This is a genomic window from Enterococcus sp. AZ129 (assembly GCF_051714505.1).
Classification (GTDB): Bacteria; Bacillota; Bacilli; order Lactobacillales; family Enterococcaceae; genus Enterococcus; species Enterococcus faecalis.
In genome coordinates this window covers 2,782,501-2,831,513 of record NZ_JBIORY010000001.1, presented here as the reverse complement: position 1 = coordinate 2,831,513, position 49,013 = coordinate 2,782,501, and the positions used below count along the sequence as shown (strand labels likewise).

Here is a 49,013-nt window from a genome sequence, read left to right as displayed (position 1 = left end):
ACAGTGACCTCCTATATGTTTAAATTTTGGTTATCTAAAAAATGTGGATAACTTAAAAGAATGAGCATAGTCGATTTTAGCATTTTTTCAAAACTTTTTCCACAAGCAATTGTTCAATGTGGAAAAAAAGTACACAAGGGTGAAAAAAGTTTTCCACAGGGTGTCGACACTTGCGGAAGAAAGTGGTTGTTGAATGAGTTATCCACAAAAAGTTGAGAATAATTAAGCTTGACACAATCATGTTTCAAGAACTTATCAACAGCTGAAAAAACACCTGTGTAAAACTTTTTAACAGGCTGTTTTTTTGTGTAAAACTAGTGGGAAAATGGCTGTGAACAGAAAAAAATGTGGAAAACTATCCACAAGCTACTCACAGGAAAATTTAATTTGTGGATAATTGAAACGAATCTTTCTCAGGAAATATTTCTTAAATTTTATTGACAAAAGACCCTATTACTCGTTATACTATCAAAGTATGTCTATATATTGATGGATAGTTACAATTTCAGGAGGTGTAATTGCATGAAAAGAACGTATCAACCAAACAAACGTAAACGCCAAAAAGTTCACGGATTCCGTAAACGTATGAGCACTAAAAATGGCCGTCGCGTATTAGCAAGCCGTCGTCGTAAAGGTAGAAAAGTTATTTCTGCTTAATGATGGTCTGGTCTTTTAAACAGTCAATTTCTAAGAACCCTTAGTTATCTCCATAATTTTTTGGAAGATGTGAAGATAACTAAGGGTTCTTTTTCTGTTTTCAATAAAAGAAAGCAGGATTCTATAGAAAAGGCTACTAAAAAAGAGCGGAAATATGCTATTATTATTAAGAAGTAAAAAAATATAGAAACAAAGGGATGCCGATGAAAAAGTCCTACCGTGTCAAGAAAGAAAAAGAATTTCAACAGGTGTTTAATAAAAAACAATCTTGTGCAAATCGTCGTTTCGTGGTGTACGTTTTAGAAAAACCACAACAAGCCCATTTTCGAGTGGGGATTTCTGTTGGGAAGAAAATTGGAAACGCGGTCACAAGAAATGCTGTGAAGCGGAAAATCCGCGCGAGTTTATTTCAATTAAAAGACCGTATCTCTCCAGAAATTGATTTTATCGTGATTGCACGTCCAGGATTGGAAAAATTATCGTCTGAAGAAGTGAAAGCTAATTTAACACATGTGTTAAATTTAGCTAAAATATTAGATGTAAGAGAGGGAATTGAGTAGTGAAGAAGTATAAGCGCTTATTATTAATGGCTGGGTTAGTGACCTTAGTCTTTGTTTTATCCGCCTGCGGAACCGCGCCCGTAAGTGAAAGTAGTACAGGAATTTGGGATCGATACATTGTTTATTATTTTGCCCAAGCGATTAAGTTCCTATCATTAGGCGGCAGTGTCGGAATTGGGATTATCCTATTTACGTTAGTCATCCGGATTATTTTATTGCCGTTGATGCATTTCCAAACGAAGAGTATGCGTAAAACACAAGAGTTGCAACCGCAATTAAAGGCCTTGCAACAAAAATATTCTTCAAAAGATCCTGAAACACAACGCTTATTCCGAGAAGAACAGCAACGTTTGTATGCAGAGAATAATGTGAATCCTTACATTGGCTGTTTACCACTGTTGGTTCAACTACCAATCATGATGGCTTTGTATCAAGCCATTTCACGCGTGCCTGAGTTAAAAGAAGGAACGTTCTTGTGGTTAAGCCTCGATAAGCCGGATCCGTATTTAATTTTACCGATTTTAGCGGCCGTCTTTACGTTTGCTAGTACGTATCTTTCAAGTATGAGCCAACTAGAAACAAATGCCTCACTGAAAATTATGAATTACGTTATGCCAGCGATGATCTTCTTTATGGGGATTTCATTAGCCAGCAGTTTATCTCTTTACTGGGTGGTCTCAAATGCCTTCCAAACAGGGCAAACATTGTTATTAAACAATCCATTCAAAATCCGTAAAGAGCGGGAGGAAGCAGCACGTCAAGCCAAAGCACGGGAGCGAGCGCTTGAACGAGCAAAAAGTCCTAAGAAAAAAGGGAAGAAAAAATAAAGGAGGTCGTTCAGATGCCGATTTATGAAGGAAATACAATCGAAGAAGCAACGCAGAAAGGCTTACAAGCACTTGGTTTAACCAAAGAGGATGTTACAATTGATGTGTTAGACGAAGGAAAAAAAGGATTTTTAGGTCTAGGAAAAAAACTTGCCCAAATTTCAATGGAACCAACGATTAGTGAGCAAGTCACAGAAGCGGTCGAAGAAACAGTGGAAGATATTGTTGTTGCCGATGAAGCAACAGCAGTGGAAGAAGCAGTTGAGGAATTAACCGAAGCAATTCCTAGTCTCTCAGAGGAATCAACACATTCTTTAGAAAATCTGGAAGATGAAGCTGCTATTACTGAATTAGCGATGTATTTAACGAATATTTCAAATGAACTGAACGCCCCTGCCATGGTTCGCATAGCGCGCGAGAATGGCAATATTATCTTCCATTTAGAAACAGAAAAACAAGGTATCTTAATTGGAAAACACGGAAAAGTGTTAAATGCGTTACAGTATTTAGCGCAAGTCTTTATTCACCGCATTGCAAGCAATAAGCTATCGATTGTTGTGAATGTCGGAAATTATCGTGAAAAACGTCATGAAATTTTGGAACGTTTAGCGAAACGCACTGCGGAAAAAGCCAAACGCACTGGGCGGCCAGTCTTCTTGGAACCAATGCCGGCTTTTGAAAGAAAACAAATTCATCACACGCTAAGTAAAGATGAGCAAATCAAAACCCATTCTGAAGGGGATGAACCTTATCGGTATTTAGTGGTTGAACCAGTTAAGAAGTATTTTTAAACAAACAAAGAAACGTTGGCAACTCTCAGCAGGGACTGAATAGTTGCCAACGTTTCTTTGTTAAATGATTTTTTAGCCGTCTCCGTTTCTTTTTTTATGTTATGATAATCAGTAATTACTCCAGTAGTAAATTCAAATGAAAAAGTTTTGTAAAGAGACGTAGGGGGAGCAACAGGTATGCGTACGGAGAAAATACTGGTTGTAGATGATGATGCAGCAGTTCGTCGCTTGATTTGGAAAGCATTACAATCAACAGGTATTCTTATTTACCAAAGTGAATCAATTGAAAAAACAAAAGATATCGTGTCCAGAGTTACCTTTGATTTGTTCATTTTAGATGATAACTTGGAACATGACAGCGATGGTTACTACTTAGTCCAAATGATTAGAGAGAAATATCCACTAGTGCCAATTATCTTTTTTAGTAGCAAAAAAGAAGAAGAGGATATCATTGCAGCCTTGGAAATGGGCGTGGATAGTTATATAACGAAACCTTTTTCCTTGAATGTTTTTAAGGCTCAGGTGATTGCTTCGCTGAATCGAGCTCGAATGATTCGAAAACAATTGAATATTTATAAAAAAGAAGAACTACAGGTAGGCGATTTCCGTTTTGATTATGGTCGTTATCAACTATTTAAAAAGGATTTACCTATTTCATTGTCTTCGAAAGAAGTTCAATTAATTCAATTTTTTCTGGAGAATCCCGAGCAAGTATTCTCTAAAGAACAAATTTACAGCAGTGTTTGGGGTACTGGGGATGTCGATGCGAATACGATTATGGTTTTTATTAATCGTTTACGAAGTAAATTAGAAGAAAACCCGAAAGAACCTTGTTACCTTCGGACCGTTTGGGGCATTGGTTATACCTTTACGCCAGATGGTTGCGTACAAAAAAAATGAAAAAAGGCCCGCAGTTGCACGAGCGACTGCGGGTCTTTTTTGATTATTCAATTTGCCGACGTTCCATTTCTTTCAAAATAAATTGAAGCGAACGATTTAGATGTTCATGGGTTAAAAGTGTGATCTGGTCAATATTCTTTGTTTTCATTCCGCGGAAAATTAACCAATGTTCTTCTAGGGCAATACTACGACGTTCTGAGGCACGAATCGCAATATCTCTGAAATAGATTAAGTAAGCATGGAGATCAGTCACAATTTTTTTTAAACGTAGCATCTGACTCTTAGTATAAATAAAGGAATTAAAATCTGAAAAGTTCTGTAGTAAGTCATCTACTTGGTTATTTTTATTGTATTGTTCTCCTTCGAGAAGTAAGGCTTCCAATTCATCAAAATCTTCTGGTGTCATGAGTTCCATGGCTTTAATGGTTGCTAAAGTATCCAAAGATTTACGAATATCATAAATTTCATAAGCATCTTTCATACTAATCCCTTTAACCACGATACCCACCATAGGTATATGTTCCACCAATTGTTCTTTGACCAATTCTTGTAAAGCAAAGCGAATGGGCGTCCGACTAATGTTTAATTGCTCGGAAAATTCTTTTTCGTTAATCCGTTCACCTGCAGGAATATCCCCTAAAATAATGGTTTTTTTAAAGGCTTCGTAGGTACAAATTTTTAGAGGTTTACTGCTGGTTAAATCTAAGTTCCGTTTTACTGCTTCAACCGTTGGATTCATATGAGGCACCTCCCTATAGGTTATTTTTATAGATAATAAATATAATATTAAAAATGAAAATATAACGCAAGAAAAGACAAAATGAAAAGAAAACCGAGGAGAAAAGGCACTCCTACGGTTTCAGCGACGACGTTTAATTTTGTGGAATAAATAAAGGCATGTGACCTAAAGCAACAATTGTAACAACGAAAATAACGAAAATTCCTAAGGCATATTTTGCCGATTCTTTTTGCCATTGGCCCATATCTAAACCAGTTAAACGTAATAGCAAGTAAATAAATGCCACTAATGGACTTAATAAGTGGAACGCTTGCCCCATTAAGGAAGCTAAAGCCATAGACATATTGTCAAATCCATAAGAACGTCCAGCTTCTGCTAGGACTGGTAAGACACCGAAATAGAAACCGTCGTTTGAAATAAAGAATGTTCCTGGTGCTGAAATGAACGCAATCACTAAGCCCCAAGCGCCGGCTAATTGTTTTGGAATAATATTAACAAAGCTATTTGCTAAGGCATTGGCCATACCAGAACCTTGGAATAAGCCCATGAAGACGCCAGCAGCAAAAACTAAGATAACTACTTGCACAGCATCACCAGCATTTGCACTGATGCGGCTGCTTTGATCTTTTAATTTTGGATAGTTGATCATTAAAGCGATACAAGTACCAACTAGGAATAATAATAACGGTGGCATTTCAATCCACGAAGGCAAACCTAATTGACCAACGAATGAACTTAGGACTAACCAACCGATTAAGACAATCGTTAAAATACCATTGAACGCAAAATTCTTTGGACGACGAATTTCTAATAACTCAGGATCGTTAACAATAGTCATTTCTTCCAATTCTTTATCAGTAAGCGTTGTCACGCCTAAGCGAGCACGTTCTTTTTTCCCCATGCGATAAGCAACAAAGAAGATAACATACAATACAGATAAAATCATACCAGGTGCTAAATAAGAAAGAATGTCGGCATCAACTTCTAGTACGGCCATGGCACGAGCTGTTGGACCGCCCCAAGGTAATAAGTTCATAATGGTGTTTTGTAAGATAACAAGCACACCTAAATTCATCAATTTCATATTAAGTTTTTTGTAGATGGGAATAAACGCAGAACAGCAAATCAAGGTCGTGGTTGTTCCATCTCCGTTTAAGGAAACAGCAGCAGCAACTACCGCAGTAGCCATCAAGACTTTCATTGGATCGCCTTTAGCAAAGTAAATCATTTTTTTAGTGATTGGGTCAAACAAACCAGCATCCAACATAATAGAGAAGTAAAGAATGGCAAATAATAACATAATACCAGTTTTTGAAGTAGTTGAAATCCCATCTAAGACGAAATTCCCAATGTTGACTTCAGGGACAACACCGTCAGCACCAGGTGGCGGACTCGCTACTCCAGTTGCAATTGCAATCAAAGTAAAAATAAGAGGAATAATTACTAAAGATGTAAACGGTGACAATTTCTTTTTCATGATTACATACATAAAGATGATAATCATACCATAAGCTAAAATAGTGAGTAACATGTTTTTCTTCCTTTCTTTTTTTAGAACTTTTTTGTAAGCGTTAACAACCGGTGTTAATAAAAAAGAATAGCCATGAGAAATGTTTCACAGTATTCTGGTTTACAACAAAAAATATTTTTTGTGTTTGTCTATAGTGTGAGAATATACAAACTTTCGCAGAGAATAAATAGCCTAAAACAAAAAGAACATCAAAAAAACAATTCAACAATCAAATTCTTATTAATAACTTAATATAATATTAATAGAATCTTAACGGCTGATAAATGCTTATATACCAATGTTTACAGAGTTTTTTTCACAAAATAAACAATAAAAGAACAATCTGAGCTAGTGTTTTCACTAGGTTTTTTAACGGTTTTTTCTATAATGAACGTATACCAAGAATTAGTGAAAGGAGAGACAATATGGGCCTATTTAAGTCCTTATTCAAGAAAGAGCAACACACGCAGGATACCGAGATTAATGAAAGCGTTATCCAACGTGAAGCGGATAACTTTGAAAAGCGATGGATAGATATACCAGCATATATTCCTGCTGAGCCAAAAGAATATCAATTGGTAAGTATTGTGGCCACTGCCATCGCAGCAGGAGAGTTTCCAGAAAGTCGTTTTGTTATCAAAAAAATCGCAAAACGAAATCCAGAAGCAAAAGAAGTTGCTATTATTGCAGCCAGTATAGCTGCAGAGCTTTCAGAAGAGTCTCAGCTAGTTGTCAAAAGAATTTCAAAACAAAACCTTGAGGAGGATCATTATGTTACGCAAATTTAAAATTTCAATTGATGGGAAAGAATATTTAGTCGAGATGGAAGAAATCGGTGGCGTCCCACAACCAGCACCTGTTGCGCCACAACCAACAGCGCCAGTTGCTACGACAGAAACACCAGCCCCTGCTGTTGAAGAAGCCCCAGCGCCAGCAGCGCAGCCAGCCGCCCCAGCAGGAGCAGATGCAATGCCTGCGCCAATGCCAGGAACTGTGTTAAAAGTATTAGTCAATGTTGGTGATACGGTGTCTGAGAACCAACCATTGTTAATTTTAGAAGCAATGAAGATGGAAAATGAAATCGTTGCAGGAAAAGCAGGTACGGTAACAGGAATTCATGTTACCCAAGGCCAAATTGTGAACCCAGGGGAACCATTAATAACAATTAACTAGAATTAATTTAAGAAGAGGAAGTGATTTGTGTGGAGACACTGATTCAAGGTGTTATAGGAATGGGCCAAGAACCAGGACGCATTGTGATGATGCTGATTGGTGGACTATTAATGTATTTAGGAATAAAAAAAGAGTATGAACCAACACTTTTAGTGCCGATGGGTTTAGGAACGATTTTAGTGAACTTTCCTAATTCCGGCGTATTGAGCGCTGGCGGCGAGCCAGGTCCGTTTAATGTTCTTTTTGATTTTGGAATAAAAACAGAATTATTCCCGTTATTATTATTTATTGGGATTGGGGCAATGATTGATTTCGGGCCATTGTTACAAAATCCGTTTATGTTGATGTTTGGTGCCGCTGCACAGTTTGGGATTTTCTTTACAGTTATTATGGCTGTTTTATTAGGTTTTGATTTAAACGATGCTGCTTCGATTGGGATTATTGGTGCCGCTGATGGTCCAACGTCTATTTTCGTAGCAAATACCTTACATTCAAAATACATGGGGGCCATAATGGTTGCCGCTTACTCCTACATGGCGTTAGTTCCGATTATTCAACCAGTAGCGATTAAAGCAGTGACGACGAAAGCCGAACGTCGGATCCGTATGACTTATCGGGCCGGTGAAGTTTCTCAAACAGCGAAAATTCTTTTCCCGGTTGTTATTACGATTGTCGCAGGGTTAATTGCGCCGGTGTCATTACCATTAGTTGGTTTCTTAATGTTTGGGAACTTATTAAGAGAATGTGGCGTTTTGGATCGTTTATCCATTACAGCTCAAAATGAATTGGTGAATATTATTAGTATCTTGCTAGGACTATCTATTTCCGTTAGCATGAACTATGCAGAGTTCTTAAAAGTCGATACGTTGATGGTTATTGGCTTAGGGTTAGTCGCCTTTATTATGGACTCAGTCGGCGGCGTGCTTTTTGCTAAATTCTTGAATTTATTTAGAAAAGAAAAAATTAATCCCATGATTGGTGCTGCGGGTATTTCCGCTTTCCCAATGTCTAGTCGGGTTATTCAAAAAATGGCTACGGATGAAGACCCACAAAACTTTATTTTAATGCATGCTGCTGGTGCCAACGTTTCAGGACAAATCGCTTCTGTAATTGCTGGTGGCTTACTATTAGCCTTTTTAACATAGGACGGAAAGGAGAACGAATACATGTCTGTTAACATGGAAGATTTAAAAATTGCTTTTGAACTGTTAGGTTTTGGTTGGGGCGGCGTTTTCGTTGTTTTATTTATCATTTATCTAGCGTCTAAATTACTAACAAAATTATTTCCAATTAAAAAATAAAGGAGGTTATTGCTGTGAGCAGCGTATATACAATGAAAAGAATCTGGTTGCAAAAAGATAAAAAAGCTTATCAAGCTTGGCGCGAATTAATGGAAAACGCCGAATTGCAAACGACAGAAGCACTTGATTACACCGTTGGCATATATGATGACACAGCATTAATCGCCTCTGGCTCGCTTTCAGGCAAAACGATTAAGTGCGTGGCCGTTTGTAAAAAATATCAATCTGAAAATTTGTTAACCCAATTGGTGGTTCATCTACTTGAAAAACTGAGAGAAGAAAACCAATTACACAGTTTTTTGTATACAAAACCAAAAAATGAACAAATTTTTCAGTCGCTAGGCTTTCAAAAAGTGGTTGCGAATCAAGAGGTGCTATTTATGGAGCAAGGCAAACCAGATTTTGCCGATTATCTTGGTTACCTGACACAGCATAAAAAAGCAGGGCCAGCCAGTAGCATTGTCATGAATGCAAATCCTTTTACGAAAGGCCATCAGTACTTAGTCGAAAAAGCAGCCCAAGAAAGTCCACACGTTTATGTGTTTGTTTTATCTGAAGATAAATCGCTATTTTCAAAAGAAGCACGTTTCGCAATGGTGCAAAAAGGGGTAGCCCATTTACCCAATGTGACAGTCCTATCTACAGAAGATTACTTAGTTTCGTCTGCGACTTTTCCTACCTATTTTTTGAAAGAAAAAGCGCCATTAGAGGTAGCTGCAATTCAAGCAACGCTTGATGCAACGTTATTTAAAGAAAGAATTGCGCCAATACTTGAAATTCAGCAACGTTATGTGGGAGAAGAGCCTTATTCAGAAGTGACCGCTGTCTACAATCAAGCAATGCAACTAGTTTTCGGACAAACGATAACGTTAACCATTGTCCCGCGATTAGCGATTGATGGAGAGCTGATTAGTGCGACGAAAGTTCGCAAAGCGATGGCTGAAGGCGACAAAGAGACACTCAAGAAGTTTTTACCAGCAACAAGTTATCAATACTTAGTAGAACACAAGAAACTAATGAGGTGAAGAAAGTGAAGATTATCAAAAATGCTACTGCAGGGACAGTAGAATCAAGTGATATTATGATTACCGTCCAACCCATTGAATCAACAGAAAATACCATTGAATTAGAAAGTAGTGTCGAAAAACAATTTGGCAATCAAATTCGTCAGATGATTACGACAACTTTGGAACATTTAGATGTCCAAGGCGTTGCGGTCAAGGCGATTGATAAAGGGGCATTAGATTGTACGATCAAAGCTCGGATGATTACAGTTTTACATCGAGGCGCTGAAAAAGAAACGTATGATTGGAAGGAGTTGGACTCATGGAACGTTTAAGAAGAACAATGATGTTTGTCCCTGGAGCGAACGCAGCAATGCTAAGAGATGCACCTTTGTATGGGGCAGATTCAATCATGTTTGATTTAGAAGATGCAGTTTCATTAAAAGAAAAAGACTCTGCCCGTGTTTTAGTCCATTCTGCTTTGAAAACTTTCGATTATGGCAATATTGAAATTGTTGTTCGAATCAATGCTTTAGATGCCGGTGGTGCAGAAGATATTGAAGCAATGGTCTTAGCTGGTGTCGATGTGATTCGTTTACCAAAAACAGAAACAGCCCAAGATATCATTGATGTCGAGGCAGTCATTACAGAAGTAGAACAGCAAAATGACATTCCCGTAGGAACAACGAAAATGATGGCTGCCATCGAATCGGCCGAAGGTGTTCTAAATGCGCCCGCGATTGCCAAAAGTTCAACTCGCTTGATTGGCATCGCGTTAGGCGCCGAAGACTATGTTACCAATATGAAAACACGGCGCCATCCAGATGGCCAAGAACTATTCTTTGCTCGTAGCATGATTTTACATGCCGCTCGAGCAGCTGGGATTGCAGCTATTGATACGGTCTATTCAGATGTAGACAATACGGAAGGCTTTGAAGCCGAAGTTCGTTTGATTAAACAGCTAGGTTTCGATGGGAAATCGGTGATTAACCCTCGTCAAATCCCATTAGTTAATACTATTTATGCGCCAACAGAAAAAGAAATCCAGAATGCTAAGGAAGTAATCTGGGGCATTCGGGAAGCCGAAGCAAAAGGTTCCGGTGTTATCTCCGTAAATGGAAAAATGGTTGATAAACCAATTGTTGAACGAGCTGAACGGGTCATTGCGTTAGCATTGGCGGCTAAATTAATTACCGAGGAGGAAATATAGACATGGTAGTAAATAAAGTAGGCAAAGACATTCCTCAATCTTATGCAGAGCAATACGGCATTTATGAAGGAGAATTAGCACACATTGGTGCTTATCAAGAAGCGAGCCGAGCAATTAAACCAGTGAAACCTCGGGAGACAAAACTTTTAGGAAGTATTCGTGAAGCAATTGAAAAAACAGGGTTGAAAGATGGCATGACCATCTCTTTCCATCACCATTTCCGTGAAGGAGACTATGTGATGAATTTAGTTTTAGCCGAGATTGCCGCCATGGGGCTGAAAAACATTTCGATTGCACCTAGTTCAATTGCAAATGTTCATGAACCTCTGATTGAACACATTAAAAATGGAGTAGTCACCAACATTACTTCTTCTGGTTTGAGAGATAAAGTAGGAGCCGCTATTTCAGCAGGTATCATGGAAAATCCTGTGGTGATTCGTTCACATGGTGGCCGGGCACGGGCAGTAGCAGCAGGCGATATCCATATTGATGTAGCTTTCTTAGGTGCACCAAGTTCAGACGCTTATGGAAATGCGAATGGAACCAAAGGAAAAGCCACCTGTGGTTCTCTTGGATATGCGATGGTCGATGCAAAATATGCGGATCAAGTGGTCATCATTACTGACACATTAGTACCATATCCTAATACCCCTATTAGTATTCCACAAACAGATGTTGATTATGTGGTAGAAATTGATGCAATTGGTGATCCAGATGGAATTGCCAAAGGCGCGACACGTTTTACAAAGAATCCTAAAGAATTATTGATTGCTGAATATGCCGCAAAAATAATTACACATTCTCCTTACTACAAAGAAGGCTTCTCATTCCAAACAGGAACAGGTGGCTCTTCACTAGCAGTTACGCGGTTCATGAGAGAACAAATGCTTAAAGATGGCATTAAAGCAAGTTTCGCTTTAGGCGGAATTACGAATGCAATGGTGGAACTTTTGGAAGAAGGCTTAGTAGAAAAAATTATTGACGTCCAAGACTTTGATCATCCATCAGCTATTTCTTTAGGGGAAAATGCCAATCATTATGAAATTGATGCCAATATGTATGCTTCACCGCTTAGCAAAGGGGCGGTTATTAATCAATTAGACACAGCTATTTTATCTGCTTTAGAAGTGGACACAGATTTTAATGTAAATGTCATTACTGGTTCAGATGGTGTCATCCGTGGTGCTTCTGGCGGACATTCCGATACAAGTATGGCTTGTAAAATGAGTCTAGTGATTGCACCACTTGTTCGTGGACGGATTCCAACAATCGTTGAGCAAGTAAATACAGTCGTTACACCAGGTACGAGTGTCGATGTCGTAGTAACAGAAGTCGGCATTGCAATCAATCCAAAAAGAACAGACTTAATTGATTGTTTTAAAACCTTAGATGTTCCTCAGTTTACGTTAGAAGAGTTGAAAGACAAAGCCTACAACATTGTTGGCACCCCGGAACCAATTAAATATGGAGACAAAGTTGTTGCGTTAATTGAATACCGAGATGGTAGTCTAATTGATGTGGTACGCAATGTTTAATGGGGAAAAAGTAACACTTTTAGAGATGTTGGATGCTCGCGAACAAAGAGCTGCCACACAGAAGGAGTTGTTAGAAACAGCACCAGAAGCTAGTCTCTTATCTGCCACAATGAATATTCCTGGAGAAGTAAAAAATTCGCCCACCTTAACGGCTGTTTTTTTAGAAGTAATTGACGAAGTCGAGCAACAATTGCTGGATCAAGTACCGATTGTTAATTTTTACCGGAATGAAAAGACAGGGCCTGAATATTATTTGGCGGTTTCGTTAGCCCCGCAAGAGTTAAAACAAAGAATGGTCAAAATTGAAGAAACACATCCTTATGGTCGTTTAGTGGACCTAGATGTTTTATGGGGAAATGAGGAACTAAAAAGCCTTCATCGAGGAGATTTAGGCTTGCCACCACGGCGCTGTTTTATTTGCCAAGAAGAGGCGAAAGTCTGTGGACGAAATCGACGTCACAGTCTTGAAGCAATGCAAGAAAAAATAACAGAAATAATTTTGACACGAAAGGAGCAGCCAAGTGAGTAAAAAAATTCGTTTTACAGAAACGGTGCTACGGGATGGACAACAAAGTTTAATTGCAACACGGATGCCAACCTCAGATATGCTGCCGATTATTAAAACAATGGACGAGGCAGGATTTCATGCATTAGAAATGTGGGGCGGGGCAACGTTTGATTCCTGTGTCCGCTATTTAAACGAGGATCCTTGGGAACGTCTTCGCCAAATTCGCAAAGAAGTTAAAAATACCAAACTTCAAATGTTATTACGAGGACAAAATTTACTAGGATATCGTCATTACGCTGATGATGTGGTGCGGGCCTTTGTCGAAAAATCAGTTGAAAATGGGATTGATATTATTCGTATTTTCGATGCCTTGAATGATGTCCGTAATTTACAAACAGCAATTCAAACAACAAAAGAAGCTGGCGGACACTGTCAAGCAGCGATTTCTTATACTACGAGTGAAATTCATACCATCGATTACTTTGTAAAATTAGCCAAAGAATTAAGTCAAACAGGAGCGGATTCCATTTGTATTAAGGATATGGCAGGCGTTTTGACGCCACAAACTGGTTTTGAATTAGTGAGCAAAATGAAAGATGCCATTGATTTACCTTTAGAGGTGCATACGCATGCGACTAGTGGTATTTCTGAGATGACCTATTTAAAAGTTGCTGAAGCAGGTGCGGATATCATCGATACAGCTATCTCTTCTTTCGCTGGCGGTACGAGTCAACCAGCCACAGAATCTGTAGCCATCGCGTTAGAAGATTTAGGCTTTGAAACAGGTTTAAATATGGAAAAAGTAACAGAGATTGCTGACTATTTCAATCCGATTCGTGATCGCTTTAGAAGTGAAGGCATTTTAAACCCTAAAGTTAAAGATACGGAACCGAAAACCTTGATTTATCAAGTACCTGGTGGTATGTTATCAAACTTATTAAGTCAATTAACGGAGCAAGGCTTACAAGACAAATATGAAGAAGTTTTAGCTGAAGTACCTAAAGTAAGAGCAGATCTAGGGTATCCACCACTAGTTACGCCGCTTTCACAAATGGTTGGAACACAAGCCTTAATGAATGTGATTTCTGGGGAAAGATATTCCTTAATACCGAATGAAATCAAAGATTATGTGCGCGGAGAATACGGCAAATCACCAGCACCTATCGCAGAAGAGATTAAGCAAAAAATCATTGGGGATGAAGAGGTAATCACTTGTCGACCAGCGGATTTATTGAAACCAGAGTTGCATAGTTTAGAAAAGGAAATCCAACAATACGCAAAATCTGAAGAGGATGTCCTATTATATGCGATGTTCCCGCAACAAGGAAAAGACTTTTTAGGACGTCGCGAAGATCCTTTTTACGATGTACCGTTACAGAAAGTGACAGTCAAACTTGACTTGCCAGAATAGAACGGGCAAGTGCTCCGCAAATGTATAAAGAAGCAAGGGTTTGAGCGACGATAACGGTTGTTCAAACCCTTGCTTCATCAAATAGAAAAAAGGCAGCCCGTGAAAGGAAGTGACAATGTGTTAGAAGAAGTTCTAGCAATTCATCAAAAAAATATTGGTGTACTAAGTCTTGAAGCAACAGAAGCGGTGTTAAACCATCATGATTTAGCCAAAATGTATACACCTGGTGTCGCAGAATTGAGTTTAATGATTGCCCAAAATCATGAATTAGCGCGCGAGTGGACCATTAGTGGTAAGTTAATTGCGGTTATTACAGATGGATCAGCTGTTCTGGGTCTTGGCAATATGGGCACGCAAGCGGGCTTGCCAATTGTTGAAGGCAAAGCTTTACTTTATAAAAATTTGGCGGGGGTCGATGCTATTCCTTTAGCACTGGAACAAAAATCAGTGGACGAGATGGTTCAAACAATTGAAAATTTACAAAATAGTTTTGCAGGAATCCATTTAGAAGATATTTCTGCACCAAAATGTTTTGAAATTGAAGAAAAACTTCAACAACGTTTGAACATTCCTGTGTATCATGATGACCAAGAAGGCACAGCCATTGTCGTTTTAGCTGGGCTAATCAACGCAGCCAAAATTAAAGGAAAACCTTTAAATGAATTGCGTGTGGTGATTAACGGAGTTGGTGCTTCTGGTGTAGCGACCGCTAAGTTATGTATTCAAGCGGGAATTACGCATCTCACCTTAGTAGATCGCCAAGGTGTTTTAAGAGAAGAAGACCCGACATTGAATCCTTACCAACGTGCTTTGCTTCGACAGGTAATAAAACCATCAGTCGAAAACAAAGATTTAGCCACCGCTGTCGTCAATCAGGATGTTTTTTTAGGCTTATCAGAAGCGGATGTGCTAACGCCAGCCCTGATTGAATCAATGAACCAAGACCCAATTATCTTTGCTTTAGCAAATCCTAAACCAGAAATTGAACCAGCCCTCGCCCAAGCCAATGGTGTCCGTTTATTAGCAACTGGTTCTTCCAAATATCCGAATCAAGTGAACAACATTTTAGCTTTTCCAGGTCTTTTTAAAGGGTTATTGGCAGCGAAAGGCAGAAAAGTCGATGTCGGTTTGCAAATGACAGTAGCACGAAGCTTGGCCGCTATGATTTCAGAACCCACAGCAGAAAAATTCATACCTAATGTATTTGATGGCGGTGTAGTTGACACGGTTTTTAATGCTGTACTAGACTATATAAAACAAGAAAAGGCCACGGCAGAAGAAGGGACGTAAAAGGCAATGACAAAGCAAGCAAGGAGTAAATTAGCGCAGCAAGCACAATTGGCACTACTCTATGAAGTGACCTGTTTAAATAAACCAGGCTTGGTGGATCCAATCGATGCAGGCGCCCATCAAGATATGGATGTTTTCACTTTTTTAGAAAGTAGTGTGGTTTTGACTCCTTATTTTGAAACCTTCGTTCAAGCTGGGACAGAGCTACGTCATTTGCCGATTGAGGCAACATTTCGCGCGATTCGACAAGTTGGTTTAGAAGCAGAACGAGCGATGTTTGAGGCAACAGAAGGTATCAACACACATAAAGGAGCGATTTTTTCTCTAGGTATTTTTTTAGCTATCTGTGGTCGTCTAATGATTTGGGAGACCCCTTGCACCTTACAATTGTTTCAACAAACGCTTCAAACAATGACGCAAGACTTATTGGCTGACTTTGAAAACCTCGCTACGAATGAGCTAGAAAAACTAACTTGGGGTGAACGACTATTTGTTCAGCATGGCTTGACTGGAATCCGTGGTGAGGCGCAACAAGGTTATCCCGCTGTCTTTGAACAGGGAGTGCCTTATTATCAAAAACATCAAGGCACACAACAACAAAAACTCATTGATACGCTCCTTTATTTATCGCTCTATGTTGAGGATACGAATTTGATTAAACGAAGTCAGAATGTCCAAATTTTTGAAGTATATCAACCGTTAATCCAGGAATATTTTGCTTTAGGGGGGACACAAACGTTACGGGGAACCCTTTGCTTAGAAAGATTGAATCACTTATTCAAAGAAAAAAATTGGAGTATTGGTGGCAGTGCAGATGCTTTAATTTTGGTGGTGTTTTTAGATAAACTAATGAAATTAAATTGGCTGACGCCTTAATTAAAAAGATAGTTACAACGCTGATTTTGCCAGTTATTTTGACCTTATATGCTTATGGAAAGGTCTCAAGAGAATTCAAGAAAGCGATTGACAAATACCACGAAACACAGTATATTTTATTACGAAATCATTCTTATCAGAGTATACAAATACGATGATAAACAGTTGAAGCGAATCTTGATTTGCTTTTCCTAAACCTGATTCTTTTAGAATCAGGTTTTTGTTTGTCTAAAAGGCGGCATTCGTTCAAAAACGGCTGTCGCCTTTTTTTATGAAATTTTTTTAATATAAAAAATTTCATAAAAAAAATCTTAAAAACAGAAAAAATTGTTATAGATTAGAGTCATTTTTTTGATGTAAAGTTTTTATGACTTACAGCCATAAAATTGATAAAAACAGTCAAAGAAGCAGAAAAAATAATAGTGGAATTTCTCAAAAAAATAAAAAAATTTTTCGTTATTTAATTATCGATTTATCAAACGATAAGTTATAATAAAATAATTTATTTATCTTTAATGATTGGGGAGAAACGTATAAACTTCCTCATTTTCCTCTCATTGTATAATAACTCACTAATGAATTAGTGAGTTTTTTAACATATTCAGGATGTTTGTTATCAAATGAATTTTTATATAAAAATTCACAGCATTATATTTTGAAAAGCTGAGGAAATGTACTAAACTGCAGGTGTTAAATCCATTTAAATCGCTAAAGGGGGAGATGAACAACTAGGGGAAGCTAATGATCTTGGTATTTATCGTTTATTTTAAAGAAAAGAGGGACGATCAGATGAAAAAGAAAATTGTTGAGGATTTTAATCGGAAAAGTCAGCATAAAAAATGGACAAAACGCAAGATGCTTAATTTAGCAATATCAAGTGGTTTATTATTTACGTCATTAGCAATCCCTGTAAGTATAGCTGTTACCTCTGGCGCAATCAGTGCATCAGCAGCGGTCTTGGATATCGAACTATTATCAAATGTTACGTCAAATAATGACAGTGGCACTTCAACGAGTAATCGTTGGACAGCCGCAAACCAAAATCAACCAGTTAATTTCACTGTTTCTGGTGGTGCTTTAGCAGATGCTTCCGCTGTGTTTAGTGGACAAAAACAAGCGGTGTTAGTGGTTCCTCCTGAGTTAAGAGGAAATGTAGCTGCAGCAGGCAGCGCAGCAATCAATACCAACGTTACGATTGATCTTTCAAAAGTTACTTTTTTGACTGCCGTTTTGAATGCAGCCAATGATTTAACCAATGTCATTACTCAAATTACCAGTGGAGCGTTAGGGAATTTAACTGGTGTTGATATTGATTTGACGGAAGTGAATCGTCAATTGGAATTAGTGAATAACATTGAAAACTTAGGTGCTGCTTCATTTACAGCTCCGGAAACGTTAGCAGCTGACGGCTCATACATTAGCGCACCAATTAGTGATGGTTTAGGGTTAGTTTTAGCCCAAAATGTTTCAAACATCTTACAAGATTTGAATGCGGCAGTTCAAGCTTTGGAGGCAAAAGGAACCAGTATCCCAAGTAATCTTGTCGCCACAGCCATAAATGCAGCCTTGCTTCCTGTCAAAGGCACGGTAAACGTGGCTGTTTCAGGTGCTTTGCCTTTATTAGCGGTTGGTGGTTCAGGTGTGAATGAGTTAGTGGATGCTTCTTTACTAGGCGCAACTACGGTTACTTTACCAACTACCGTTTCAACACCTCAAAATTTATCCAATAATTTAGATGCTCGTTTTGTAGGAACAGTCGTTCAAACAGATCTTTTAGACGTTAATTTATTAGCAACAGCAGACGGTGTATCCAACATTTATTTTGCTGCAGGTACTACTAGTGAAGTAACCGCACCTACCGTAACAGGAGTAACAGGCAATTCAACGGCAGGTTACGAAGTTAAAGGAACTGCCGATGCCAATGCCACGGTTGAGATCCGAAATGCAGGAGGCACCGTAATAGGCACAGGTACCGCCGATGGGACAGGGGCATTTACAGTTACCGTTCCCGCAGGTGAAGCAGGCGCCAATGAAACGTTAACCGCCGTAGCGAAAAACGCCAGCGGTACAGAAAGTACGCCAACAACGTTCCAAACACCAGCGGATGAAGCAACCGTAACCGCACCAACAATCACAGGAGTGACAGGTAATTCAACGGCAGGTTACGAAGTTAAAGGAACTGCCGATGCCAATGCCACGGTTGAAATCCGAAATGCAGGAGGTGCCGTGATAGGTACAGGTACTGCTGATGGGACAGGGGCATTTACAGTTACCATTCCCGCAGGTGAAGCAGGTGCGAATGAAACGTTAACCGCCGTAGCGAAAAACGCCAGCGGCACAGAAAGCACGCCAACAACGTTCCAAACGCCAGCGGATGAAGCAACCGTAACCGCACCAACAATCACAGGAGTGACAGGTAATTCAACGGCAGGTTACGAAGTTAAAGGAACTGCCGACGCCAATGCAACGGTTGAAATCCTAAATGCAGGAGGCACCGTAATAGGTACAGGTACCGCCGATGGGACAGGGGCATTTACAGTTACCATTCCCGCAGGTGAAGCAGGTGCTAATGAAACGTTAACCGCCGTAGCGAAAAACGCCAGCGGCACAGAAAGTACGCCAACAACGTTCCAAACGCCAGCGGATCCTAATACACCCGTAGCGACGCCAATTGTTGAGACTGTAACAGGTAGTACAACAAAAGGCTATGAGGTCAAAGGGACTGCTGAAGTTGGCACCACCATTGAGGTTCGCGATGCAGCTGGCACGGTCCTTGGTACTGCAACAACTGGAACTGACGGAAAATATACAGTGACTTTAGATCCAGGAACAGCAACAGCAAATCAAACGCTGAGCGTTGTAGCGAAAAACGCTAGTGGCACGGAAAGTCAACCAGCAACGGCGACAACACCAGCTGATGTCACTGCACCAACAGTTGATAACATCACAGGCAACTCTGGTTCGGGTTATGAAATTACAGGAACAGCAGACCCTAACACAACAATCGAAGTTCGTGATCCATCTGGGGCAGTCATTGGTACAGGTACCTCTGATGCGAATGGTGATTTTACTGTAACGCTACCAACGGGAACGACCAATCCTGGGGATACGTTAACAGTGATTGGAAAGGATAACGCGGGAAATGAAAGTCAACCGACTGAAGTCCTTGTTCCTGCTGATGCCACGGTTACAGCACCAACTGTAACAGGAGTAACAGGTAATTCAGTTGCTGGTTATCAGGTGACAGGCACCGCTGATCCGAATGCTACCATCGAAATTCGTGATGCAGATGGGAACGTGATTGCAACAGGGACTGCCGATGGGACTGGTTCCTTTGCTGTGAACCTTCCAGCTGGGACGGCAAATGCGAATGAAACATTGACAGCGTTAGCCAAAGATCCTGCTGGCAATACAAGTACACCGACAACCTTCCAAACACCAGCAGATGAAGTAGTGGCACCGCCAAGTGTCGACAAAGTTACTGGGAATACAACACAAGGATATCAAGTGACAGGTACCGCTGAACTTGGCACCACCATTGAAGTTCGTGCAACAGACGGAACAGTTTTAGGCACCGCAACAACTGGACCGACTGGCCAATATACTGTGACGTTAGCTTCAGGAAAAGCAACAGCGAAACAAACAGTGAATGTAGTTGCTAAAAATGATACTGGACTTGAGAGTCAACCAACTACAGCTATGACACCCGCTGATGTTACCACACCAACAATTGGTGACATTACTGGAGATTCAACAACTGGTTATGAAATCACTGGGACGGCGGACCCTAATACCACCATTGAAGTACGGAACCCAGATGGAACAATTATTGGTACAACGACAACGGATGATCAAGGAAACTTTACTGTGGACCTTCCAGCGGGAGCCGCTAATCCTGGTGATACATTAACAGTTGTTGGAAAAGACGGTGACGGCAATGAAAGTCAACCAACGGAAGTGACGGTCCCTGAAGATGCAACCGTAGCAGCACCAACTGTGACGACTGTTACAGGAACAACTGCCACTGGGTATCAAGTAACCGGCACGGCAGAGCCAAATGTCACCATTGAGATTCACAATGAAGCAGGTTTAGTTATTGCTACGGGAACGACTGATGGTGCTGGCGCCTTTACAATCACTCTTCCGACGGGTACCGCAACAGCCAACGAAGCCTTAACTGCCATTGCGAAAGATGCTGCTGGGAAAGAAAGTAATCCGACTGCTTTCAAAACACCTGCTGATCCAGATGCACCAGTCGCGACACCTATTGTTGACAAAGTCACTGGTAGCACGACAAACGGCTATCAAGTAGTAGGAACAGCAGAAGTTGGTACAACAGTTGAGGTGCGTGACGCCGATGGCACAGTCCTTGGCATGGCAACTACTGGAACTGATGGCAAATACACAGTGACTTTAGAGCCAGGGAAGGCCTCAGCTAACGAAACAATAACTGTCGTAGCGAAAAATGCAACAGGGAAAGAAAGTCAGCCGGCTACAGCAACTACACCAGCCGACTTAGCCACACCAACCATCGATTCTATTACCGGAAATTCTAGTAAAGGTTACGAAATCACTGGAACGGCGGAGCCCAAAACCACTATTGATGTCCGTGACGCAGACGGAACCATCATTGCTGCTACAACTGCTAGCGAAACCGGCCAATATACGGTGACTCTACCAGCTGGCGTAGTGACACCAGGAGAAACGATTACGATTATTAGCAAAGATGGCGCTGGTAATGAAAGTCAACCAGCTACAGCCGTTATTCCAGCGGATGTCGTTTTAGCGGCGCCAACTATTACGAAGGTTGAAGGAAACAAAGCCAATGGCTATACAGTCACTGGAACTGCTGATCCAAATGTCACGGTTCAATTTTACAATAGCAGTGAACAATTATTGGCAAGTGGCAATACAACTACTGGAGGTACCTTCTCCGTTCATATTGCAGCAGGGTTAGCAACAGAAAAAGAAACATTAACCGCACTAACCACAGATACACAAGGAAATGTGAGTCCTAAAACCACATTTATGACGCCAGCCGATATTACGGGAGAACCAGAAATTAAAATTGCGGCACCAACTGTTTCTTCAGTTTTAGGAACGTCTAAAGCCGGCTACCTCATCAAAGGAACAGCTGAACCAAACCGAATCATTCAAATTAGTAACCGACTATTAAGAAGTGTGATTGCTGTAGGTGCCACCGATGCTGAAGGCAACTTCGCTATCCAATTAACAGCGGGACAAGCGACTGCTCAACAAAGTTTACTTGCGACAGCTACCGATGGCGCAGGACATTACAGTACGGCTACAACCTTCATGACACCAGCCGACCCAACGAATCCTGGAGGAGGCAATGGTAACACTGGCGGAAATAACGGCAATACAGGCGGCAATACAGGAAACAATGGCGCAACTGGCGGGAATAATGGGAATGGTTCAAACACAGGTTCAAATCCAAATGGAGGTTCTGGTTTAGGCACAACAGGTTCTGGCTTAGGTTCACTAGGCAATGGCCTCGGTACAAATGGTAGTGGCTACCACCCTAAACTAAGCACCATCAGTTATGGCACTGGAAATCACGGGAAAACAGGCTTCTTACCTAGCACAGGTGAAAAAGAGTCTTCAGCCGTGACAACAAGTTTGTTTGGCGCCTTTGTCGCACTCCTTGCGAGCATGGGAATCATCAAACGCAAACGTAAAAACTAGCTCTCTCCTTTAATTCCTATAGATGAGAAAACGTATTGTTGAGAATTCCCCACTCAATGATACGTTTTCTCGTTCCATTTAATGAAGAAAAATTGCCAAATAGAATAAAATGTGCTATTCTATTTTCAGAAAATCGAAGGAACAAGCAGTGAAAGTGCTAAATCCAACCTGAATTTTTTAATGCAGGAGGAGTGGGCGCTTTTTTTGTTGTTATGAAGAAAGGAAGCTAATTATGCAATCAGCTACAATGGAATTTGATACAATTGCGGCGATTTCTACGCCGCCAGGTGAAGGTGCGATTAGTATTGTTCGTTTAAGTGGCGAGCAAGCAGTTGCTATTGCAAACAAAGTTTATCGGTCAGGCACTAAAGATTTAGCTAAAGTCCCCACGCACACGATTCATTATGGTCATATTGTTGATCCGCAAAACGATCAATTGATTGATGAAGTCATGCTTTCTGTGATGCGGGCACCGAAAACATTTACACGAGAAGACGTGGTAGAAATTAACTGTCATGGCGGCATTGTCGTGGTGAACCAATTATTGCAATTACTGTTACGTGAAGGCGCACGAATGGCCGAACCTGGGGAATTTACAAAACGTGCTTTTCTAAATGGCCGAATGGATCTTTCACAAGCAGAAGCAGTGATGGACTTAATCCGTGCTAAAACGGATAAAGCGATGAATGTTGCATTGAACCAATTGGATGGTAACTTGTCGGCGTTAATTCGTTCATTAAGACAAGAAATTTTAAATACTTTAGCGCAAGTAGAAGTTAATATTGATTATCCAGAGTATGATGATGTCGAAGAATTAACCACGAAATTACTTTTAGAAAAAGCCGAATTTGTGAAAGCGCAGATTCAACAATTATTAACGACCGCTAAACAAGGAAAAATTTTGCGAGAAGGTCTAAGTACAGCAATTATTGGCCGACCAAATGTCGGGAAATCCAGTTTGTTAAACCATCTGTTACGAGAAGAAAAAGCTATCGTTACAGATATTGCTGGAACGACACGTGATGTCATTGAAGAATACGTTAACGTTCGCGGCGTTCCTTTAAAATTAATTGATACAGCGGGGATTCGCGAAACAGAAGACATTGTGGAACGAATTGGTGTCGAACGCAGCCGCAAAGCGTTAGCAGATTCGGATTTAATTTTGTTAGTCTTAAATCAAAGCGAAGAATTGACAGAGGAAGATCGTCAACTGTTGGAAGCAACGAAAGGCTTAAAACGCGTTATTCTTTTAAATAAAATGGACTTACCGACAAAACTAGATCCTAACGAATTACAAGAATTAGTCCCTGCAGAAGAAATTTTATCCGTTTCGGTGTTGTCAAACACAGGCTTAGACCAGTTAGAAGCGAAAATTGCTGATCTTTTCTTTGGCGGCCAAACAGGCGAAAAAGATGCTACCTATATTTCTAATACACGTCATATTGCTTTGCTGGATCAAGCAGCGCTTTCGTTACAAGAAGTGATTAACGGCATCGAAGCAGGTATGCCAGTCGATTTAGTTCAAATTGATATGACCCGTTGTTGGGATTATTTAGGGGAAATCGTCGGCGATAGTGTCCAAGATGAATTAATTACACAGTTATTTAGTCAATTTTGTTTAGGAAAATAAGACAAGAGAGGAATTTTTTATGAATCAATATCAAGCAGAATCATATGATGTTATTGTCGTCGGTGCTGGACATGCTGGCTCTGAAGCAGCCTTAGCAGCCGCACGAATGGGCGTTAAAACGTTACTTTTAACGATTAATTTAGATATGGTTGCTTTTATGCCATGTAACCCTTCTGTTGGTGGACCTGCCAAAGGAGTCGTTGTCCGAGAAATCGATGCATTAGGCGGCGAAATGGGTAAAAACATTGATAAAACCTACATCCAAATGCGGATGCTAAATACTGGTAAAGGTCCAGCAGTGCGTGCGTTGCGCGCGCAAGCTGACAAACATGCCTATGCGACAGAAATGAAACATACCATTGAAAAAGAAGAAAATTTAACCCTTCGTCAAGGGATTGTTGAAGAATTAATCGTGGAAGATGGCGTTTGTCGTGGTGTTGTAACTTCAACAGGTGCCGCATACCGTAGTCAAGCAGTGGTGATTACTGCCGGTACTGCCTTGCGTGGCGAAATTATTATTGGTGAATTAAAATATTCATCAGGACCAAACAATTCGCAACCTTCCGTTGGTTTAGCCAATCATTTAAAAGAATTAGGTTTAGAAATCGATCGCTTTAAAACAGGAACGCCGCCACGAGTAAAATCAAGTACGATTGATTATTCTGTGACAGAGGAACAACCAGGCGATAAAGAACCCAACCACTTTAGTTACAGCACGCCAGATAGTGCCTACAATCAAAACCAAGAACCTTGTTGGTTAACTTATACGAATGAAACAACGCATGAAATTATTCAAAAAAATCTACACCGCGCCCCAATGTTTACTGGGATTGTTGAAGGTGTGGGCGCTCGGTATTGCCCATCCATCGAGGACAAAATTGTTCGTTTTGCAGACAAACCAAGACACCAATTGTTCTTGGAACCAGAAGGGTTGAATACCGAAGAAGTTTACGTCCAAGGCTTATCTACTTCTTTACCAGAAGATGTCCAAACAGAAATGCTTCATTCTATTGAAGGATTAGAAAAAGTAGAAATGATGCGTACAGGTTACGCCATTGAATACGATGTGGTAGTCCCTCACCAATTACGCCCAACATTAGAAACAAAGGTCATTGAAAATCTTTATACAGCAGGTCAAACGAACGGAACTAGTGGCTACGAAGAAGCTGCTGGTCAAGGCTTGATGGCAGGAATTAATGCTGCATTGAAAATTCAAGGCAAAGAGCCTCTTGTTTTAAAACGTAGTGATGGCTATATTGGCGTCATGATTGACGATTTAGTTACAAAAGGCACTAACGAACCTTATCGTTTATTAACGTCACGTGCGGAGTATCGTTTGATTTTACGACATGACAATGCGGACTTACGTTTAACAGAAATGGGTCATGAAATTGGCTTAGTCAAAGAAGAACAATATGCCGCCTATCTAGTCAAAAAAGCGGCTGTTGAAGCGGAAATTGCCCGCTTAGGCAAACATCGGATTAAACCAACCAAAGAAGTGCAAGCATTTTTGGAAACCAAAGGCGCTGCTGGCTTAAAAGATGGTATTTTAGCTAGAGATTTTCTGAAACGCCCAGAAATCAGTTATCAAGAAGTCGCTCAATTTATTCCCGCACCTGAAGAGGCGCTCGATCCAAAAGTGATTGAACAAGTAGAAATTCAAATCAAGTACGAAGGCTACATTAAAAAAGCCATGGAAAAAGTTGAGAAACTAAAACGCATGGAAGCAAAACGCATTCCAGAAAACATCGATTACCAAGCGATTAACGGCTTGGCGACAGAAGCAAAACAAAAACTACAAAAAATCCAACCAGAAACGATTGCCCAAGCAAGCCGTATCAGCGGTGTGAACCCCGCTGACATTAGCATTTTGATGGTCTACATCGAACAAGGAAAAATCGCGAAAGTGCAAGGATAATAAAAATTTGAAGCAGTTGCTTCTTCACGGATGATTGATTGTGAAGAAGCAACTGCTTTTTTGTTTTGAATTAGTCTACTTTTTTTTCTAAACTGCAAAAAAAGACTGTCTTAAATAATTTCACAAACTGACCTATACTGAAAGCGCAAACAAATGATAGGAGTGGAACAAATGACAGATTGGTTAGGAATTAAAGGAAAAGTAGTGATTGTTACAGGAGGCTCATCTGGTATTGGTCGCAGCATTGTTGAAAGCTTGTTAGCGCAAGAGGTCTATGTCGCTAATTTTGATATTTCAGCACCAGAAATGCAACATGAGCATTTACTCTTTGTGAAAGTCGATGTAACTTCTCGAGCAGAAGTAGAAGCGGGTGTCGCTCAAGTGGTGGAAAAATTTGGAACCGTAGATGGCCTAGTAAATAATGCCGGAATCAATATTCCTCGTCTATTGGTGGATAAAAATCATCCTCATGGGCCTTATGAATTATCGGATGAGGTATTCGACAAAATTGTAGCCATCAATCAAAAAGGGCTCTACCTAATGAGCCAAGCAGTGGGCCGGATTCTTGTACAAAAACAAGCAGGTGTCATTATTAATATGTCTTCAGAAGCTGGATTAGAAGGCTCCGAAGGGCAAAGCGCCTACGCTGCAACGAAAGCAGCGGTCAGCAGTTATACACGTTCATGGGCTAAAGAGTTAGGAAAATCAAACGTCCGTGTCGTGGGGATTGCGCCAGGCATTATGGAAGAAACTGGTTTGCGCACTTTAGCATACGAAGAAGCATTGGCTTATACACGAAACATTTCTGTGGAGCAATTGCGAGCAGGTTATTCAAAAACAAGTACGATTCCATTAGGTCGTAGCGGAAAACTCCATGAAGTCGCTGACTTAGTATGCTATTATTTATCAGACCGTTCAAGCTATATTACAGGCATCACCACAAACGTAGCTGGAGGTAAAACAAGAGGATAGAGGTGGGAAAACTAAATGACGCTAGTAAATAGATGGTACCAAGTAATAAAATTACTAGTTGATCACAAAGGAATGAGCTTACAGGAATTGCAAGAGAAATTAGCCGCAAGTCCTCAAACAGTTCGTAAAAACATTGATACATTGAATGATGAATTAATCGGTATCGCCCAAATTATTCAGAAGGAAAATCTCTTTCAGTTAGAAATCAATAACTTTGAAGGTTTTGAAGAGGTTTTGTCTGGACGGCTAAAAAGGGAATCTGATTTTAATTCTTCAAGCAAGCGTGTTTCCTACATTATCAAACGATTAATAGAAGAAGATCAATTTATTTCAACTTATGATTTATCCGAAGAACTCGCCGTTAGTCGCGGCACAGTTAATAAAGACATTAAGCGCATGAAAGAGCTGATTGCTCCTTGGCAGGTTGCGGTTGTAGGTACGCCAAACCGTGGCATTCATTTAGAAGGAAAAGAGTTTGATTTACGCTTGCTTCATGTGAATTACGTCCAAGAATATTTTGAAGAACAGTTTCTTCATGAAACTACCAAACAAATGATACAAAAAATAATCAAAGAAACAAGACTAGCGAAACAAGATAGTTTTCTTTTACGAAGAGTGGTTTCAATTGTTTTGCAGCGTGTTTTAGCTGGAAAACTCATTACGGAACTACCACCAGAATATGTTGATTATGTTCGTCATAACGAGCAGATTGAAGAACTGATGTATCACTTGGAAATAACCTATAATGTAACGTTAAGCCAATGGGAACGTTCCTTTATCAGCTTTCCTTTTAACATCAACACAAACCATATTCGTAACTCTTTATTGACTGATGAAGGACTCTTAGCTGACTATTTTCAAAAAATGATGAAAAAAATTCATCATTCAGTTGTTGTTGAATTTGATGAGGACTTCTTGTTTTCAGAAATGAAAGATCATTTAAGAAACGTGATGAATCGACTCGTTTTTCATGTGGAATGTCACGATTTATTTTATGGAGAAATTGAACGACAATATCCTTTGGCCTATGAATTAGCCAAGATTGGCTTGCAAGAATTGGGCCGTTTGTTGAATCGTTGTGTGCCGACGGTTGAATTTGGGTATCTCGCTTTGTATTTTGAACTAGCATTGAGAGGGAACTATGAAGCGGGAGCCAAAAAAGAAATCGCTGTAATCTGCAGTACAGGTCATGGAACGGCCTTGATCATTCAGCGGCAATTGGAAAAAGTTTTGGGTCCAGACGTCCAGATTGCCCATTTCTCTGAAGAAGAGGCAGAGAGAAGAGAATTGAATCAATATTTTGCTATTTTTACAACCATTCCCTTAAAAAATATTCGACCACAAACACCGATGATCCATTTAACTAATTTATTTAACGATACTTGGCTCAGAAATGAGTGGCAGAGAGCAAAAGAAATTCGTTCCGTGGAATCTCAAAATATTCATATGACCTATCAATTATTAGAGAATACTCAAGGTTACCGAGCGAATATCCAGAAAATGATTGCTGATTTAGAAGCAGAAAAATTAGTAGATCCCCAATTTATCGAACGAATTTTTACTAGAGAAGATCAACAAACAACTATTTTTGAATCGGGGATTGCCTTTCCCCATACAATTAACCAAGCCTTATCAACGATTATTTTATCGATTGGGGTTTTTGAAGAATCACTGGTTACACCAGAAGGTAAAGTTGATGTTATTTTGCTGTTGGGTATTCCAGAAGAGCTGACTGCCACTGTTGAAGCAGAGTTACTACAACTATATGACCGCTTGTTTACAATCGCAGGAGACGAACGTTTACGTAATGAGTTACGGAAGCAACGAGATGTTTTAGCGGTTAAAGAGTGGATGCAAAGGAAGGGGATTATCATATGAGTTTTATCTACGTATTCGGGGCGCTTTTTTTAACAGCTTACTTCGTTCAGATAGCTATGGGAATGAAACAGATTAAACACTTTAATCAAAACTACCAAGAATTGCGACAATTAGGAAAAGTCGCGATTGGTCGACGTGCAGGGAAGTTAAAAGCAGGCACGATTATCTTGTTTGCTGTGGATTCGCAAGGGAAAATCTTAGCCGCTAGAAAGATGCAAGGTGTCACTGTTCTAGCTAAATTTCATCCCTTACCTCAGTACGTGAACGAGGATATTCATTATATGGATCATTACCATCCACTCGTACAAAAGGAAAATAAATTAACCCAACAAGCGATGGAAAATGCACGAGAAATTTACTTACGTGTTGAGCTTGGCAATTATCAAGAAACACAACCATTAACGCCGCTTAATGGAGCCAAAATTCAATGGCAATTATGGAAAAATAAAGTACAAACAAAATTGAAAGGAAGTGTCGAGTAATGTCTTATATTACAAAATTTGCGGAAGGATTTATGCACCTTTTCCAAACAGGAGCAGAAACATTTATTTCTTGGATGACAGGCATCGTACCTGTTGTTTTGATGTTAATGGTAGCTATGAATACTTTAATTGCTTTTCTAGGAGAAGAAAGAGTAACCAAAGTAGCCAAACTTTCTGCCAAAAATCCTGTTACGCGGTATTTAGTGTTGCCTTTTTTATCCGCTTTTATGTTAGGCAATCCAATGTCCTTTACGATGGCACGATTTTTACCAGAATACTATAAACCTAGCTATTATGCTGCACAAGCGCAATTTTGTCATACCAGTAATGGAGTTTTCCCTCATATTAATCCTGGTGAATTGTTCGTTTGGTTAGGGATTGCGCAAGGGATTGATACGTTAGGACTAAATTCGATGGACCTAGCGATTCGCTATATGTTTGTAGGGATATTAATGAATTTTATTGGCGGTTGGGTTACCGATTTCACTACCGCCTATGTTTGCAAACAACAAGGAATTACCCTTAGTAAAACAGTAGAGATTGCTGTGGATTAGAAAGGAGCAAGGTGAGATGACGTACAATAGTATTAAGGTAGTTAAAGGAAATGGCGGTTATGGTGGGCCCTTAGTGATTACACCGACAGAAGAAAAACATAAATTTATTTACATTACAGGTGGCGGCGAGAAACCCGCAATCGTTGATAAAATCGTAGAATTGACAGGAATGGAAGCGGTCAATGGTTTTAAGACATCGATTCCAGATGATGAAATCGCATTAGCCATTATTGATTGTGGAGGCACTCTTCGTTGCGGAATTTATCCTAAAAAAGGAATTCCTACTATTAACGTTGTTCCAACTGGCAAAAGTGGTCCCTTAGCACAATACATTAATGAGACAATTTATGTTTCCGCTGTAGGCCCGAAACAGATTACATTGACATCAGAAGAAGCTGCTGCTGATACAGAAAAGCCCACCTCGAAAAAAACAGAATTTAAATATGATACAAGTAAAAAAATTACTGAACAAAAAGCGGAACAACAAAGTTTTGTTGCGAAAATTGGTATGGGTGCAGGAAAAGTTGTAGCGACATTCAACCAATCAGCCCGTGAAGGCGTACAAACGATGATCAACACAGTGATTCCGTTTATGGCATTTGTTTCTTTATTAATTGGTGTGATTCAAGGTTCAGGAATTGGTGAATTTTTTGCCAATATCATGGCGCCATTGGCAGGAAACATTGTGGGGTTAACAATTATTGGTTTTATTTGTTCTCTGCCGTTTCTTTCTCCTTTATTAGGTCCTGGAGCAGTAATCAGCCAAGTAATTGGTACGTTAATTGGTGTGGAAATTGGGAAAGGCAACATTCCGCCACAACTAGCTTTACCAGCATTGTTTGCTATTAATACACAAAACGCGTGCGACTTTATTCCCGTGGGCTTAGGCTTGGAAGAAGCTGAAGCTGAAACCGTTGAAGTCGGGGTCCCTTCTGTTTTATATTCTCGTTTCTTAAATGGTGCCCCTCGAGTACTAGTTGCTTGGTTAGCAAGTTTTGGATTGTATAGTTAAAAATTTTTTTTGGAGGATGGGAAATGTCAGTATTTACAACAAAGGTTCAGTCTATTGGACCAGAAGCCGAATTATTTAAAGAAGAAAAAATGGTCATCTTATTTGGAAAAGATGCACCAGATGCTTTAGCAGATTATTGTTATAACATTGAGGTTCAGCCAGTCACAGAAGCGATTACGGACAAGCAAACGTTAGTGATTGATGAACAAACTTACCAGATTACCGCTGTAGGCGAGGTAGTATTAACTAATTTAGACACATTGGGTCACATTACTATTAAATTTGATGGCGCAACAACACCTGAATTACCAGGTACATTATATGTTGAAGAAAAAGCTATTCCTGAAATAACTGTTGGTACAACAATCACTATTCTATAATTATCGTTTAAGGGAGGAACGTAAAAGATGGAATTTATGCTAGATACAATTAATCTTGAGGCTATTCGAAAGTATCAGAAAATTTTACCACTGGCAGGCGTAACGTCTAATCCCAGTATTGTTAAGCAAGCAGGAAAAATTGACTTCTTTGCGCAGATGAAAGAAATCAAAAAAACGATTGGACAAGCGAGTTTGCACGTCCAAGTGGTCGGTCAAACGACAGAAGAGATGCTAGAAGATGCCCAAACCATTGTACAACAATTAGGCCAAGAAACATTCATTAAAATCCCAGTCAATGAAGCAGGCTTGGCAGCCATCAAACAACTTAAGCAGGCAAATTATCGGATAACAGCAACCGCTATTTATACAGAATTTCAAGGTTATCTAGCGATTGCGGCAGGTGCAGATTATTTAGCGCCGTATTATAATAGGATGGAGAATTTAACAATTGATTCTCAAAAGGTTATTGAGCATTTAGCTGCAGAAATTAAACGGACGAACGCAAAGAGTAAGATCTTAGCTGCTAGTTTTAAAAACGTGGCACAAGTTAATCAAGCCTGTCAAATGGGGGCGCAAGCGGTCACTATCGCACCAGAACTCGTGACACAAGGCTTGGCAATGCCCGCCATTCAAAAAGCAGTAACTGATTTTCAGGAAGATTGGGTTGCTGTTTTTGGAGTAGAAACGGTAAAAGAATTAACATAAAAAGAACGAGAAGAAAAAGCGGCCATTTTTCTTCTCGTTCTTTTTTTGTTTCACATGAAACATCTACGATTATTCACTTGCTCAAAAATTAGACAATTTCCTTTATTTGTCAAAGAATTTCTTAAAAAAAAGGGTTATCTTTTGGGTATTTTTTTTGGTAGCAGTATGATGAGGGTATCAAATGATAGGAGGAAACGAGAATGAGATACACAAATGGAAATTATGAAGCATTTGCTCGACCAAGAAAACCAAAAGGTGTAGATGACAAGAGTGCCTACATCGTTGGTGGTGGCCTAGCAGGTTTAGCAACGGCTGTTTTCTTAATTCGTGACGGTCAAATGAAGGGCGAAAATATTCACATTTTTGAAGAACTTACGCTGTCTGGCGGTTCTTTAGATGGTAAATTTATTCCCCATGATGGCTTTGTCACTCGCGGCGGACGCGAAATGGAAAACCATTTCGAGTGTTTGTGGGATCTATTTCGTTCGGTACCATCATTAGAAGTAGAAGATGCCTCTGTCCTAGATGAGTTTTACCGGTTAGATTTAGATGATCCGAATTCTTCCAATTGCCGCATTATTCATAACCGTGGCGAACGTGTCCCAGATGATGGACAATTTACTTTATCCAAAAAAGCACAAAAAGAAATCGTTGATTTATTTATGACTTCTGAAGATCAATTAATTGGCAAAAAAATTGAAGATGTTTTCGGCGAAGAATTTTTTGAATCCAACTTTTGGATCTATTGGTGTTCAATGTTTGCTTTTGAAAAATGGCACTCTGCCATTGAAATGCGCCGTTACATCATGCGCTTTATCCACCACATCAAAGGTTTGCCTGACTTTACAGCCTTGAAGTTTACCAAATACAATCAATACGAATCGTTAGTGAAACCATTACTAAGCTTTTTAACCAATCAAGGGGTAGACTTTCAATATGAAACAACAATCAATGATATCCAAGTCGACATCAAAGGAGCTACTAAAGTTGCTCGGCGATTATTGTTGACACAAGCGGGCAAAACCAAAGAAATTCCTTTAACTGAAAATGATTTAGTCTTCGTAACGAATGGCTCAATTACTGAAAGTTCGACGCAAGGAGATCATCATACACCAGCACCAATTACTCATGAACTAGGGGGAAGTTGGAATCTCTGGAAAAACTTAGCAAAACAATCCCCAGAATTTGGACACCCAGAAGTTTTCTGTGAAAATTTACCAGATGAAAGTTGGTTTGTCTCAGCAACGATTACGTGGGAAAATTTCGATATTGAACCGTATCTTTCTCGGTTAACACATCGTAAATTACGCACAGGAAAAATTGTCACAGGTGGTATTATTACTATCAAAGACTCTAATTGGATGATGAGTTTCGCTATGCATAGACAACCGCATTTTAAAGAACAAAATGATCAACAATCTATAACTTGGGTATATGGATTGCTTTCTAATAAACCAGGAAATTATATCAAAAAACCAATCGAACAATGTACAGGCCGAGAAATTACGCAAGAGTTACTTTATCATTTAGGGGTCCCAGAAGGGGAAATTGAACGTATTTCAGAAGAATCGGCTACCACTATTCCGGTGTATATGCCGTTTATCACTTCTTACTTTATGTTAAGAGAACCAGGCGATCGACCATTAGTTGTACCAAACGGCTCTAAAAATCTTGCTTTCATTGGGAACTTCGCAGATACTGAACGAGATACGGTGTTTACAACAGAGTATTCTGTACGGACAGCGATGGAAGCTGTTTATCAATTGCTAGAGGTTGAACGCGGAGTACCAGAAGTGTTTGCTTCTGCATACGACTTGCGTGTCTTAGCAAACTCTGTTTATTATTTATCTGACAAGAAAAAATTAACAGAAATGGATATGCCGTTCGTGGAACGCAAAATGGTTGAACACTTTGTGAAGAAATTTGAGGATACGTATATTGGTGATATTTTAAGAGAAAATCATTTAATTTAGTTGAAAAAGCGAGTGTAAATCACTCGCTTTTTTGGTTGTTTTATTAACCGTTGAATAAATATTCATTATTGTGTATATTTCTTTTGTGATTTTATGGATATTAAATATATAATATGCTGAATGGGAGTAGCCAGTGGGCAACTTCGCAAAAAAATCTTAATTTCTGAAGAGACTTTTTCAAAATTTTGTTGAAAAGAAGGCGCATTTTTACCATAGTTTCTTCACATTTAACGGCTATTATTTAAATATACCCGATAAACAAAACCCTAACAAAACACTTTTTCATTTTTTAACTCCTCCGCCCGCCCTTCCCCAAAGGGCGGGTTGTTTTTTTGCGTTAAAGCAGTTGGCATTTTGTGGGGAAAGGATTATCATTATAGAAGAAGTATATAGAAAAAGGCGGCGAGAAGATGGGACGTTGGCAAGAATTACAACAAGCAATGAGCGCTGGTGTAGAGGCGGCGATTGACGCTGGCTGGGACCGCCAAGCTGTTTATGGATTAGTGGAAAGCGCCATAAAAGACACGCGTTTCTTGCCACTTGAGCAAGCGAAAACAGCAGTCGCGGAACTGTTTTCTGAAGTGGAAGAAGTGGGCTCTTCAGCGTATGAGCGATTATTTCGCTTTTCGGCTTATCGTCCGCAAGAAAAGCTCTCGTTACTGTTATGGCAATTAGGTGCAGTGTTGGATCAGCATGGCATGTTGCAATTAGTAGGACCTTATCGTTTCTCGAAGACGATTGCACCGCATGCGACGTTTTGGCATTTGTTGGCAAAAACAGTTCAAAAAGCCTATCCGTTAGGTCTTCTTGGGAGCTTTAACCAAGAGAAAGCGAAAAAGATACATCAATTAAGAATGTATATTGATCGTCAAAATATCACGTATATCCGCGATTTTTTTAAACAAGAAGGGGACACCGATGAACAGGCATTAAAACGCTATGTTTTTGCGGCTAAGCCGCAAGGGATGGGCGGGCGGAAGCTGAAAAAAAGCTCTGCTCGTTTGCACAACAAATACCCTGAGGGGGCATGCTATTCTTTAATTAATAAGAAACGATTGACGCCTAATTTTCACAGTGAGTTTATTTTGAATGAAGAAGGGACCTTTGTAACCCAGTGGGATGTGTTAGTTGAAGACTGGCGAGGCAGATTAATTAGTAATCCAGCTTATTATCAAGCGGCCAAAAACAATGAATACCAGGAAAAAGTCTTGAATGGTGAATCGTTTAATTATGCAAATCGGAATAATCGTACCCATGAATTACTAGATAGTTCACCACCAGGGAGATTTGATCATCAATTACGAAAAACAGCCAAAAAAGGTTGGTTAAGTCCCCGTATCCAAGAATACGACTACCGCAGAGAACGACAAATAAAGTGCGATGATTATAGTAAGTAAAACAAGCCAATGTTTCACATGAAACATTGGCTTGTTTTACTCTTAGAGAAAGGCGGTTTTCGTTGCCGCCAATTGAACATTTTGGCCCGTGGCTAGAGACTTTTTACCACATAAAAAGGCGGATTTTTCTTTTATCATTCAGGCAAAAATCTTCCGAAAAGCATTGCAAGAAATTGCTATTTGCGTTAAAGTAGGAAAAGATGATTGTGAAACATTTTTCTGTTTCACAAAAAAGGAAGGAGTCTTTATGCTACCCGAAGAATTTAGACAACTATTAGCCGCAAAAGGCATTGAATTGACAGACCAACAGATGACACAATTTGACCAATATTTCCATTTACTAGTAGAATGGAATGAAAAAATGAATTTAACAGCCATTACAGAAGAAAAAGAAGTTTATTTGAAACATTTCTATGATTCTGTTTCGTTGGCATTCTTTGAAGACTTTGCCAGTGACAAAGCCATTTGTGATGTTGGCGCAGGCGCAGGATTTCCAAGTATTCCTTTGAAAATTGTTTTTCCTTCATTAAATGTCACAATTGTTGACTCTTTAAATAAACGAATTACTTTCCTAACAGAGTTGGTGAATCAACTAGGTTTGGCTAATGTTTCTTTGTATCATGATCGTGCAGAAACATTTGGTCAAAAAGCAGAATTTCGTGGCGCGTTTGATTACGTTACAGCGCGAGCAGTTGCACGATTAAATGTTTTAAGTGAACTGTGTTTACCCTTAGTTAAAAAAGAAGGCTATTTTTTAGCCTTAAAAGCATCGAAAAGTGAAGAAGAAATTAATGAAGCAAAACCTGCAATCGCTACATTAGGCGGTCAATTTCAAAAAGAAGTTGGTTTTACTTTGCCGATTACGGCAGACGAACGCCACATTGTCGTGATTCAAAAGAAAAAAGAAACCCCTAAAAAATATCCCAGAAAACCTGGATTACCAAATAAACAACCGATTAAATAAGATGGAGGCACACACATGACACGAATTATTTCTGTAGCGAACCAAAAAGGCGGCGTTGGTAAAACAACGACCACTGTAAATTTAGGCGCATGTTTAGCAAACTTAGGCAAAAAAGTCTTACTGATCGACATTGATGCACAAGGAAATGCTACCAGTGGCATGGGTGTCCCTAAACCAGATGTCGCACACGATGTGTATGATGTCCTTGTAAATGAAGAACCAATCACTAGCGTGGTTCAACATACCAGCCGTGAAAATTTAGATATTGTCCCTGCAACTATTCAATTAGCAGGCGCTGAAATTGAGTTAACTTCAATGATGGCTCGAGAATCGCGCTTGAAATTAGCAATTGATGAAGTAAGAGACATGTATGATTTCGTTTTAATTGATTGCCCGCCTTCTCTAGGGCATTTAACAATCAATGCTTTTACAGCAAGTGATTCGATTCTAATTCCTGTTCAATGTGAATATTACGCATTAGAAGGCTTGAGTCAATTGCTAAATACGATTCGCTTGGTTCAAAAACATTTTAACCCTGAATTGAAAATTGAAGGGGTCTTGTTAACCATGTACGATGCTCGGACCAATTTAGGTGCCGAAGTCGTTGAAGAAGTCCGTAAATATTTCCGTGAAAAAGTCTATGACACGATTATTCCAAGAAATGTCCGTTTATCCGAAGCACCAAGTCATGGTTTACCAATCATTGACTATGATATTCGCTCAAAAGGTGCCGAAGTGTATCAAGCACTAGCAAAGGAAGTGTTGGAGAATGAATAAAGGCAAAGGTTTAGGCAGAGGCATCGATGCCTTGTTTCAAGATATCGCAAAGCTAGAAGATGTCGACGTTAAGAACGAACAAGTGACAGAAATTCTATTAAACGAACTTCGTCCCAATCCTTACCAACCGCGGAAAACATTTGATGAAACCTCTTTACAAGAACTTGCAAACTCGATTCTACATTCCGGTGTGTTTCAACCGATTATTGTCCGTAAATCGGCAGTTAAAGGCTATGAAATTATTGCAGGTGAGCGTCGGTTCCGGGCTTCTAAATTAGCCGGCAAAGAAAAAATTCCCGCAATTATTCGCGAATTTGATGAAGAATCCATGATGCAAGTTGCTGTTTTGGAAAACTTACAAAGGGAAGATTTAAATCCGCTAGAAGAAGCAGAAGCCTATGAAATGTTAATGAAAAATTTGAAATTAACACAAGCGGAAGTCGCAGAACGTTTGGGCAAAAGTCGCCCGTATATTGCCAATTATTTACGGTTGCTAACCTTACCAGATGCGGTCAAAGCAATGGTTCAAAAACAAAGCATGTCAATGGGTCAAGCACGGACGTTATTAGGCTTGAAGAACAAAGAACAGCTATTGCCATTAGCTAATCGTTGTATTAAAGACAATTTAACGGTTCGACAATTAGAACAACTTGTCGCTGAATTAAACGAAACACAAGGCAAAAAGGGCAAAAAAGCGAAAAAAGCCATCAAAGAAAAACCCATTTATATTCGTGAAAGTGAAGACCGTCTAATGGATAAATTTGGGACAACTGTAGCAATTCAAGAAAAAGAAGGCAAAGGAAAAATTGAAATTGAGTACTTGTCCTCTTCGGATTTGGCTAGAATTTTAGATATTTTAGATATTCATTTTGACGAGGAATAAAAAGCAAAGTGAGAAAGTAAGACAGAAAGTCACAAATCCTTTTGCTAGTTTCGGTAAAAAATGGTATTGTAATCATGGTATTTTTATATAAGTAAGAGAAGAAAGAAGGCTTGGAACATGTATGATTTAGGCGATATTGTCGAAATGAAAAAGCCGCATGCTTGCCAAGCAAATCGTTGGCAAATCATTCGCATGGGCGCTGATATCAAAATCAAGTGCACGAATTGCGGGCATATTGTCATGATGCCGCGTCGTGATTTTACTAAAAAATTAAAAAAAGTAATCGAGAAAAAAGCAGACTAATGCTTTGATGCCTCTAATAGAAAAGAGAATAGACTGAGAGAAAGAGTGGAAAACAAATGGCACTAACAGCTGGAATTGTCGGCTTACCAAACGTTGGTAAATCGACCCTATTTAACGCAATTACAAAAGCAGGAGCAGAAGCTGCAAATTATCCCTTTGCAACGATTGATCCGAACGTCGGCATGGTTGAAGTACCAGATGCCCGTTTACAACGCTTGACAGAACTAGTAAAACCGAAAAAAACAGTTCCCACAACGTTTGAATTTACAGACATCGCCGGAATTGTTAAAGGTGCCAGCAAAGGAGAAGGGCTGGGAAATCAGTTTTTAAGTCACATTCGTCAAGTAGATGCAATCTGTCACGTGGTTCGTTGTTTTGATGACGAAAATATCATGCGTGAACAAAATCGAGATGCGGATTTCGTTGATCCTTTAGCAGACATTGATACAATTAATTTAGAGCTAATTTTAGCAGATTTAGATTCAATCAATAAGCGCTATACTCGCGTGGCTAAAATGGCGAAAGCAAAAGATAAAGAAGCGGTGGAAGAATTAGCTGTTTTAGACAAAATTAAACCAGTTTTAGAAGAAGGTTTATCTGCTCGTACGATTGAATTTACGCCAGAAGAAGAGAAAATTGTTAAATCTCTTTTCTTATTAACCACAAAGCCGGTCCTTTATGTAGCAAATGTTTCAGAAGATGAAGTGGCGGATCCAGACAACAATGAGTATGTACAACAAGTTCGTAATTTTGCAACCAGTGAAAATGCGGAAGTAATCGTAGTTAGTGCGCGAGCAGAAGAAGAAATTGCTGAATTGGATTCTGAAGAAGACAAGGCTGAATTTTTAGAAGCAATGGGCATTGAACAATCTGGCTTAGATCAATTGATTCGTGCGGCGTACGATTTGTTAGGCTTAGCTACCTACTTTACAGCTGGTGAACAAGAAGTTCGTGCGTGGACGTTCCGTAAGGGAATCAAGGCACCTCAAGCAGCTGGGATTATCCACAGTGACTTTGAACGAGGCTTCATTCGTGCGGAAACAGTTTCTTATGAAGACCTAGATAAATATGGCAATATGCAAGCTGCCAAAGAAGCGGGCCGTGTTCGTTTAGAAGGAAAAGACTACGTCGTTCAAGATGGCGATGTTATGTTGTTCCGTTTTAACGTTTAAAAAAAATGTGCCCAACAAGCAATTTGTTTTGGGGTAAGCCCACATATTTAAGGCCATTCAGCCGTTTAGAAAGAGGTTCCCTCTACATGAGGGTGAGGAGGATACAACTATGGAAGCAGAAGCATTACGAGCAATCGTGGCTGAGAATCGTCAATTAGAACAGAATTTGACTAAAAGAAATGAACAATACATTTTTGACTTAAAAAAATCATTAAAAGCGGCTAATTTATCTGAAGAAGAACTAGCATTGGCTCTACACGGTATTTTACCAGAATTAGTAGCCGGTCAAAAAACAGGCAAAACAGCCCGTCAGTTATTCGGCACTGTTTCAGAACGGACGGAATCAATTTTAAATAAACCAGCAGAAGTCAAAGAACCAGCGGGCTGGATGATTTGGCTCGACAATACCTTACTATTACTTGGTTTATTAACAATCATGTTAGCGGCGATGTCTCTATTTTCAAAAGGAACCGCACAACCTCTCGGATTAACCACATATATCTTAGGTGCGATGGCTGGGGGTTATGTTTTCTATCTAATGCACAAATATGTTTACCGTTTTGATCGTCAAGGTGGCGACAAAAGCAAACGTCCTGGTTGGTTAAAAACGACCGCCATTCTATTTGGTGGGATGTTCTTGTGGATTGCAGTTTTCGCTGGTTCAGCGATGCTGCCACCAGTGATCAATCCCATTTTAGATCCGATGATTGCTTTAGTAATCGGTGCGTTAGCCTTTGTAGCACGCTATTTCTTCAAGAAAAAATACAATATTCAAGGTAGTTTCATGACACGTCAATAAACGGCGCGCGCTCAATTGTGAATGCGCTCGGCTGACGCAGAAACTGCAACAAGCAAAGTCGCTCTCTCAATAGAGCGTTTTAACAGTTAAAGCCTGGGGGATTAGTCGAAAAAACTAGTGTCCCAGGCTTCTGTTTTCAGAAGTTTGCTAAAGAAAGGAGCCTCTTATGGGACAACAAGTGAAGTCTTGGTGCCGTCAACACGAGCGGCTACTCATTTTTATTAGTTTTCTCTTATTAAGTGGACTTTCTCTCTATTTTGTCTATTTTCAAGAGAATTTTTTACGAGCAAGTGATTTCCGCTTTCATCAAAATCGGGTGGAAGGTCTCGCATTAGCAATTAAAAACAACGACTGGTTTCCTAAAATCAATTATTTTTTCTTGGGAGGCTATGGCTATGCTTCTAGTTTGTTTTATCCAGATGCGTATCTTTATTTACCTGCGCTTTTGCGTGTTCTGGGGCTTTCCTTTGTCGCTAGTATGGCGATTTTTGTGTTTGCGGTAAACTTGGTAACATTTAGTCTTACTTATTATGCAGGCCGATTAATGGCGCTCTCTAAAAAAAGAAGCTATCTCTTTGCCATTTTGTATGGCTTATCTATTTACCGCATGCAAGACTTGTTTAATCGCCAAGCGTTAGGAGAATTTTTGGCGCTAAGTTTTTTTCCGTTGGTTTTAGCGAGCCTGTTTTTATTACGAAAGGGAACCACGAAATGTTGGCCGTTATTAACGCTGGCGATGACTGGGATTGGGTTGGCTCACTTTATTTCTATTGAAATGGTTTCTATTTGGATTGGGTTATACATTCTGTTTTATTGGCAGCAGTTTTTTAAAAAGGAGGTCCTGTGGGCATTAGCGAAGGCTGCAGGTCTGACACTGCTTTGGCTGGCCTTTTATCTTTTACCAGTTGCTGAACAAATGAAAAATCAAGTGTTTAAAGTTACGTCCAATCCACTCACTTATATTTCCGAAAGAAGTTATCCTATTGTTTCTCTTTTCATTAATAGTTTAAAGAGCAGTGTTTTTCACGCGAAAACAGCGAATCTAGGAACCCTTTTGTTTGTGGGGCTTGTTGTAGCAGTGGTTTCGCTTGCCAGCAAAAAAATTCAGAACAAACGGTTTATTGGTTTGATGCTGGTACTCTTATTGATGGTTACCACGCTTTTTCCTTGGCACTTGCTGAACCACACGCCTTTAAATACGATTCAGTTTCCTTGGCGGTTTTTAGGGATTCTTTCTGTAATGCTCGCTTTTTTCATTGCACAAGACGAATGGGGCGTTTTCCGTAAATCTTGGACCGTGGCTTTGTTGGTTTTCCTTGCCGTCAGCAATTTAGGCATTTATCAATATCAAAGTATTCAGTCACAACAAGGCCGCCTGTTAACAAAAGCTGAGTATGAGCAGCCAGCGCCTTTTTATATCGGTGCGGGCCATGAATATTTGCCAGATGAAATCAATTATCAGGAATTATTGAAACAGAAAAAACGACAACTTGATTATTCGGCAGAACAAGTAACCATTACAAATGTTAGAATGCCTTATGGGAAAATTTCATTTGACTACCAAGTGGTGAAGCAATCAGCGAAGGTGACCGTTCCTTTTATTTATTACTTAGGCTATCAAGCCACGATTCAAATGAAAAACCAAACGGGCGCTAAAAAAATGAGCCTAACCAATCAAGGAGGCTTAGCCGCTCTTTCTTTATCTGGTACAGGACATGTCGACATCCGTTACCAAAGAACAAAAGTGCAAAAAATAGGGACAATGATTACCTTGCTTTCTGTCGGTGGTTTTGGATTTAGCCGATTTTTACAACAAAAAAAGAAACACAAGATAAAAGAACAACGATGAAAGTAGGACCTTAATTAGGAAGAGTTGAATAGAGGACAAACCGATTTCGGCATTTTGTCCTTTATTCCTCATTGATTATTTAAACAAATCTAGTTGACTTCCTTAGTATTATCTGTTATTTTCATATATAAAATTAAGTTGAGGAGTGGACAAAAAAATGTCAAATTGGGAAACAAAATTTGCGAAAAAAGGTCTTACATTTGATGATGTGCTATTAATCCCTGCAGAAAGCCATGTCTTACCAAATGATGTAGACATGAGTGTACAATTAGCTAAAAATATCAAGTTAAATATTCCATTGATGAGTGCCAGTATGGATACTGTTACAGATAGTAATATGGCAATTGCGATGGCTCGTCAAGGTGGACTAGGTGTCGTACATAAAAATATGACTGTCGCCCAACAAGCAGACGAAGTACGTAAAGTCAAACGTTCTGAAAGCGGCGTTATCATTGATCCATTCTTTCTAACACCAACAAACTTAGTAGCGGATGCAGAAGAATTAATGAGTCGTTACCGTATTAGCGGTGTGCCAATTGTAGAAACAATGGAAAACCGTAAATTAGTCGGAATTATTACAAACCGTGATATGCGTTTTGTAACGGACTACCAAATCAAAATTGAAGAAGTCATGACAAAAGATCATTTAGTCACTGCGCCAGTTGGCACATCTTTAAAAGATGCAGAAAAAATCTTACAAAAACATAAAATCGAAAAATTACCAATCGTTGATGAAGCAGGTCGCTTAAGTGGCTTAATTACAATTAAAGATATTGAAAAAGTGATTGAATTCCCAAATGCTGCCAAAGACGAACACGGTCGTTTACTTGTGGCGGCAGCAGTCGGTGTCACTAGTGATACGTTCGAACGTGCGGAAGCATTATTAGAAGCAGGTGCCGATGCGATTGTTATCGATACTGCACATGGCCATAGTGCCGGCGTTATTCGCAAAATTAAAGAAATTCGTGAAACGTTCCCTGAAGCAACATTAATTGCTGGTAATGTTGCCACTGCTGAAGCAACCAAAGCATTGTATGATGTCGGCGTTGACGTTGTCAAAGTTGGTATTGGACCTGGTTCAATTTGTACAACACGTGTCGTTGCTGGTGTTGGTGTTCCTCAATTAACAGCGATTTATGATGCTGCTTCTGTAGCTAGAGAATATGGTAAAGCAATTATCGCTGATGGCGGTATTAAATATTCTGGTGATATCGTGAAAGCCTTAGCTGCTGGTGGACATGCTGTAATGCTAGGAAGTATGTTAGCAGGTACAGATGAATCTCCAGGCGAATTTGAAATTTATCAAGGTCGTCGTTTCAAAACTTACCGTGGCATGGGCTCATTGGGTGCAATGGAAAAAGGATCAAGTGATCGTTACTTCCAAGGAAGTGTCAATGAAGCAAACAAATTAGTGCCAGAAGGAATCGAAGGACGTGTCGCTTACAAAGGAAGCGTTTCTGATATTGTCTTCCAATTAATCGGTGGCTTGAAATCAGGGATGGGTTACGTCGGTGCAGCAGACCTGAAAGCGTTGCGTGAAGAAGCACAATTTGTTCAAATGAGCGGTAACGGATTGAAAGAATCACATCCACATGACGTTCAAATCACAAAAGAAGCACCAAACTATTCTGTTCAATAAAATAAAAACTGATTTTTTTGAAATTTAAAAGAGGCAGACGTCATTTCGACGTCTGCCTCTTTTTCTGTAGAATGAAGGAGTTGCTTCTGTTTCCGCCGTTTATCAGGCTCCTTTTCCTATAGAATAAAAGCCGTTATCTGATATCAGACAACGACCTTCATCTTCCCTTTATTTAATAACTGTTAGGTTACCCATGTAAGGAACTAGGACTTCTGGTACAGTCACAGAGCCATCTTCGTTTTGGTAGTTTTCTAAAATAGCAGCAACTGTCCGTCCCACGGCTAAACCAGAACCATTGAGTGTATGCGTATATTGGACTTTATCATTTTCATCACGGTAACGAATCATCGCACGGCGCGCTTGGAAATCTTCACAGTTTGAGCATGAACTGATTTCACGGTATGTCTCTTGAGCAGGAATCCAAACTTCCAAGTCATAAGTTTTCGCAGCTGAGAAGCCCATGTCACCTGTTGAAAGAGCCATGACACGGTAAGGTAATCCTAGTTTTTGTAGAATTTCTTCGGCATTATTCGTCATTTTTTCTAATTCCTCATAAGAATGCTCTGCATCACTAAATTTAACCATTTCGACTTTATTAAATTGGTGTAAACGAATTAACCCACGTGTGTCACGACCAGCGCTACCAGCTTCAGAACGGAAAGAAGGGCTCAAGGCCGTAAAGTAAATCGGTAAATCCTTGCCATCTAAAATTTCATTGTTGTAGTAATTAGTTAAAGGAACTTCCGCCGTTGGGATTAACGTTAAATCCGTATCTTGTAATTGGAAGACATCTTCTTTAAATTTAGGAAATTGGCCAGTCCCGAACATGGCGGTGTCATTAACGATATAAGGCGTAATCATTTCTGTATAGCCATGTTCATAAACATGTAAATCTAACATGAAGTTGTATAACGCACGTTCTAAGCGAGCACCTAAGCCTTTGTAATAAACAAAACGGCTACCAGCTACTTTGGCACCACGTTCAAAATCTAGAATGCCTAAGTTTTCAGCGACTTCCCAGTGTGGTTTTGGTTCAAAAGCAAAAGTTCTTGGTTCACTCCAACGACGTACTTCTACATTTTCTTCTTCACCAGCACCAACAGGCACAGAATCATCTGGCAAGTTCGGTAAAGTAGTTGTGATCCCACGTAGCTCTTCGTCAATAGCGTTAATTTCTGCATCTAACGCTTTAATATTGCCGCCGACTTCTTTCATTTCCGCGATTTTGGCCGTTGCATCTTCTTTGTTTCGTTTTAATTGAGCAATTTCAGCAGACACATCATTCCGGTATTTTTTCATTTCTTCGACTTTGACTAATAAATCACGGCGACTTTCATCTAAACGCAGAAATTCCACTAAGATTTCTTCTTTCACGCCACGTGTTTGTAGCTTTGCTTTTACTTCGTCAAAATTTTGACGCATCATTTTTACATCTAACATATTTTTTCCTCCTTAAAATTAGTACATAATCAATAATAACTGTTGTAGAAAACAACAAAAAAGCCATCTCACCCCAAAAATAAATATTCTTGGGACGAAATGACTGGAAATCTCGCGGTACCACCCAAGTTCAGTAATGTTACTGCCCTTGATTTGCAGATAACGGCTGCAGACCGTTCCAACTTATTTCGCTGGACACCTGGAAGAGACGGACTTCTTTATAGATGAATGTTTGCTCGCACCCCCGCAAACTCTCTGGAATTCAGTGCCATAAATACTTTTTCTCTTAGTTTTCTCTTTTCTATAGAATACCGAAAAAGTTCAGGGATGTCAATTAACTCTCTGATTTCTTGTTGGTACGCTGTAAGGGTAGATGAATAATAAAGGAAGTCCACTTTTGATCAGACTTCGCATAAATATATCCACCATGTAAAGCAACAATACTTTGTGCAATAGCCAGACCTAAACCAGTACCCCCCGTTTCTTGTGATCGGGATTCTTCGACACGATAGAAGCGGTCAAACAACTGATCTAAAGAATGTTTAGGAATAGCTGGTCCATCATTGCGAACAGCGATAATTGCTTCGGTGCCGACTTTGTCTACTTCCATCACAATATGATGGCCACCTTTGCCATATTTCAAAGCGTTTGAAAGAAGGTTGTTAAAGACTCGGACTAATTTTTCCGTATCGCCTTCCATCATTAAAGAAGCTGGATTGGCTTTTACTTGGATTTGCATATTAATCTTTTTCGCTTCCAATTCAAAATCGGCAGCAAGCTGTTCAATTAATTGTGCCATATCAAAAGTCGTCGTATGAATCGGTACACTTGGTTGACGGACTTTTGTATATTCAAAAAGATCATCAACTAATAATTTCATTTGTTTCGCTTTGACGTAAGCGGTATGCGTATATTTCAGTAAATCTTCTTGGCTATGAAATTGACGATCTTCAATCAATCCCAGATAACCAATAATAGAAGTTAACGGTGTCCGAATATCATGACTGACATTCGTAATTAATTCATCTTTTGATTTTTCAATTCGCCGTTCATCTTCAATGGCTGCGACAGTACTATCCACCAGACCGTTAATACTCGTCACGACTTTTGCTAAATCACCACTTAATTCAAACGGAATGCGGTGATTGTAATTACCATCAGCGATGTAATGTAACTCACTGATAATATGACGCAATTGCATTTGATGGTAGCGACGAATTAAGCGCCAATAGAGAACAGCTGCATCTACTAAAAAGAAAATGGGTAAGACAAATTTATTCCAGCTCCAAAACAAATCAGTATTTAATTCTTTAGCGACCGCATCCTTAGTGGCCCAGATGACACCAGCTAAGGGCGAGTTTTCACTAAGTAGTTGTCCTAAAAGGAACATAATTGAGACATTTAATAGTAGTAATAAAACAATTGTCACAATTGCTTCTGCTAATAACTCGCTGATTTCTTTAGAAGTTAAGGTAATTCGTTTTTGTTTTTCAATCTTTTTAGGTTTAACGAGCATCGATCTTATATCCAACTCCCCACACTGTTTGAATGACTTTTTCTCCACCAGTTGCTTCTTCAATTTTATCTCTTAAATGACTGACGTGAACCATCACGGTTTTAGCAGAAACAATACTTTCTTGTTGCCACACACGCTCAAAAATTTCATCCGCACTAAACACACGATTTGGATGACTAGCTAATAGATAGAGGATACCAAACTCAAGAGCGGTTAATTGAATTTCTTTTCCTTCTATTGTTTTGACTTCGTGAGAGTCCTTATTAATCATTAATGGGCCGACTTCTAATTCATCGGGTTCTTCTTTGGTTAATTGCATTTGGCTTCTACGTAAAATAGACTTTACCCGAGCCATTACTTCTAAAGGATTAAAAGGCTTGGTGACATAATCGTCTGCACCAGCAACTAAGCCTTTGATTTTATCCATATCGGTTGTTTTTGCTGTTAACATAATAATTGGAATTTGCGATTCTTTTCGAAGTTCTTTTACTACTTCCATTCCATCCATGATTGGCATCATAATGTCCAAGATTAATAAATCGATATCTGGTGTTGTGTGCAATTTGGATAATGCTTCTTTTCCATCATAAGCTTTCACGACTTCGTATCCTTCATTATGAATATAAATACTCAATAGTTCTACAATTTCTTTATCATCATCTGCAACTAAAATTTTCATAAGCGTTCATTTCCTCCATATATAAAAAATCTCTTTTCCATATTTTAACAAATAATTGCTAAAAAGGACAAAATCCTTGATATATTACGATAAATTTAGAAGATTTTGCTAAAAGTTAATAAACTATAGCCAAAAAAGGATGAAAGGGGGTAAAAAACGAACGAAAATACCTATACCAATCATAATAATCGGTATTGAAAAAAAGTTTAAAAAAAGTGAAAATAATGATTGACCAATGCTTGAAATCTTGGTATATTATTACATGTCGCAAGGCGAGTCACACATCTGAGCGATTCAGAAATCAATAATTAAATAACAATTCTTGATTTCAAATCTCTCGAAAAAAGTTTGAAAAAACAACAAAAAAGTTGTTGACAAATAACAAACGAGATGATAAGATATAGAAGTTGTCACAACAGACAACAACAACCGAGCAAAACAACTTAAAAAACTTTTTTAAAAAAGTTCTTGACATTCAAACGAAAGTTTGTTATGATATAAAAGTTGCTGCGAGGTAACGTAGACCTTTGAAAACTGAACAAAGAATAGACGAACCAAATGTGTAGGGCGTCTTGATTCAATTCAAGACAACAAACATTTTTAACAAGCAAGCAATATGCTAGCAAACAAATTGAGCTTAACAATCGCAAGATTGTTCTAACTTTTATTATGAGAGTTTGATCCTGGCTCAGGACGAACGCTGGCGGCGTGCCTAATACATGCAAGTCGAACGCTTCTTTCCTCCCGAGTGCTTGCACTCAATTGGAAAGAGGAGTGGCGGACGGGTGAGTAACACGTGGGTAACCTACCCATCAGAGGGGGATAACACTTGGAAACAGGTGCTAATACCGCATAACAGTTTATGCCGCATGGCATAAGAGTGAAAGGCGCTTTCGGGTGTCGCTGATGGATGGACCCGCGGTGCATTAGCTAGTTGGTGAGGTAACGGCTCACCAAGGCCACGATGCATAGCCGACCTGAGAGGGTGATCGGCCACACTGGGACTGAGACACGGCCCAGACTCCTACGGGAGGCAGCAGTAGGGAATCTTCGGCAATGGACGAAAGTCTGACCGAGCAACGCCGCGTGAGTGAAGAAGGTTTTCGGATCGTAAAACTCTGTTGTTAGAGAAGAACAAGGACGTTAGTAACTGAACGTCCCCTGACGGTATCTAACCAGAAAGCCACGGCTAACTACGTGCCAGCAGCCGCGGTAATACGTAGGTGGCAAGCGTTGTCCGGATTTATTGGGCGTAAAGCGAGCGCAGGCGGTTTCTTAAGTCTGATGTGAAAGCCCCCGGCTCAACCGGGGAGGGTCATTGGAAACTGGGAGACTTGAGTGCAGAAGAGGAGAGTGGAATTCCATGTGTAGCGGTGAAATGCGTAGATATATGGAGGAACACCAGTGGCGAAGGCGGCTCTCTGGTCTGTAACTGACGCTGAGGCTCGAAAGCGTGGGGAGCAAACAGGATTAGATACCCTGGTAGTCCACGCCGTAAACGATGAGTGCTAAGTGTTGGAGGGTTTCCGCCCTTCAGTGCTGCAGCAAACGCATTAAGCACTCCGCCTGGGGAGTACGACCGCAAGGTTGAAACTCAAAGGAATTGACGGGGGCCCGCACAAGCGGTGGAGCATGTGGTTTAATTCGAAGCAACGCGAAGAACCTTACCAGGTCTTGACATCCTTTGACCACTCTAGAGATAGAGCTTTCCCTTCGGGGACAAAGTGACAGGTGGTGCATGGTTGTCGTCAGCTCGTGTCGTGAGATGTTGGGTTAAGTCCCGCAACGAGCGCAACCCTTATTGTTAGTTGCCATCATTTAGTTGGGCACTCTAGCGAGACTGCCGGTGACAAACCGGAGGAAGGTGGGGATGACGTCAAATCATCATGCCCCTTATGACCTGGGCTACACACGTGCTACAATGGGAAGTACAACGAGTCGCTAGACCGCGAGGTCATGCAAATCTCTTAAAGCTTCTCTCAGTTCGGATTGCAGGCTGCAACTCGCCTGCATGAAGCCGGAATCGCTAGTAATCGCGGATCAGCACGCCGCGGTGAATACGTTCCCGGGCCTTGTACACACCGCCCGTCACA

42 protein-coding genes, 1 rRNA gene and 1 other annotated feature (1 of these 44 running past the window's edge) are annotated in these 49,013 nt (G+C 39.8%); of the genes, 38 read left to right on the top strand and 5 right to left on the bottom strand.

Translation table 11 applies throughout. The features are described from left to right. The first annotated feature begins 522 nt into the window (after nucleotides 1-522). The 5 genes from rpmH (at nucleotide 523) to IGJ90_RS13870 (ending at nucleotide 3,735) form a co-directional block, all read left to right on the top strand. A complete protein-coding gene (rpmH, locus tag IGJ90_RS13890; protein WP_002356012.1) occupies nucleotides 523-657 on the top strand; it encodes a 50S ribosomal protein L34 in 135 nt (44 codons plus the stop codon). Between the two features lie 203 nt (nucleotides 658-860). Further along, on the top strand, nucleotides 861-1,217 hold the full coding sequence (gene rnpA / locus IGJ90_RS13885) for a ribonuclease P protein component (protein WP_002356011.1): 357 nt from the start codon (nucleotides 861-863) through the stop codon (nucleotides 1,215-1,217). Then, the gene (locus IGJ90_RS13880) at nucleotides 1,217-2,044 is read left to right on the top strand and encodes a YidC/Oxa1 family membrane protein insertase (protein WP_002356010.1); all 828 of its coding nucleotides are present in this window, start codon (nucleotides 1,217-1,219) and stop codon (nucleotides 2,042-2,044) included. Before rnpA ends, IGJ90_RS13880 begins: the two co-directional genes overlap by 1 nt. A 14-nt stretch (nucleotides 2,045-2,058) precedes the next feature. Further along, complete coding sequence (gene jag, locus IGJ90_RS13875) at nucleotides 2,059-2,835, top strand: RNA-binding cell elongation regulator Jag/EloR (RefSeq protein WP_002361456.1); 777 nt, start codon at nucleotides 2,059-2,061, stop codon at nucleotides 2,833-2,835. Nucleotides 2,836-3,012: 177 nt separating this feature from the next. Beyond that, on the top strand, nucleotides 3,013-3,735 hold the full coding sequence (locus IGJ90_RS13870; RefSeq protein WP_002368650.1) for a response regulator transcription factor: 723 nt from the start codon (nucleotides 3,013-3,015) through the stop codon (nucleotides 3,733-3,735). Nucleotides 3,736-3,778: 43 nt separating this feature from the next. Here IGJ90_RS13870 and IGJ90_RS13865 read toward each other — a convergent pair whose 3' ends face one another. Both IGJ90_RS13865 and IGJ90_RS13860 read right to left on the bottom strand, forming a co-directional pair. Beyond that, a complete protein-coding gene (locus IGJ90_RS13865) occupies nucleotides 3,779-4,474 on the bottom strand; it encodes a GntR family transcriptional regulator (RefSeq protein ID WP_002356006.1) in 696 nt (231 codons plus the stop codon). A gap of 133 nt (nucleotides 4,475-4,607) precedes the next feature. Further along, entirely contained in the window at nucleotides 4,608-6,005 is a 1,398-nt protein-coding gene (locus IGJ90_RS13860; protein ID WP_002356005.1) for a CitMHS family transporter, read from the bottom strand. A 404-nt stretch (nucleotides 6,006-6,409) separates the two neighbouring features. Between IGJ90_RS13860 and IGJ90_RS13855 the strand changes: the two genes are divergently transcribed. From IGJ90_RS13855 to guaB, 32 genes are all read left to right on the top strand, one after another. Continuing rightward, the gene (locus IGJ90_RS13855; protein WP_002367549.1) at nucleotides 6,410-6,772 is read left to right on the top strand and encodes a hypothetical protein; all 363 of its coding nucleotides are present in this window, start codon (nucleotides 6,410-6,412) and stop codon (nucleotides 6,770-6,772) included. Further along, nucleotides 6,756-7,157: an acetyl-CoA carboxylase biotin carboxyl carrier protein subunit gene (locus IGJ90_RS13850; RefSeq protein WP_002363547.1), complete on the top strand. Its 402-nt coding sequence runs from the start codon at nucleotides 6,756-6,758 to the stop codon at nucleotides 7,155-7,157. Before IGJ90_RS13855 ends, IGJ90_RS13850 begins: the two co-directional genes overlap by 17 nt. 29 nt (nucleotides 7,158-7,186) lie before the next feature. Further along, nucleotides 7,187-8,302 carry a sodium ion-translocating decarboxylase subunit beta gene (locus tag IGJ90_RS13845; RefSeq protein ID WP_002383526.1) on the top strand — a complete coding sequence of 372 codons (1,116 nt, stop codon included), beginning with the start codon at nucleotides 7,187-7,189 and terminating at the stop codon, nucleotides 8,300-8,302. A gap of 21 nt (nucleotides 8,303-8,323) precedes the next feature. Beyond that, entirely contained in the window at nucleotides 8,324-8,458 is a 135-nt protein-coding gene (locus IGJ90_RS13840; RefSeq protein WP_002356001.1) for an OadG-related small transporter subunit, read from the top strand. Nucleotides 8,459-8,490: 32 nt separating this feature from the next. Beyond that, on the top strand, nucleotides 8,491-9,483 hold the full coding sequence (gene citC / locus IGJ90_RS13835; protein ID WP_002367547.1) for a [citrate (pro-3S)-lyase] ligase: 993 nt from the start codon (nucleotides 8,491-8,493) through the stop codon (nucleotides 9,481-9,483). 5 nt (nucleotides 9,484-9,488) lie between these two features. Next, on the top strand, nucleotides 9,489-9,797 hold the full coding sequence (gene citD, locus IGJ90_RS13830) for a citrate lyase acyl carrier protein (RefSeq protein ID WP_002367545.1): 309 nt from the start codon (nucleotides 9,489-9,491) through the stop codon (nucleotides 9,795-9,797). Beyond that, a complete protein-coding gene (citE, locus tag IGJ90_RS13825) occupies nucleotides 9,785-10,672 on the top strand; it encodes a citrate (pro-3S)-lyase subunit beta (RefSeq protein WP_002355998.1) in 888 nt (295 codons plus the stop codon). Before citD ends, citE begins: the two co-directional genes overlap by 13 nt. Nucleotides 10,673-10,674: 2 nt before the next feature. Continuing rightward, nucleotides 10,675-12,207, top strand: a complete 1,533-nt coding sequence (gene citF / locus IGJ90_RS13820; protein ID WP_002367543.1) for a citrate lyase subunit alpha — start codon at nucleotides 10,675-10,677, stop codon at nucleotides 12,205-12,207. After that, nucleotides 12,200-12,736, top strand: coding sequence for a citrate lyase holo-[acyl-carrier protein] synthase (gene citX / locus IGJ90_RS13815; protein WP_002390266.1), 537 nt, complete (start codon nucleotides 12,200-12,202; stop codon nucleotides 12,734-12,736). Before citF ends, citX begins: the two co-directional genes overlap by 8 nt. Further along, the gene (locus IGJ90_RS13810) at nucleotides 12,729-14,126 is read left to right on the top strand and encodes an oxaloacetate decarboxylase subunit alpha (protein ID WP_002355994.1); all 1,398 of its coding nucleotides are present in this window, start codon (nucleotides 12,729-12,731) and stop codon (nucleotides 14,124-14,126) included. The genes citX and IGJ90_RS13810 overlap by 8 nt, the downstream gene beginning before the upstream one ends. A 117-nt stretch (nucleotides 14,127-14,243) precedes the next feature. Beyond that, on the top strand, nucleotides 14,244-15,416 hold the full coding sequence (locus IGJ90_RS13805; RefSeq protein ID WP_002367540.1) for an NAD(P)-dependent malic enzyme: 1,173 nt from the start codon (nucleotides 14,244-14,246) through the stop codon (nucleotides 15,414-15,416). 6 nt (nucleotides 15,417-15,422) lie between these two features. After that, complete coding sequence (citG, locus tag IGJ90_RS13800) at nucleotides 15,423-16,292, top strand: triphosphoribosyl-dephospho-CoA synthase CitG (protein WP_438768295.1); 870 nt, start codon at nucleotides 15,423-15,425, stop codon at nucleotides 16,290-16,292. Nucleotides 16,293-17,033: 741 nt separating this feature from the next. Continuing rightward, complete coding sequence (locus tag IGJ90_RS13795) at nucleotides 17,034-21,998, top strand: Ig-like domain-containing protein (RefSeq protein ID WP_438768293.1); 4,965 nt, start codon at nucleotides 17,034-17,036, stop codon at nucleotides 21,996-21,998. 232 nt (nucleotides 21,999-22,230) lie between these two features. Beyond that, a complete protein-coding gene (gene mnmE / locus IGJ90_RS13790) occupies nucleotides 22,231-23,628 on the top strand; it encodes a tRNA uridine-5-carboxymethylaminomethyl(34) synthesis GTPase MnmE (RefSeq protein WP_002355989.1) in 1,398 nt (465 codons plus the stop codon). Between the two features lie 19 nt (nucleotides 23,629-23,647). Then, nucleotides 23,648-25,546 (top strand): tRNA uridine-5-carboxymethylaminomethyl(34) synthesis enzyme MnmG, encoded by a 1,899-nt coding sequence (gene mnmG, locus IGJ90_RS13785; protein ID WP_002355988.1) that lies wholly within the window; start codon nucleotides 23,648-23,650, stop codon nucleotides 25,544-25,546. 171 nt (nucleotides 25,547-25,717) lie between these two features. Further along, nucleotides 25,718-26,518, top strand: coding sequence for an SDR family oxidoreductase (locus tag IGJ90_RS13780; protein ID WP_002364609.1), 801 nt, complete (start codon nucleotides 25,718-25,720; stop codon nucleotides 26,516-26,518). Nucleotides 26,519-26,533: 15 nt separating this feature from the next. After that, nucleotides 26,534-28,396: a BglG family transcription antiterminator gene (locus IGJ90_RS13775; protein WP_002383537.1), complete on the top strand. Its 1,863-nt coding sequence runs from the start codon at nucleotides 26,534-26,536 to the stop codon at nucleotides 28,394-28,396. After that, nucleotides 28,393-28,878: a transcriptional regulator GutM gene (locus IGJ90_RS13770; RefSeq protein ID WP_002355985.1), complete on the top strand. Its 486-nt coding sequence runs from the start codon at nucleotides 28,393-28,395 to the stop codon at nucleotides 28,876-28,878. Before IGJ90_RS13775 ends, IGJ90_RS13770 begins: the two co-directional genes overlap by 4 nt. Then, nucleotides 28,878-29,432: a PTS glucitol/sorbitol transporter subunit IIC gene (gene srlA, locus IGJ90_RS13765; RefSeq protein WP_002355983.1), complete on the top strand. Its 555-nt coding sequence runs from the start codon at nucleotides 28,878-28,880 to the stop codon at nucleotides 29,430-29,432. The genes IGJ90_RS13770 and srlA overlap by 1 nt, the downstream gene beginning before the upstream one ends. Nucleotides 29,433-29,448: 16 nt before the next feature. After that, nucleotides 29,449-30,444: a PTS glucitol/sorbitol transporter subunit IIB gene (gene srlE / locus IGJ90_RS13760; protein ID WP_002355982.1), complete on the top strand. Its 996-nt coding sequence runs from the start codon at nucleotides 29,449-29,451 to the stop codon at nucleotides 30,442-30,444. Nucleotides 30,445-30,467: 23 nt separating this feature from the next. Then, nucleotides 30,468-30,824, top strand: a complete 357-nt coding sequence (locus IGJ90_RS13755) for a PTS glucitol/sorbitol transporter subunit IIA (RefSeq protein ID WP_002355981.1) — start codon at nucleotides 30,468-30,470, stop codon at nucleotides 30,822-30,824. Nucleotides 30,825-30,851: 27 nt separating this feature from the next. Further along, on the top strand, nucleotides 30,852-31,529 hold the full coding sequence (locus IGJ90_RS13750; protein ID WP_002367532.1) for a fructose-6-phosphate aldolase: 678 nt from the start codon (nucleotides 30,852-30,854) through the stop codon (nucleotides 31,527-31,529). 200 nt (nucleotides 31,530-31,729) lie between these two features. Further along, nucleotides 31,730-33,502 (top strand): oleate hydratase, encoded by a 1,773-nt coding sequence (locus IGJ90_RS13745; RefSeq protein ID WP_002367530.1) that lies wholly within the window; start codon nucleotides 31,730-31,732, stop codon nucleotides 33,500-33,502. A 410-nt stretch (nucleotides 33,503-33,912) separates the two neighbouring features. Then, entirely contained in the window at nucleotides 33,913-34,899 is a 987-nt protein-coding gene (locus IGJ90_RS13740) for a DUF3114 domain-containing protein (RefSeq protein WP_438768290.1), read from the top strand. Between the two features lie 247 nt (nucleotides 34,900-35,146). Next, nucleotides 35,147-35,863: a 16S rRNA (guanine(527)-N(7))-methyltransferase RsmG gene (gene rsmG / locus IGJ90_RS13735; RefSeq protein WP_002355977.1), complete on the top strand. Its 717-nt coding sequence runs from the start codon at nucleotides 35,147-35,149 to the stop codon at nucleotides 35,861-35,863. Between the two features lie 15 nt (nucleotides 35,864-35,878). Further along, nucleotides 35,879-36,640 carry a ParA family protein gene (locus IGJ90_RS13730; protein WP_002355976.1) on the top strand — a complete coding sequence of 254 codons (762 nt, stop codon included), beginning with the start codon at nucleotides 35,879-35,881 and terminating at the stop codon, nucleotides 36,638-36,640. After that, nucleotides 36,633-37,523 (top strand): ParB/RepB/Spo0J family partition protein, encoded by an 891-nt coding sequence (locus IGJ90_RS13725; RefSeq protein ID WP_002355975.1) that lies wholly within the window; start codon nucleotides 36,633-36,635, stop codon nucleotides 37,521-37,523. Before IGJ90_RS13730 ends, IGJ90_RS13725 begins: the two co-directional genes overlap by 8 nt. A gap of 117 nt (nucleotides 37,524-37,640) precedes the next feature. Continuing rightward, nucleotides 37,641-37,826, top strand: a complete 186-nt coding sequence (locus IGJ90_RS13720) for a DUF951 domain-containing protein (protein ID WP_002355974.1) — start codon at nucleotides 37,641-37,643, stop codon at nucleotides 37,824-37,826. A gap of 56 nt (nucleotides 37,827-37,882) precedes the next feature. Further along, nucleotides 37,883-38,998: a redox-regulated ATPase YchF gene (gene ychF, locus IGJ90_RS13715; protein ID WP_002355971.1), complete on the top strand. Its 1,116-nt coding sequence runs from the start codon at nucleotides 37,883-37,885 to the stop codon at nucleotides 38,996-38,998. A 109-nt stretch (nucleotides 38,999-39,107) separates the two neighbouring features. Then, nucleotides 39,108-39,797 carry a DUF1129 domain-containing protein gene (locus IGJ90_RS13710; RefSeq protein WP_002367527.1) on the top strand — a complete coding sequence of 230 codons (690 nt, stop codon included), beginning with the start codon at nucleotides 39,108-39,110 and terminating at the stop codon, nucleotides 39,795-39,797. A 166-nt stretch (nucleotides 39,798-39,963) separates the two neighbouring features. Continuing rightward, nucleotides 39,964-41,646 (top strand): 6-pyruvoyl-tetrahydropterin synthase-related protein, encoded by a 1,683-nt coding sequence (locus IGJ90_RS13705; protein ID WP_002367526.1) that lies wholly within the window; start codon nucleotides 39,964-39,966, stop codon nucleotides 41,644-41,646. 157 nt (nucleotides 41,647-41,803) lie between these two features. Next, nucleotides 41,804-43,285, top strand: a complete 1,482-nt coding sequence (gene guaB / locus IGJ90_RS13700; RefSeq protein ID WP_002355966.1) for an IMP dehydrogenase — start codon at nucleotides 41,804-41,806, stop codon at nucleotides 43,283-43,285. Between the two features lie 168 nt (nucleotides 43,286-43,453). Here guaB and serS read toward each other — a convergent pair whose 3' ends face one another. The 3 genes from serS to IGJ90_RS13685 form a co-directional block, all read right to left on the bottom strand. Next, nucleotides 43,454-44,725 carry a serine--tRNA ligase gene (gene serS / locus IGJ90_RS13695; RefSeq protein WP_002367525.1) on the bottom strand — a complete coding sequence of 424 codons (1,272 nt, stop codon included), beginning with the start codon at nucleotides 44,723-44,725 and terminating at the stop codon, nucleotides 43,454-43,456. Between the two features lie 87 nt (nucleotides 44,726-44,812). After that, nucleotides 44,813-45,019 (bottom strand) — a binding site (T-box leader). 40 nt (nucleotides 45,020-45,059) lie between these two features. Beyond that, complete coding sequence (locus IGJ90_RS13690; RefSeq protein ID WP_002363566.1) at nucleotides 45,060-46,241, bottom strand: sensor histidine kinase; 1,182 nt, start codon at nucleotides 46,239-46,241, stop codon at nucleotides 45,060-45,062. After that, entirely contained in the window at nucleotides 46,231-46,920 is a 690-nt protein-coding gene (locus IGJ90_RS13685; protein WP_002355963.1) for a response regulator transcription factor, read from the bottom strand. Before IGJ90_RS13685 ends, IGJ90_RS13690 begins: the two co-directional genes overlap by 11 nt. A 665-nt stretch (nucleotides 46,921-47,585) precedes the next feature. On the opposite strand from IGJ90_RS13685, the gene IGJ90_RS13680 reads away from it, so the two are divergent. After that, nucleotides 47,586-49,013, top strand: a 16S ribosomal RNA gene (locus tag IGJ90_RS13680); it runs 133 nt beyond the window's last position.

Bases quoted from the DNA above. Each gene is read 5' to 3' on its own strand.
- rpmH (WP_002356012.1), top strand. From the start codon at position 523: ATGAAAAGAACGTATCAACCAAACAAACGTAAACGCCAAAAAGTTCAC.
- rnpA (WP_002356011.1), top strand. From the start codon at position 861: ATGAAAAAGTCCTACCGTGTCAAGAAAGAAAAAGAATTTCAACAGGTG.
- jag (WP_002361456.1), top strand. From the start codon at position 2,059: ATGCCGATTTATGAAGGAAATACAATCGAAGAAGCAACGCAGAAAGGC.
- IGJ90_RS13870 (WP_002368650.1), top strand. From the start codon at position 3,013: ATGCGTACGGAGAAAATACTGGTTGTAGATGATGATGCAGCAGTTCGT.
- IGJ90_RS13865 (WP_002356006.1), bottom strand. From the start codon at position 4,474: ATGAATCCAACGGTTGAAGCAGTAAAACGGAACTTAGATTTAACCAGC.
- IGJ90_RS13860 (WP_002356005.1), bottom strand. From the start codon at position 6,005: ATGTTACTCACTATTTTAGCTTATGGTATGATTATCATCTTTATGTAT.
- IGJ90_RS13855 (WP_002367549.1), top strand. From the start codon at position 6,410: ATGGGCCTATTTAAGTCCTTATTCAAGAAAGAGCAACACACGCAGGAT.
- IGJ90_RS13850 (WP_002363547.1), top strand. From the start codon at position 6,756: ATGTTACGCAAATTTAAAATTTCAATTGATGGGAAAGAATATTTAGTC.
- IGJ90_RS13840 (WP_002356001.1), top strand. From the start codon at position 8,324: ATGTCTGTTAACATGGAAGATTTAAAAATTGCTTTTGAACTGTTAGGT.
- citC (WP_002367547.1), top strand. From the start codon at position 8,491: ATGAAAAGAATCTGGTTGCAAAAAGATAAAAAAGCTTATCAAGCTTGG.
- citE (WP_002355998.1), top strand. From the start codon at position 9,785: ATGGAACGTTTAAGAAGAACAATGATGTTTGTCCCTGGAGCGAACGCA.
- citF (WP_002367543.1), top strand. From the start codon at position 10,675: ATGGTAGTAAATAAAGTAGGCAAAGACATTCCTCAATCTTATGCAGAG.
- citX (WP_002390266.1), top strand. From the start codon at position 12,200: ATGTTTAATGGGGAAAAAGTAACACTTTTAGAGATGTTGGATGCTCGC.
- citG (WP_438768295.1), top strand. From the start codon at position 15,423: ATGACAAAGCAAGCAAGGAGTAAATTAGCGCAGCAAGCACAATTGGCA.
- IGJ90_RS13795 (WP_438768293.1), top strand. From the start codon at position 17,034: ATGATCTTGGTATTTATCGTTTATTTTAAAGAAAAGAGGGACGATCAG.
- mnmE (WP_002355989.1), top strand. From the start codon at position 22,231: ATGCAATCAGCTACAATGGAATTTGATACAATTGCGGCGATTTCTACG.
- mnmG (WP_002355988.1), top strand. From the start codon at position 23,648: ATGAATCAATATCAAGCAGAATCATATGATGTTATTGTCGTCGGTGCT.
- IGJ90_RS13780 (WP_002364609.1), top strand. From the start codon at position 25,718: ATGACAGATTGGTTAGGAATTAAAGGAAAAGTAGTGATTGTTACAGGA.
- IGJ90_RS13775 (WP_002383537.1), top strand. From the start codon at position 26,534: ATGACGCTAGTAAATAGATGGTACCAAGTAATAAAATTACTAGTTGAT.
- IGJ90_RS13770 (WP_002355985.1), top strand. From the start codon at position 28,393: ATGAGTTTTATCTACGTATTCGGGGCGCTTTTTTTAACAGCTTACTTC.
- srlA (WP_002355983.1), top strand. From the start codon at position 28,878: ATGTCTTATATTACAAAATTTGCGGAAGGATTTATGCACCTTTTCCAA.
- srlE (WP_002355982.1), top strand. From the start codon at position 29,449: ATGACGTACAATAGTATTAAGGTAGTTAAAGGAAATGGCGGTTATGGT.
- IGJ90_RS13755 (WP_002355981.1), top strand. From the start codon at position 30,468: ATGTCAGTATTTACAACAAAGGTTCAGTCTATTGGACCAGAAGCCGAA.
- IGJ90_RS13750 (WP_002367532.1), top strand. From the start codon at position 30,852: ATGGAATTTATGCTAGATACAATTAATCTTGAGGCTATTCGAAAGTAT.
- IGJ90_RS13745 (WP_002367530.1), top strand. From the start codon at position 31,730: ATGAGATACACAAATGGAAATTATGAAGCATTTGCTCGACCAAGAAAA.
- IGJ90_RS13740 (WP_438768290.1), top strand. From the start codon at position 33,913: ATGGGACGTTGGCAAGAATTACAACAAGCAATGAGCGCTGGTGTAGAG.
- rsmG (WP_002355977.1), top strand. From the start codon at position 35,147: ATGCTACCCGAAGAATTTAGACAACTATTAGCCGCAAAAGGCATTGAA.
- IGJ90_RS13730 (WP_002355976.1), top strand. From the start codon at position 35,879: ATGACACGAATTATTTCTGTAGCGAACCAAAAAGGCGGCGTTGGTAAA.
- IGJ90_RS13725 (WP_002355975.1), top strand. From the start codon at position 36,633: ATGAATAAAGGCAAAGGTTTAGGCAGAGGCATCGATGCCTTGTTTCAA.
- IGJ90_RS13720 (WP_002355974.1), top strand. From the start codon at position 37,641: ATGTATGATTTAGGCGATATTGTCGAAATGAAAAAGCCGCATGCTTGC.
- ychF (WP_002355971.1), top strand. From the start codon at position 37,883: ATGGCACTAACAGCTGGAATTGTCGGCTTACCAAACGTTGGTAAATCG.
- IGJ90_RS13710 (WP_002367527.1), top strand. From the start codon at position 39,108: ATGGAAGCAGAAGCATTACGAGCAATCGTGGCTGAGAATCGTCAATTA.
- IGJ90_RS13705 (WP_002367526.1), top strand. From the start codon at position 39,964: ATGGGACAACAAGTGAAGTCTTGGTGCCGTCAACACGAGCGGCTACTC.
- guaB (WP_002355966.1), top strand. From the start codon at position 41,804: ATGTCAAATTGGGAAACAAAATTTGCGAAAAAAGGTCTTACATTTGAT.
- serS (WP_002367525.1), bottom strand. From the start codon at position 44,725: ATGTTAGATGTAAAAATGATGCGTCAAAATTTTGACGAAGTAAAAGCA.
- IGJ90_RS13690 (WP_002363566.1), bottom strand. From the start codon at position 46,241: ATGCTCGTTAAACCTAAAAAGATTGAAAAACAAAAACGAATTACCTTA.
- IGJ90_RS13685 (WP_002355963.1), bottom strand. From the start codon at position 46,920: ATGAAAATTTTAGTTGCAGATGATGATAAAGAAATTGTAGAACTATTG.